The 56625-nt window shown below is 63.6% G+C and carries 51 protein-coding genes, 1 tRNA gene and 2 pseudogenes (1 of these 54 cut by a window edge); 19 read left to right on the top strand and 35 right to left on the bottom strand.

What is annotated here, in order from left to right; all coding sequences use genetic code 11:
- From exaA to B2U07_RS22615, 4 genes are all read left to right on the top strand, one after another.
- Nucleotides 1-1090 carry the 3' portion of a quinoprotein ethanol dehydrogenase gene (gene exaA / locus B2U07_RS22630; RefSeq protein ID WP_419096374.1) on the top strand. The gene continues 773 nt to the left of window position 1, outside the view, so the window shows 1090 of its 1863 coding nt (coding positions 774-1863); its start codon lies off the left edge, out of view; its stop codon occupies nucleotides 1088-1090.
- 102 nt (nucleotides 1091-1192) lie between these two features.
- Entirely contained in the window at nucleotides 1193-1852 is a 660-nt protein-coding gene (locus tag B2U07_RS22625; protein ID WP_275547659.1) for a pentapeptide repeat-containing protein, read from the top strand.
- A 244-nt stretch (nucleotides 1853-2096) separates the two neighbouring features.
- Entirely contained in the window at nucleotides 2097-2525 is a 429-nt protein-coding gene (locus B2U07_RS22620) for a DUF2231 domain-containing protein (RefSeq protein ID WP_275547658.1), read from the top strand.
- A complete protein-coding gene (locus B2U07_RS22615) occupies nucleotides 2522-3823 on the top strand; it encodes a PQQ-dependent sugar dehydrogenase (protein ID WP_275547657.1) in 1302 nt (433 codons plus the stop codon). Before B2U07_RS22620 ends, B2U07_RS22615 begins: the two co-directional genes overlap by 4 nt.
- Nucleotides 3824-3976: 153 nt before the next feature.
- Here the strand turns inward: B2U07_RS22615 and B2U07_RS22610 are convergent, their stop codons facing one another.
- The 3 genes from B2U07_RS22610 to B2U07_RS22600 are packed head-to-tail and all read right to left on the bottom strand — an operon-like array spanning nucleotide 3977 to nucleotide 6340.
- On the bottom strand, nucleotides 3977-4627 hold the full coding sequence (locus B2U07_RS22610) for a response regulator transcription factor (RefSeq protein ID WP_275547656.1): 651 nt from the start codon (nucleotides 4625-4627) through the stop codon (nucleotides 3977-3979).
- Entirely contained in the window at nucleotides 4624-5889 is a 1266-nt protein-coding gene (locus tag B2U07_RS22605) for a HAMP domain-containing sensor histidine kinase (protein WP_275547655.1), read from the bottom strand. Before B2U07_RS22605 ends, B2U07_RS22610 begins: the two co-directional genes overlap by 4 nt.
- A gap of 13 nt (nucleotides 5890-5902) precedes the next feature.
- Entirely contained in the window at nucleotides 5903-6340 is a 438-nt protein-coding gene (locus tag B2U07_RS22600; protein WP_275547654.1) for a copper-binding protein, read from the bottom strand.
- A gap of 225 nt (nucleotides 6341-6565) precedes the next feature.
- On the opposite strand from B2U07_RS22600, the gene B2U07_RS22595 reads away from it, so the two are divergent.
- From B2U07_RS22595 to B2U07_RS22565, 7 genes are all read left to right on the top strand, one after another.
- Entirely contained in the window at nucleotides 6566-7747 is a 1182-nt protein-coding gene (locus B2U07_RS22595) for an ABC transporter substrate-binding protein (protein WP_275547653.1), read from the top strand.
- Between the two features lie 86 nt (nucleotides 7748-7833).
- Complete coding sequence (locus B2U07_RS22590) at nucleotides 7834-8799, top strand: YVTN family beta-propeller repeat protein (protein WP_275547652.1); 966 nt, start codon at nucleotides 7834-7836, stop codon at nucleotides 8797-8799.
- On the top strand, nucleotides 8796-9671 hold the full coding sequence (locus B2U07_RS22585) for an ABC transporter ATP-binding protein (protein ID WP_275547651.1): 876 nt from the start codon (nucleotides 8796-8798) through the stop codon (nucleotides 9669-9671). Before B2U07_RS22590 ends, B2U07_RS22585 begins: the two co-directional genes overlap by 4 nt.
- On the top strand, nucleotides 9668-10459 hold the full coding sequence (locus B2U07_RS22580; RefSeq protein ID WP_275547650.1) for an ABC transporter permease: 792 nt from the start codon (nucleotides 9668-9670) through the stop codon (nucleotides 10457-10459). Before B2U07_RS22585 ends, B2U07_RS22580 begins: the two co-directional genes overlap by 4 nt.
- 267 nt (nucleotides 10460-10726) lie before the next feature.
- Nucleotides 10727-11302 (top strand): PQQ-dependent catabolism-associated CXXCW motif protein, encoded by a 576-nt coding sequence (locus B2U07_RS22575; RefSeq protein ID WP_275547649.1) that lies wholly within the window; start codon nucleotides 10727-10729, stop codon nucleotides 11300-11302.
- A 23-nt stretch (nucleotides 11303-11325) separates the two neighbouring features.
- On the top strand, nucleotides 11326-11991 hold the full coding sequence (locus B2U07_RS22570) for a response regulator transcription factor (RefSeq protein WP_161867778.1): 666 nt from the start codon (nucleotides 11326-11328) through the stop codon (nucleotides 11989-11991).
- Nucleotides 11992-12045: 54 nt separating this feature from the next.
- Nucleotides 12046-12465, top strand: coding sequence for a GNAT family acetyltransferase (locus B2U07_RS22565; protein ID WP_275547648.1), 420 nt, complete (start codon nucleotides 12046-12048; stop codon nucleotides 12463-12465).
- Nucleotides 12466-12671: 206 nt separating this feature from the next.
- Here the strand turns inward: B2U07_RS22565 and nahK are convergent, their stop codons facing one another.
- The 21 genes and pseudogenes from nahK to B2U07_RS22460 all read right to left on the bottom strand — a co-directional run bounded on the left by nahK (nucleotide 12672) and on the right by B2U07_RS22460 (nucleotide 37726).
- Nucleotides 12672-15314 (bottom strand): hybrid sensor histidine kinase/response regulator NahK/ErcS', encoded by a 2643-nt coding sequence (gene nahK, locus B2U07_RS22560; protein WP_275547647.1) that lies wholly within the window; start codon nucleotides 15312-15314, stop codon nucleotides 12672-12674.
- Nucleotides 15244-16407, bottom strand: coding sequence for a nitric oxide-sensing protein NosP (gene nosP / locus B2U07_RS22555; protein WP_275547646.1), 1164 nt, complete (start codon nucleotides 16405-16407; stop codon nucleotides 15244-15246). Before nosP ends, nahK begins: the two co-directional genes overlap by 71 nt.
- A gap of 320 nt (nucleotides 16408-16727) precedes the next feature.
- The gene (locus B2U07_RS22550) at nucleotides 16728-17912 is read right to left on the bottom strand and encodes a porin (RefSeq protein ID WP_275547645.1); all 1185 of its coding nucleotides are present in this window, start codon (nucleotides 17910-17912) and stop codon (nucleotides 16728-16730) included.
- 321 nt (nucleotides 17913-18233) lie between these two features.
- Nucleotides 18234-20621, bottom strand: a complete 2388-nt coding sequence (gene pqqF / locus B2U07_RS22545; RefSeq protein WP_275547644.1) for a pyrroloquinoline quinone biosynthesis protein PqqF — start codon at nucleotides 20619-20621, stop codon at nucleotides 18234-18236.
- A 170-nt stretch (nucleotides 20622-20791) separates the two neighbouring features.
- On the bottom strand, nucleotides 20792-22345 hold the full coding sequence (locus tag B2U07_RS22540) for a BCCT family transporter (protein WP_275547643.1): 1554 nt from the start codon (nucleotides 22343-22345) through the stop codon (nucleotides 20792-20794).
- 304 nt (nucleotides 22346-22649) lie between these two features.
- On the bottom strand, nucleotides 22650-23912 hold the full coding sequence (locus tag B2U07_RS22535; RefSeq protein ID WP_296278059.1) for an MFS transporter: 1263 nt from the start codon (nucleotides 23910-23912) through the stop codon (nucleotides 22650-22652).
- 117 nt (nucleotides 23913-24029) lie between these two features.
- On the bottom strand, nucleotides 24030-24401 hold the full coding sequence (locus B2U07_RS22530) for an ethanolamine utilization protein EutQ (protein WP_275547642.1): 372 nt from the start codon (nucleotides 24399-24401) through the stop codon (nucleotides 24030-24032).
- Complete coding sequence (locus B2U07_RS22525; protein ID WP_275547641.1) at nucleotides 24398-25726, bottom strand: NAD(P)/FAD-dependent oxidoreductase; 1329 nt, start codon at nucleotides 25724-25726, stop codon at nucleotides 24398-24400. Before B2U07_RS22525 ends, B2U07_RS22530 begins: the two co-directional genes overlap by 4 nt.
- 10 nt (nucleotides 25727-25736) lie before the next feature.
- Nucleotides 25737-26990, bottom strand: coding sequence for an FAD-dependent oxidoreductase (locus tag B2U07_RS22520; RefSeq protein WP_296270603.1), 1254 nt, complete (start codon nucleotides 26988-26990; stop codon nucleotides 25737-25739).
- Nucleotides 26979-27143: pseudogene (locus B2U07_RS22515) on the bottom strand (rubredoxin); the annotation flags it as partial. The pseudogene B2U07_RS22515 and the gene B2U07_RS22520, both read right to left, overlap by 12 nt.
- A 5-nt stretch (nucleotides 27144-27148) precedes the next feature.
- The gene (locus B2U07_RS22510; RefSeq protein WP_275547640.1) at nucleotides 27149-28594 is read right to left on the bottom strand and encodes an aldehyde dehydrogenase family protein; all 1446 of its coding nucleotides are present in this window, start codon (nucleotides 28592-28594) and stop codon (nucleotides 27149-27151) included.
- Between the two features lie 10 nt (nucleotides 28595-28604).
- Nucleotides 28605-29795, bottom strand: coding sequence for an aromatic ring-hydroxylating oxygenase subunit alpha (locus tag B2U07_RS22505; RefSeq protein ID WP_275547639.1), 1191 nt, complete (start codon nucleotides 29793-29795; stop codon nucleotides 28605-28607).
- Between the two features lie 419 nt (nucleotides 29796-30214).
- Nucleotides 30215-31141 carry a LysR substrate-binding domain-containing protein gene (locus B2U07_RS22500; protein ID WP_275547638.1) on the bottom strand — a complete coding sequence of 309 codons (927 nt, stop codon included), beginning with the start codon at nucleotides 31139-31141 and terminating at the stop codon, nucleotides 30215-30217.
- Between the two features lie 483 nt (nucleotides 31142-31624).
- Nucleotides 31625-32503 carry a metal ABC transporter solute-binding protein, Zn/Mn family gene (locus B2U07_RS22495; RefSeq protein WP_275547637.1) on the bottom strand — a complete coding sequence of 293 codons (879 nt, stop codon included), beginning with the start codon at nucleotides 32501-32503 and terminating at the stop codon, nucleotides 31625-31627.
- Nucleotides 32500-33405, bottom strand: coding sequence for a metal ABC transporter permease (locus B2U07_RS22490; RefSeq protein ID WP_275547636.1), 906 nt, complete (start codon nucleotides 33403-33405; stop codon nucleotides 32500-32502). Before B2U07_RS22490 ends, B2U07_RS22495 begins: the two co-directional genes overlap by 4 nt.
- Entirely contained in the window at nucleotides 33402-34160 is a 759-nt protein-coding gene (locus tag B2U07_RS22485; protein ID WP_275547635.1) for a metal ABC transporter ATP-binding protein, read from the bottom strand. The genes B2U07_RS22490 and B2U07_RS22485 overlap by 4 nt, the downstream gene beginning before the upstream one ends.
- Nucleotides 34157-35095: a metal ABC transporter substrate-binding protein gene (locus B2U07_RS22480; protein WP_275547634.1), complete on the bottom strand. Its 939-nt coding sequence runs from the start codon at nucleotides 35093-35095 to the stop codon at nucleotides 34157-34159. The genes B2U07_RS22485 and B2U07_RS22480 overlap by 4 nt, the downstream gene beginning before the upstream one ends.
- A 15-nt stretch (nucleotides 35096-35110) precedes the next feature.
- Nucleotides 35111-35677 (bottom strand): DUF6162 family protein, encoded by a 567-nt coding sequence (locus tag B2U07_RS22475; protein WP_275547633.1) that lies wholly within the window; start codon nucleotides 35675-35677, stop codon nucleotides 35111-35113.
- Nucleotides 35674-35994: a hypothetical protein gene (locus B2U07_RS22470; RefSeq protein ID WP_197859345.1), complete on the bottom strand. Its 321-nt coding sequence runs from the start codon at nucleotides 35992-35994 to the stop codon at nucleotides 35674-35676. Before B2U07_RS22470 ends, B2U07_RS22475 begins: the two co-directional genes overlap by 4 nt.
- Nucleotides 35991-36530: a thiamine pyrophosphate-binding protein gene (locus B2U07_RS22465; protein ID WP_296277978.1), complete on the bottom strand. Its 540-nt coding sequence runs from the start codon at nucleotides 36528-36530 to the stop codon at nucleotides 35991-35993. Before B2U07_RS22465 ends, B2U07_RS22470 begins: the two co-directional genes overlap by 4 nt.
- Nucleotides 36527-37726, bottom strand: coding sequence for a PepSY-associated TM helix domain-containing protein (locus B2U07_RS22460; RefSeq protein WP_275547631.1), 1200 nt, complete (start codon nucleotides 37724-37726; stop codon nucleotides 36527-36529). The genes B2U07_RS22465 and B2U07_RS22460 overlap by 4 nt, the downstream gene beginning before the upstream one ends.
- Before the next feature lie 296 nt (nucleotides 37727-38022).
- Here B2U07_RS22460 and dusA point away from each other — a divergent pair.
- Nucleotides 38023-39019 (top strand): annotated as a pseudogene (dusA, locus tag B2U07_RS22455) (tRNA dihydrouridine(20/20a) synthase DusA).
- Here the strand turns inward: dusA and B2U07_RS22450 are convergent.
- On the bottom strand, nucleotides 39016-39315 hold the full coding sequence (locus B2U07_RS22450) for a transcriptional repressor (protein ID WP_275546088.1): 300 nt from the start codon (nucleotides 39313-39315) through the stop codon (nucleotides 39016-39018). The pseudogene dusA and the gene B2U07_RS22450 overlap by 4 nt on opposite strands.
- Before the next feature lie 196 nt (nucleotides 39316-39511).
- Between B2U07_RS22450 and tal the strand changes: the two genes are divergently transcribed.
- A complete protein-coding gene (tal, locus tag B2U07_RS22445) occupies nucleotides 39512-40438 on the top strand; it encodes a transaldolase (protein ID WP_275546089.1) in 927 nt (308 codons plus the stop codon).
- A gap of 62 nt (nucleotides 40439-40500) precedes the next feature.
- On the opposite strand, the gene rssC is transcribed toward tal, so the two are convergent.
- Nucleotides 40501-40983 carry an anti-sigma factor antagonist RssC gene (rssC, locus tag B2U07_RS22440; RefSeq protein WP_024308595.1) on the bottom strand — a complete coding sequence of 161 codons (483 nt, stop codon included), beginning with the start codon at nucleotides 40981-40983 and terminating at the stop codon, nucleotides 40501-40503.
- A gap of 8 nt (nucleotides 40984-40991) precedes the next feature.
- Entirely contained in the window at nucleotides 40992-42176 is a 1185-nt protein-coding gene (rssB, locus tag B2U07_RS22435) for a two-component system response regulator RssB (RefSeq protein WP_275546090.1), read from the bottom strand.
- Between the two features lie 213 nt (nucleotides 42177-42389).
- Here rssB and B2U07_RS22430 point away from each other — a divergent pair, with 213 nt between their 5' ends.
- Nucleotides 42390-42689 carry a PilZ domain-containing protein gene (locus tag B2U07_RS22430; RefSeq protein ID WP_197856555.1) on the top strand — a complete coding sequence of 100 codons (300 nt, stop codon included), beginning with the start codon at nucleotides 42390-42392 and terminating at the stop codon, nucleotides 42687-42689.
- Between the two features lie 89 nt (nucleotides 42690-42778).
- On the opposite strand, the gene B2U07_RS22425 is transcribed toward B2U07_RS22430, so the two are convergent.
- Nucleotides 42779-43483 (bottom strand): MlaA family lipoprotein, encoded by a 705-nt coding sequence (locus tag B2U07_RS22425; RefSeq protein ID WP_275546091.1) that lies wholly within the window; start codon nucleotides 43481-43483, stop codon nucleotides 42779-42781.
- A 104-nt stretch (nucleotides 43484-43587) separates the two neighbouring features.
- Between B2U07_RS22425 and B2U07_RS22420 the strand changes: the two genes are divergently transcribed.
- The 3 genes from B2U07_RS22420 (at nucleotide 43588) to B2U07_RS22410 (ending at nucleotide 45161) form a co-directional block, all read left to right on the top strand.
- Nucleotides 43588-43998, top strand: a complete 411-nt coding sequence (locus B2U07_RS22420) for an acyl-CoA thioesterase (RefSeq protein WP_197856557.1) — start codon at nucleotides 43588-43590, stop codon at nucleotides 43996-43998.
- A 62-nt stretch (nucleotides 43999-44060) separates the two neighbouring features.
- Nucleotides 44061-44777 carry an HAD family phosphatase gene (locus B2U07_RS22415; RefSeq protein WP_296277974.1) on the top strand — a complete coding sequence of 239 codons (717 nt, stop codon included), beginning with the start codon at nucleotides 44061-44063 and terminating at the stop codon, nucleotides 44775-44777.
- A 117-nt stretch (nucleotides 44778-44894) separates the two neighbouring features.
- On the top strand, nucleotides 44895-45161 hold the full coding sequence (locus B2U07_RS22410) for a DUF4404 family protein (RefSeq protein WP_161867802.1): 267 nt from the start codon (nucleotides 44895-44897) through the stop codon (nucleotides 45159-45161).
- A gap of 66 nt (nucleotides 45162-45227) precedes the next feature.
- Here the strand turns inward: B2U07_RS22410 and queF are convergent, their stop codons facing one another.
- From queF to B2U07_RS22380, 6 genes are all read right to left on the bottom strand, one after another.
- On the bottom strand, nucleotides 45228-46058 hold the full coding sequence (queF, locus tag B2U07_RS22405) for an NADPH-dependent 7-cyano-7-deazaguanine reductase QueF (protein ID WP_275546093.1): 831 nt from the start codon (nucleotides 46056-46058) through the stop codon (nucleotides 45228-45230).
- 239 nt (nucleotides 46059-46297) lie between these two features.
- Complete coding sequence (locus B2U07_RS22400; protein WP_275546094.1) at nucleotides 46298-49366, bottom strand: efflux RND transporter permease subunit; 3069 nt, start codon at nucleotides 49364-49366, stop codon at nucleotides 46298-46300.
- Complete coding sequence (locus B2U07_RS22395; protein WP_197856561.1) at nucleotides 49363-50385, bottom strand: efflux RND transporter periplasmic adaptor subunit; 1023 nt, start codon at nucleotides 50383-50385, stop codon at nucleotides 49363-49365. Before B2U07_RS22395 ends, B2U07_RS22400 begins: the two co-directional genes overlap by 4 nt.
- Nucleotides 50386-50686: 301 nt before the next feature.
- Nucleotides 50687-51481 (bottom strand): ABC transporter permease, encoded by a 795-nt coding sequence (locus B2U07_RS22390; protein WP_197856562.1) that lies wholly within the window; start codon nucleotides 51479-51481, stop codon nucleotides 50687-50689.
- Complete coding sequence (locus B2U07_RS22385; protein WP_197856563.1) at nucleotides 51478-52410, bottom strand: ABC transporter ATP-binding protein; 933 nt, start codon at nucleotides 52408-52410, stop codon at nucleotides 51478-51480. Before B2U07_RS22385 ends, B2U07_RS22390 begins: the two co-directional genes overlap by 4 nt.
- 154 nt (nucleotides 52411-52564) lie before the next feature.
- The gene (locus tag B2U07_RS22380; protein ID WP_275546095.1) at nucleotides 52565-53224 is read right to left on the bottom strand and encodes a transglutaminase-like domain-containing protein; all 660 of its coding nucleotides are present in this window, start codon (nucleotides 53222-53224) and stop codon (nucleotides 52565-52567) included.
- 138 nt (nucleotides 53225-53362) lie between these two features.
- Between B2U07_RS22380 and B2U07_RS22375 the strand changes: the two genes are divergently transcribed.
- Nucleotides 53363-55810: an acyl-CoA dehydrogenase gene (locus B2U07_RS22375; RefSeq protein WP_296277970.1), complete on the top strand. Its 2448-nt coding sequence runs from the start codon at nucleotides 53363-53365 to the stop codon at nucleotides 55808-55810.
- Between the two features lie 190 nt (nucleotides 55811-56000).
- Complete coding sequence (locus B2U07_RS22370) at nucleotides 56001-56408, top strand: PA2817 family protein (RefSeq protein WP_275546097.1); 408 nt, start codon at nucleotides 56001-56003, stop codon at nucleotides 56406-56408.
- 108 nt (nucleotides 56409-56516) lie between these two features.
- Here B2U07_RS22370 and B2U07_RS22365 read toward each other — a convergent pair.
- A tRNA-Gly gene (locus tag B2U07_RS22365) sits at nucleotides 56517-56592 on the bottom strand.
- Nucleotides 56593-56625 lie beyond the last annotated feature (33 nt).

The following is a 56625-nucleotide window of genomic DNA, read 5'->3' as shown; positions in this document are numbered from 1 at the left end:
GGACGATCCCAACCACCCGACCGGCAAGAAGGAAGCCTGGAGCCAGGGCGGCGGTGCCCCGTGGCAGAGCGCCAGTTTCGATGCCGAAACCAACACCATCATCATCGGCGCCGGCAACCCGGCCCCATGGAACGGCTGGGCACGCACCGCAGACGGCGGCAATCCCAAGGATTACGACAGCCTGTACACCTCCGGCCAGGTTGGCGTCGACCCGACCACCGGCGAAGTGAAGTGGTTCTACCAGCACACCCCGAACGATGCCTGGGACTTCTCCGGCAACAACGAGCTGGTGCTGTTCGACTACAAGGACAAGGACGGCAAGGTCACCAAGGCCACCGCCCATGCCGACCGCAATGGCTTCTTCTACGTGGTCGACCGCGCCAACGGCAAGCTGAAGAACGCCTTCCCCTTCGTCGACAAGATCACCTGGGCCAGCCACATCGATCTGGAAACCGGTCGCCCGGTCGAGAACGAAGGCCAGCGCCCGCCGAAGCCCAAGGCCGGCGAAACCAAGGGGCAAGTGGTCGAAGTCTCCCCGCCCTTCCTCGGTGGCAAGAACTGGAACCCGATGGCCTACAGTCAGGACACCGGCCTGTTCTACGTACCAGCCAACCACTGGAAGGAGGACTACTGGGCCGAAGAGGCGCACTACAAGAAGGGATCCGCCTACCTGGGCATGGGTTTCCGCATCAAGCGCCTGTTCGACGACCACGTCGGCATCCTGCGCGCCATGAACCCCACCACCGGCAAGGTCGCCTGGGAACACAAGGAGCGTCTGCCGCTATGGGCCGGCGTACTGGCCACCAAGGGCAACCTGGTGTTCACCGGCACCGGCGACGGCTACTTCAAGGCCTTCGACGCCAAGAACGGCAAGGAGCTGTGGAAGTTCCAGGTCGGTACCGGAATCATCTCCCCGCCCATCACCTGGGAACAGGACGGTGAGCAGTACATCGGCGTGACTGCTGGCTACGGCGGCGCCGTACCGCTGTGGGGTGGCGACATGGCCGAGTTGACCAAGCCGGTCGCCCAAGGTGGTTCCTTCTGGGTGTTCAAGCTGCCGAGCTGGGACAAGGCCAGCGCCCAACGCTAAGGGCCCAGCGCATGGCGCACCTAGGGTGCGCCATGCGCCTTTGCCTGTGGGAGGGGCTTTAGCCGCGACTGCCTCACCCATCATCCCATCCGAGGACTCGCCATGAACTACCTGCCCCTGCTTATCCCGGTCCTGCTGCTGGTAATCGGCAGCCACGCCATCGGCGCCGAAACCCAGAACGACGGCGTGCCGCAGATCAACGGCTGCCGCATCGAACCCGACAGCAAATGCCCCAACGCCAACCTGCGTGGCGCTGACCTGCGCAATCTCGACATGCGCCGCATGGACCTGTCCGGTGCCGACCTGTCTGGCGCCGACCTGCGCCACGTCAACCTCGACCTGGCCAACCTGGAGAAAGCCAAGCTGCGCGGCGCCAACCTCACCCGCGCCAGCCTGCAGCAGAGCAACCTGCGCCTGGCTGACCTGTCCGGCGCCAGCCTGGTGGCCATCGGCGGCTGGGCAATGTTCGCCCAGGCTGCACAATTCGAAGGCGCCGACATGCGCGCCGCCAACCTGGAATTCGCCCGCCTCTCTGGCGCCAAGCTGCACAACGTCCAGCTGCAGGCCGCTAACTTGGAAATGACCTGGCTGAGCAAGGCCGACCTCAAGGGTGCACATCTGGAAAATGCCAACCTGCAGGAGGTGAAGCTCGGCGGCTCCAACCTGGAGAATGCCAACCTCACCGGCGCGCGCACCCGCTTCGGCAACTTCCAGGACGCCAACATGCCCGGCTGCGTGCAATGCCCCAAGGGCTGGGACTGAGCTTCACCACCGCAGCAACACCTCGTCTCTGTAGGAGCGGCTTCAGCCGCGATGCTCACTATCGGCTCGCGGATAAATCCGCTCCTATAGATCATCCAGGCGCCGGGCTAGACGCATTACTGTCTGGGCCGCTGTCAAAAACAACTGAACCATGCCGGCACAAGGCAATCCCTTTTTAGGAACAGTCGGATCGAGGCCACTGCGAGTGAGCCGCCATCAGTCATCGACCCAAGAGGGATCTGCCGTGACCACCACCACTGCAACTCCGTACGCTTACGCCAACATTCTCAGCCCCTTACACGCCACCCTGCTGTGCGGCCAGGTGCCGCTTTTTCTCGGCGCCCTGATTGCCGACATCGCCTACTACCGCAGCTATCAGATCCAATGGAGCAATTTCGCCTCCTGGCTGATCGCCGGCGCCCTGGTCTTTACCGGCCTGGCGATGCTGTTCGCCCTGGTCGGGCTGTTCCGCAGGCGTAACCCGCGCCCCCTCACCTACTTCCTGCTGCTACTGGTCACCTGGGTGCTGGGTTTCATCAACGCACTTGAACACGCCAAGGATGCCTGGGCACTCATGCCCCAGGGCCTGGCCCTGTCGGTGATCGTCACCCTGCTGGCCATTGCCGCCACCTGGGTCGGCATGGCCCAGCCACGCACAGGAGATGCCCGATGAAAACTGCCATCGCACTGACTGCCCTGCCCCTCGCCCTACTGCTGGCCGCCTGCGGCGAGGAGCCCGGCAGCAACCAGCAGTTCTACGGCGCCCAGCCGGACCTGCCCGAACCCGAACGCGGCCTCCTGCCGAGCATGACCATCGCCGAGCCGACGCCCTGGGGCGATCAACGACCGACTGTGCCCGAAGGCTACAGCGTCAGCGCCATCGCCACTGACCTGAAGATCCCCCGGCAAACCCTGGTGCTACCCAACGGCGACATCCTCGTTGCCGAAGGCCGTGGCGGCAACGCAGCCAAGCTCAAGCCCAAGGACGTGATCGCCGGCGTGATCAAGGCCCGCGGCAACACCTCAGTGGAAAGCGGCAACCGCCTGACCCTGCTGCGCGACGCCGATGGTGATGGCAGCTACGAGCTGCAGACGGTGTTTGCCGAAGACCTCAACGCGCCCTACGGCCTGGCGCTGCACGAAGGCAACCTGTACGTGGCCAACCAGGACGAGCTGGTGCGCTTCGACTACGAAGAAGGCCAGACCAAGGCCAGCGGCCCGCCGAGCAAGGTCGCCGACCTGCCATCGGAGATCAACCACCACTGGACCAAGGCGCTGACCATCAGTGAGGACGGCCGCTACCTGTACGTAGGCATCGGCTCCAATAGCAACATCACCGAGCGCGGCATGGAGGCCGAAGTTGACCGCGCCCTGGTCTGGCAGGTGGATGCCGAAACCGGCGCCTACAAACCCTACGCCACCGGCCTGCGCAACCCCACCGCGCTGGCCATCCAACCTGGCACCGGCACCTTGTGGGCGGTGGTCAACGAGCGTGACGAACTGGGCGAGGACCTGGTGCCCGACTACCTCACCTCGGTGCAGGAAGGCGGCTTCTACGGCTGGCCCTACAGCTACTTCGGTCAGCACGTCGACCCACGGGTGAAACCACAGGATGAGGACAAGGTCGCCAGCGCCATCGTCCCGGACTACGCCCTCGGCGCCCACGTCGCGGCGTTGGGTCTGGACTTCTCCAGCGAGGTGATGGGCGAGCAGTATGCAGACGGCGTATTCGTCGGCGAGCACGGTAGCTGGAACCGCAAGAACCCGGTGGGCTACAAGGTGATCTTCGTGCCCTTCGAAAACGGCCGCCCTTCAGGCGACCCCATCGACTTCGTCACCGGCTTTCGCACCGAAGACGGCAAGACCCGAGGCCGCCCGGTGGGCGTGACGGTTGATCCGAGCGGCGCACTGATCGTGGCGGATGATCTGGCCAATACGATTTGGCGGGTGGTGCGCGAAGGTAGCGAGTGAGGCTAAGCAAGCGATCGCACCTATCACCTATGGCTCCCACGCTCCGCGTGGGAGCCATAGGCGAATTCAGGTGCGTCCCCGCCAGTGGAGGCGGAGCGTCAAGAGCTGCATACCACGCGATAAAAGCAGCTCAGTGAGCCAACCATTGCGGCCTCAGGCGCTCTCCAAACCCACCCGCACCACCCCACTATCAATCGCCAAATGCACCAACTCCGCCTGCGAGGTGATCTGCAGCTTGTTCTTCACCAGGGTCTGGTAGTTGGACAGGGTCTTGGCGCTGATGCATAGCTTCTCAGCGATTTGCCTCGGTGGCAGGCCGCGGGCGAGCATGACGAAGATTTCGAACTCGCGCTGGGTCAGTTCACGCAAACGCGGGTCGAGGCCATTTGCGCTGGCGGGATTGCAGGCCAGCTGGGTGGCCAGTTGCTGCTCGATATAGGCGTGGCCGGCGGCGGTGCGTTTGACCGCCTCCACCAGCACTTTCGGTGAGGAGTTCTTGGTCAGGTAGCCGATGGCGCCGGCGTCCAGCGCCTGGCGCACCAGAGGCAGTTCGTCGTGCATGCTGAAGAACAGCACGCGCAGTTGTGGCAGGCGCTGGCGCAGGCGGCGGGTGGTTTCCAGGCCGCTGATGCCGGGCAGGCCGATATCCATGATCACCAGGTTGGGAATCTCTTCCTGCACCCGCTGCAACGCTTGCTCACCATCACAGGCCTCGCGCAGTTGCACCTCCGGCAACAGCGCACGCAGCAGGCTCGCGTAGCCCTGGCGCACCACTGCGTGGTCATCTACCAGCAGAATCTTCATGACGTTGCCTCCAGGGGAATGTTCAGGCACAGCGCCCAACCCGCTTGCGGGCGGCTGTGCAGACGCAGTTCGCCGCCCAGGCTGCGGCTGCGTTCGCGCATCGAGCGCAGGCCGATGCCGGGGCGCAGCGGCAGCGCGGTGCCCTGGCCGTTATCGCGTACCAACAAGCGCAGGCCCTGGCCACGGCGTTGCACGCGAATACGTACCTCACTGGCATCGGCATGGCGGGCGACATTGGTCAGCGCCTCCTGCACCAGGCGATAGAGATGGGCCTTGCTCGCCAGCGGCAGGCTTGGCAGTTGTTCGCTCAGTTGCAGGCGGCAGCGTATGCCTTGCGCCTGCTGCCAGTCAGCGGCCAGTTGCTGCAGCGCCGGGCCGAGCTCCAGACGCTCCAGCACCATCGGGTAGAGGTCGCGGATCAGGCTGCGAAAGCCCTGCTGCAGGCGCTCGCAGTTGTCGTCGAGCAGGCGCGCGGTGTCCTGCACCTGCTGCGGGCGATCGGCGATTACCTTGAGCAGGCAGGCCTGGGCGCGAATGCCGCTGAGGTATTGGCCGAGGTCGTCATGCAGGGTCTGACCCAGGCGCGTGCGCTCGCGCTCCTGAAGTTCCAGCAGGGACTGGGTCAGCTCGGCGTTGTCCGCCTGCACCTGTTGCAGGGTGATGGCCATCTCGTTGAAATTCCCAGCCAGGCGCTTGGCCTCGGCCAGACCGTGGTCGCGCAGACGGATATCGAAGTGACCGGCACCGACTTCGCGCAAGCCGGCGAGCAGTTCGTCCAGCACACGTCGAGCCCGGCGCACGGCAAAGTGAATGGCCAGCAGGCTGAGGATCAGGGCAAAGGCGCTGAGCAGCAGCAGTTGCAGCAGCGAGTCCTGGATTTCTTCGATCTCGTCATAGGGATCGAGGGCGATACGCAACTCGCGGCCATCCTCCAGCGGCCAGGCATCGGCCACCAGTGAGGCCGGGCCCAGCAGGCGTTCGGCAATCCAGTGCTCGATGACGTTTTCGGTCTGCTGCTCGGGCTCTTCGCCCGGTCGCAGCCAACTCACGCGGATATGTCGCAGGTTCTCGGTCAGTTCCGGGCGCAGGCTGCCGGGATTGCTGTGCGCCACTTCGCCGAGGTATTCCACCACCGCTTCGGCGGCCTGTAGCTCGCGCTGCACATCGTGGCTGGCCTGGCGCAACAGCAGCGCCAGCCCGGCCAAGGTCACCAGCCCGAACAGCAGGCTGACGCCGAGATTGATACGGCCCAGGGCAGTCATCTACTTGGCCGCGCTACTTGACTACGAAGTACCCGAGCATGCCCTTGCCTTCCAGGCCCTTGGCGTAGAAGCGGTATTTACCCGGTTTGACCGGCAGAAAGAAAATCTCCGCTTCGCCGGCATCTTCGAATTCCAGTTCGGTGAGGGTGACTGCCTTGATCTCCACGCCGCCGGCCTCGACCTTGCGCAAGTAGATGGAAGTGGCGAACTCCGGCGCCTGGAAGGCGTATTCCTTCTGGCCGCTGGCGATGATCTTGAGCTGGTAGGCCTGGCTGGTTTCCAGCTGGTACTCGGTCTGCGACATGAAGTAGTCGCTGTCATCGTTACCCAGCACCAAGTCGGGCAGTGCCACCGGGCGGCGGGTCATATCTCCGGCGGCGTGAAGTTGATCGACGCCGAGCAGGCTGATGATCAGCAGCAAGGGCAGCAGCAGGGCCTTGAGAATACGCATGGCGTTCACCCGTTCTTGTTATTGGACGTTGCCTGCCATGCTAGAAAGTAACGGCCTGCGCCGGGTTACTACCTTCGTACTGACGGGCTGGTACTTTGGGCAGGTTTGTCGCGCCAATTGGCGTGACGGACTACGACCTTCGTACGTGCCCAGCGCTACCTTGGGCATATTTCCCGAGCCGTAAGCGCTTCCTATGCTGGCGACACCCTTTGCAGGAGTCGCCCCATGCACCGGATCAGTTGCCGCCTGTTGTTCTGCCTCGCCGCCGCGTTCGGTGTGGCAGCCGGCGCCAGCGCGAACGAGCTGCAGGTGCGCATCGGCTTCCTGGCGCATCTGCCGCCGCGCGGGCCGCTGCTGTCCAACGTCATTCCCGAGCCGAGCGACGCCGGCCGCCGTGGCGCCGAGCTGGCGATCATCGACAGCAACAGCACCGGGCGCTTCCTCAAGCAGAGATTCGAACTGCAAAGCGCCGAGAGCGAGGATGCAACAGAGCTGCTTGCCGCCGCCGAACAACAGCATCAGGCCGGCATACGCCTGTTCGTGGTCAACGCCCCAGCCGATACCCTGCACCAGCTCAGCGCGCGCCTGCCGGACAGCCTACTGTTCAATGCTGGCAGCGCCGACGACGGCCTACGCCGCGAGCAATGCCTGGGCAACGTGCTGCACACCCTGCCCAGCCGCGCGATGCTGGCCGACGCCCTGGCGCAGTTCCTCGCCGTGCGTAAATGGACGCGCTGGCTGCTGGTGACCGGCAACACCGAAGATGACATCGCCTACGCCGACGCGCTCAAGCGTGCGGCCAAGCGCTTCGGCCACAAGATCGTTGCCGAAAAACCGTGGAGCTTCGACAACGACCAGCGCCGCAGCGCACAGGCGGAGATGCCGCTGTTCACCCAGGCCAGTGAGTATGACGTGGTGCTGGTGGCCGACGAGCGCGGCGACTTCGGCGAGTACCTGCCCTACAACACCTGGCTGCCGCGCCCGGTGGCCGGCACCCAGGGCCTGACCCCTACCGCCTGGCACAAGACGGTGGAAACCTTCGGCGCCGCGCAGTTGCAGAAGCGCTTCGAAGAGCTGGCCGGGCGCTGGATGAACGACCGCGATTTCGCCGCCTGGATGGCGGTGCGCAGCTTGGCCACGGCCATCACCAAGCAGCGCACCGCCGAGCCGCAGGGCATTCGTCACCTGCTGCTGAACGAACAACTGCCGCTGGACGGTTTCAAGGGCCGCAAGCTGAGCTTCCGCCCGTGGAATGGCGAGCTGCGCCAACCGATTCCGCTGGTGCATCCACGCGCCCTGGTCAGCACCTCGCCGCAGGATGGTTTCCTCCACCCCAGCAATGAAATGGACAGCCTCGGCTACGACCGGCCCGAGGTGAGCTGCGATCTGGCGGGTATGCCCCTGTAGGAGGGGCTTTAGCCGCGACAGTCGCCGCTGAAGCGCCTCCCACAAAAGCAACGGCTACCAACAACTACAACAAGAGGATCAACCCCATGCGCCTGACCCGTCTCGCCTGTGCCGTCGCCTTCGGCCTGGCCTGCCACTCGGCCCTGGCCACCACTGCCTACGTGTCCAACGAGAAGGATGACAGCATCAGCGTCATCGACCTCGACAGCCTGGAAGTCACCGCCACTCTCGATGTCGGCATGCGCCCGCGTGGGCTGCTGCTGTCCTCGGACAACAAGCTCTTGTACATCTGCGCCAGCGACTCGGACCGCGTACAGGTGATGGACCTGGCCACGCGCAAGATCATCAAGGAGTTGCCCTCCGGCGCTGACCCCGAGCAATTCGCCCTGCACCCCAACGACCGCTGGCTGTACATATCCAACGAGGACGATGCGCTGGTCACAGTGGTCGACACCCAGAGCGACGAGGTGCTGGCGCAGATCGAAGTGGGCGTGGAGCCCGAAGGCATGGCGGTGAGCCCGGACGGCAAGTGGGCGGTCAACACCAGCGAAACCACCAACATGCTGCACTGGATCGACACCGGCACCCAGCAACTGGTGGACAACACTCTGGTCGACCAGCGCCCGCGTCACGTCGAGTTCGACAAGGACGGCAAGCGCCTGTGGGCCTCGGCCGAGATCGGCGGCACGGTGACGGTGCTGGATGTGGACTCGCGCCAGGTACTCAAGGTGCTCAATTTCGCCATCAAGGGCGTGCACCCGGACAAGGTGCAGCCGGTCGGAGTCAAACTCACCGACGACGGCAAGTACGCCTTCGTCGCCCTCGGTCCGGCCAACCATGTGGCGGTGGTGGATGCCAAGACCTTCGAGATTCTCGACTACCTGCTGGTGGGCCGGCGCGTCTGGCACCTGGCGTTCACCCCGGATCAGAAGCGCCTGCTGACTACCAACGGCGTTAGCGGCGACGTATCGGTGATCGACATCGATTCACTCAAGGTGACCAAGTCGATCAAGGTCGGCCGCTATCCCTGGGGCGTGGTGGTGACGCCATGAACGCCTTGGAGGTGAGCGGCGTCGGTTTCGCCTATGGCGCCCGCCAGGCGCTCAACGACCTGGCCTTCGAGCTGGTGCCGGGGCGCTTCGGTGCCCTGCTCGGCCCCAACGGTGCCGGCAAGTCCACGCTGATCGCCCTGCTCACTCGCCTGTACGACCTGCAGCAGGGCGACATCCGCATCTTCGGCCACAGCCTGCGCGACGAACCGCGCCAGGCGCTGCGCCAGTTGGGTGTGGTGTTCCAGCAGAGCACGCTGGATCTCGACCTATCGGTGCAACAGAACCTCGCCTACCACGCCGCGCTGCACGGCATGCCGCGCCGCGAGGCACAGGCACGCATCAACGAGGAACTGTTGCGCCAGGATCTCGCCGAGCGTCGTCACGACAAGGTGCGCACGCTCAATGGCGGCCATCGTCGCCGTGTGGAGATCGCCCGCGCCCTGCTCCATCAACCGCGTCTACTGTTGCTCGACGAAGCCAGCGCCGGGCTCGACCCGGCCAGCCGCCTGGCGCTGGGCCGACATGTGCGCAACCTGTGCCGCGAGCAGGGCCTGTGCGTGCTGTGGACGACCCACCTGCTGGACGAGATCGAATCCAGCGATGACCTGCTGATCCTCCATCGTGGCGAGCGCGTGGCCTGGGGCAAGTCCAGCCAGTTCGGCGACGACCTGGCCATCAGCTTCGCCCGCCTGACCGGCGACGAGGCGCTGGGCCGCGGCCATGTGCGCGAGGCGCTGCGGCCGAACCTGGATGGCCAGGCCCGTAAGAACGGCTTTAGCCGCGATGTCCACAATATCGAAGAGCTCGCGGCTAAAGCCCCTCCTACTCCGTCCACACTACCCACGGATTCCGCAAAGGAGCCGCAACCATGACCGCCTACTGGGAATGCCTGCGCGGCATCGTCCTGCGCGAATGGCTGCGTTTCGTCCTGCAGCGTTCGCGCTTTCTCAGCGCCCTGGTGCGCCCGCTGCTCTGGCTGCTGGTGTTCGCCGCCGGCTTTCGCGCCGCGCTGGGTATCGCCATCATCGAGCCGTACGACACCTACATCACCTACGACACCTATATCGTGCCGGGCCTGGCCTGCATGATCCTGCTGTTCAACGGCATGCAGGGCTCGCTGTCGATGGTCTACGACCGCGAGATGGGCAGCATGCGCGTACTGCTCACCAGCCCGCTGCCCCGCGCCTTCCTGCTGGTGGCCAAGCTGCTGGCCACGGCGCTGATCTCGCTGCTGCAGGTCTATGCCTTCATCGCCATCGCCTGGGTCTATGGCGTGCAACCTCCGGCATGGGGCGTACTCGCCGCACTGCCGGCGCTGCTGCTGGTGGCGTTGCTGCTCAGCGCCCTGGGCTTGCTGCTGTCCAACGGCATACGGCAGCTGGAGAACTTCGCCGGGGTGATGAATTTCGTCATCTTCCCCATGTTCTTCCTGTCGTCGGCGCTGTACCCGCTGTGGAAGATGCGCGAGTCCAGCGAGTGGCTGTATTGGCTGTGCGCGTTCAACCCCTTTACCCATGCAGTGGAGCTCGTGCGCAACGCCCTTTACCTGTGCCTACATACGGAAGCGCTGCTGATCTGCGCCGGCCTGACGCTGCTGCTCACCATGCTCGCCGTGGCCACCTTCAACCCGCAGCACGCGGCGCTGCGCAAGGTGGGTTAAGCAACGAAACAAATGCAACTAATCGAATCACCATGACTGCAGCACGCTGCCTGACCGGTAGGAGCGGATTTATCCGCGAAAGGGGCCGGCACCCGGCGAGCCAGGATCGCGAATGAATTCGCTCCTACAAAACACCGGTAAGCCCCATGACAGGTTCAGCCCATATCCCTCTACTACTTTGGTACTGGTTTTCCTCTCCAACGTAGAATTCCCAAGCCTGCGACCATGGCCTGTAATACCGCTACAAAAATAAGTAGAGACCTTGCCATGAAGTACCGTCTGCCCGTGCAAGCAGGCCTGATGCTCGCCTCCCTGCTGTTGGTCTGCGTCGTCCGTGCAGAAGAGCTGTTCGATGCCGACGGCTATCGCAGCAGCCAGTACCGCAGCCCCACGCCTTCCAGTCTGGAAGGCGTACAGATCGTCGATACTCCCGCCCTGCAGAAGCTCCTTGCCGAGCGCCCGGACACCCGCCTGATCGACGTCTACCGCCGCCCCTTCGTGCAGGACCGCTTCGTCGAGGACGCACCCCACGCCAATCTGCCCGGCAGTCTGTGGCTGGCCAATGCCGGCGACGGCAACTTGGCCCCCCAATGGCAGCGCTACTTCACCCACTACCTGCACCAGCAGAGCCGTGGCGACGTGCGCCAACCCTTCGTGTTCTACTGCCGCTCCGACTGCTGGCTGAGCTGGAACGCTGCGCGTCGCGCCCATGCCATGGGCTATCGCCAGCTCTACTGGTACCGTGACGGCGTCGATGCCTGGGAACAGGCCGGCCTGCCCCTGGTGCCCGCTCAACCCGCCGAACTGCCTGCTGCTTTCCTCACGCCCACTGCCAACCCATAATCACAACAACGAGGTGCAAGGCCATGTACAAGATTCTGATTGCCGACGACCATCCGCTGTTTCGTGAAGCCATCCATAACGTCATCGCCGACGGGTTCCCCGGCAGCGAGATCATGGAAACCGCCGACCTGGACAGCGCCCTGGAGCTGACCCAGAGCCACGACGATCTGGATCTGATCCTGCTCGATCTGAATATGCCCGGCATGCATGGCCTGGGCGGGCTGATGAACCTGCGCAACGAGGCGCCGACCATCCCGGTGGTGATCGTTTCCGCCGAGCAGGACAAGCAGATCGTGCTGCAAGCCATCACCTATGGCGCGGTGGGCTTCATCACCAAGTCCTCGCCACGCGCGCAGATGACCGACGCCATCGCGCAGATTCTCGACGGCAACGTCTACCTGCCGCCGGACATCATCCGTTCGCAGAAGAGCGGCAGCTCGCGCCAGCACCACGACAACCCCAGCATCGCCCCGGAACTGCTGCAAGCCCTGACGCGCAAGCAACTGCTGGTGCTCGAGCGCATGACCAAGGGCGAGTCGAACAAGCAGATCGCCTATAGCCTGGATATCGCCGAAACCACGGTCAAAGCTCACGTTTCGGCCATCCTGCGCAAGCTGGGCGTGCATAACCGCGTGCAGGCGATCCTCTCGGCCGGCGATATCGACTTCGCCTCCTACCTGCGGCGCTAGCGTCCGGTTCATCGGCCTGTGCTAAAACGGTGGCCTCACCGATTGGAGTCCACCATGTACATCCGCCCCTTCCGGCTCGCTGACGAAGCCGCCGTCGTCGACCTCTGGCAACGCTGCGACCTGACCCGCCCGTGGAACGACCCGCACAAGGACATCCAGCGCAAGCTGACGGTGCAGCCCGAGCTGTTTCTAGTGGGTGAGATCGACGGCAAGCTGGTGGCCTCGGCCATGGCCGGCTACGAGGGGCATCGCGGCTGGGTCAACTACCTGGCGGTGTGCCCGGAGCAACGCCAGCAGGGCCTGGCCCGTCAGCTGATGGCGTATATCGAAGAACAGTTGCTGGCCCTGGGCTGCCCCAAACTCAGCCTGCAGGTGCGCGACACCAACGCGGCGGCGTTGGCCTTCTACGAGCGGCTTGGCTACAAGATCGATGCCTCGGTCAGTCTCGGTAAGCGGCTGATTGCGGATGATTGACCGCACGCCCGATCACGCTCTACCGATCCACCGCTGCGGTGGATGTAAAAAGCGACATCCACTCACCAAAGCGAATCGTAACCCGGATGAAATCCGGGGCAGAACGGCGTGATCCTTCCCGGATTGCATCCGGGCTACGGGATCGTGGCGACCTGAGCGTAGGGCGTCCGTAAGGTGCGCCGTGCGCAACGGGGCCCACGTCAATCTCAAACCCCGGCACCACGCTCCATCAAATGACTCATCGCTGCCTTCAGTTTCATCGGCCGTACCGGTTTGTGCAGCAGGCTGTGGCCGAGCTCGCGCATCTGCTGCTTGAGCTCGTTGCTGTAGTTGGCGGTGATCATCAGCGCCGGTAGCGGCGTACTGCGTCGGGCGTTGATCTGCGCCACCGCGTCGACGCCATTGCGTTCGTCGTCGAGGTGGTAGTCGGCAATCAGCAGATCGGCTTCGGCGTGGTAGTTGTCCACCTGGCGCGCCAGGTCCTCTTCAGACAGCGCGGTGACCACCCGGCAACCCCAGCCTTCGAGCAATGTGCGCATGCCGGCGCAGATCGCCGCGTCGTTATCCAGCACCCACACCCGCGCGCCGCTGAGGCGTTCGAGCAACTGATCCGGGCTGTCCTGCACCGTACGCACGCGCGGCGCGCGGCGGGTCAGCGGCACCTCGACGGCGAACATCGAGCCCCTGCCCTGCTGCGACGCGACGCGAATGCGGTGGCCGAGCATGCGTGCGATCTTCTCGACGATCGCCAGGCCCAGGCCCAGACCACGATCCTGCTTGCGCTGCACGTTATCGCCGCGCTTGAACTCCTGGAATATCTCCACCAGCTTGTCCTGAGCGATGCCGATGCCGGTGTCCCAGACTTCGATGGACAGGCTATTGCCGCGCCGCCGGCAGCCCAGCAGGATGCGCCCGCTGGCGGTGTAGCGAATGGCGTTGCTGAGGAAGTTGCGCAGAATCCGCGCCAGCAATTGCACGTCGCTGCGTACCAGCGCCGAGCTGGGCAGGTAGTCCAGACGCAGTCCCTCGCTGCGGGCGATCTGGTGGTACTCGGCAGCCAGGTTTTCCAGCAGCTCGCTGACGGCGAACGGCGCGATATCCGGCTTGATCACCCCGGCATCGAGCTTGGAAATGTCTACCAGCGTGCCGAGCAGGCTCTCGACGTCTTCCAGCGAGTTGCTGACGTTGCGCACCAGCGGTGCGCAGCCGGACAGGTCCTTCTTCTCCAACAGCGCACTGGTGAACAACCGCGCCGCGTTGAGCGGCTGCAGCAGGTCGTGGCTGACAGCGGCGAGGAACTTGGTCTTGGACAGGTTGGCCTGTTCGGCCTCTCCCTTGGCCTCACGCAGGCGTGCCTCCATCTGCGTGCGCTCGTCGATCTCGCGGCGCAGCTGGTCGTTGACCGTGGTCAGTTCGGCGGTACGCTCGCGCACGCGCTGCTCCAGATGCTGGTAGGCCTGGTGCAGCGCCTCGGCGGTGCGGCGGCGCTCGGTGATATCGCGGATCAGCACGAAGATGCCGACCACCTCGCCGCTGGCCTGACGGTTGGGTACGTAGGAACGCAGCATGTAGCGCTCCTGGCCGTTGTGGTTGGTTTCGGCGAATTCGAAGGTCACGCTCTCGCCGGACAGCGCCAGCTCGACGTAGGGCTCCAGGCGCTGGCAATGCTCCTCGCTGTGCACTTCGCGCAGGCTCTGGCCGAGCATGGCCCCGCGCGGCCAGCAGTACCATTCCTCGTAGACCTTGTTGGTGAATTCGTAGACCAGATCGGCCGACAGATAGGCGATCAGCGCCGGCACGTGGTCGGTGATCAGGCGGATCCAGCGCTCGCTGTCGCTCAGCGCCTGGGCCTGGCGATGACGCTCGGTGATATCGGTGAAGGTATTGACGAAGCCGCCGGTAGGCAGCGGATGGGTGCGCACTTCCAGCATGCGCCCGTCGAACAGGCGCACCTCCACCTGGCGCAGCGGTTTGCCGGTGGCATCGCGGCTGTCCGGGGTCAGCGGCTCAAGTTCGCTTTCCGCCATCACTTCGGCGAACGGCCGATGGGCGTTGATCGGCGCCAGCCCGCACAGTTCGAGGAAACGGTGGTTCCACAACTCCAGCGCACCCTCGGCATTGACCATGGCCATGCCTTGCGACAGGTTGTCGACCGCGCGCTGCAGCAGGCGCGACTTCTGCGCCAGGGCCTGCTCGCGGCGTAGCGCCTCGCTCTGCTTCACTTCGGTGATGTCGGTATAGAGGATCACCAGCCCGCCCTCGCGGGTCGGCCGCTCGCTGACCTGCACCCAGCGCCCGTCCTGCAGGCGGAACAGGCTCGGCTCGCCCTCCTTGCCCAGTTGCGCCTCCACCACCAGGCCGGTGCTGCGGCTCAGACGCTTGATCTCCTCCAGCCGTGTGCCGGTGCCGATGCGCGCCCGGCTGCGCGCCCACAATGCCTTGAAGCGGCTGTTGAACAGGACGATGCGCTGGCGATCGTCGAACAGCACGAAGGCGTCGGAGATGCTCTCGATGGCGTCGATCAGGTGCTGGTGGGCAGTCTCGGCGCGCAACCGCGCGTCGCTGAGCAACTGGTTGCTGGACTTCAGTTCGGCCATCGCCTGGTTCAGCGCGTCGGTGCGCTCGCGCACCTGCTCGGAGAGCACCACCGAATGCTGGAAGGCCGCGTAGGCGTCATCGCCACGGGAATGGATCGACTCGACCCGCTCGATCAGCGCGGCGTTGATGCGCCTGAGCTTGGCGTTCTCCTGCTCCAGCGCCGCACAGCGTGCCTGCAGCTCAGCGCTCGCCGCGCCCAACAGGTCGGCCAATGGCGACACCGGTGAAGGTCTGGTTGATGTGCATGCCATTGAACTGCTCTCCGTAGGTGTTGAAGCCGATCACCCGCTGCTGGCGCAGCAGTGTGGCGACCGACTCGACGCCGCCATCGTTCTCGATCTCCAGGCGACGCAGAAAGCAGTCGCAACCGATGGTCAGCAGCAGCGGACCGAGGCGCTGCTCCAGCCCGGCGAACAGCTGCGCAAGGTTCGGCAGCAAAGGGCCCGGGCGCATGGCGGTGAGGACGATGCCGTTCTCCACCGCGCAGTAGAAGGTCAGGCTGAGGTCGTCGTGCACCTGCTGGATCGAGCGCACGTAGTAGTGATCGCTGATCCGCACTGCCAGCGGATAGGCAGCGAACGCGCGCAGATCCAGCTCCTCGACCGGAACACCGATCAGCTCGGAATATTCCTGCGCGGCCGGTGCAGCATTGAGTTCGTACACCCGGCGCGTGGCGCTGTCGGCACGCGTCACCACCAGCTTTTCCGCGCTGGGCTGGATGTGATGGGTGCTGAAAACCTCGAATTCCAGCCAGGTGTTGAACAGCACCACCACCGCCGCACCGCTGTGGAAACGGCCGCCGTGATAGACGTGGGTGTGAGTCAGGTGGTTGTCGTCACCAGCCGAGCCACCGAAGTGCGGGATGCTGCCCAGCGCCGCACTGAGCGCGCCGAGCACCAATTCCTCGCGGCTGGAAAGGCCATCGAGCAGGGTCAGGGCGAAGCTGTGGCCCTTGATCGAGGCCAGCTCGTTGCTGCGGCAATCCTTGACCAGACCATCGACCAGTTGCTGCGCATCGAGCAGATTGAAGCGCTCCATCTCGTCGATCAGCACGCTGGCGATGGAGAAGCAGCGCAGATCGAAGCCCAGCGCCACCACGCAGCCACGACCGTAGCCCTGCGGGGTAATCTCGCCGGCGCTGGTACAGCCGACCAGGCTGACGCCACCGAAGTGCGCCTCCAGTGCCTGGCCGAGGCCGTCGAGATCGTATTCGGCCGAGCAGAAGAACAGCACGAAACCGAGATAGGGATGGATCAGCTGGCGTGCCAGTTCCTGGGCGGCCAATTCCACATCCTTCGTGCTGGAGACGGCGCTAAGCACGCCCTCCGACTGTTCCAAGGCCATATCACGCCCCAATTCACCTGCTGATCATGGGGAAATTCTACGAAGCCGGTGATGCCCGCCCCATGCTACTTGAGTACTGGGTAGTCGATCCGTAGGGCGTACTCGCGAAGCAGTACGGCGGCGCACACCGCCATCTTGGTCAAGCCGTGCATGGGACAACGGCCGTTATCTCGATAGGTAGCGCGGGTGCAGCCCGCCAACGGCTAAACGGCGGGTTGCACCCGCCCTACAAGCGGCAGGCCTTCCGACAGGTGTCGATCAGCCGCATACGCAAAAGGCCGGGCAGAGGTCGCCCCCTGCCCGGCCCGTTTCAACACCGATTACCAGCTGAGCACGGCACCCACGGCGAAGGTGTCGGTGTCCTCGTTCAGACCGCTGCCGGCGGCGGCGTCGATCTGGTACTGGTTGTACTCGGCGACCAGCTTGAGGTTGTCGTTGATGGTGCGGAAATAGGCGATGCCGCGGGTCTCGTAGTCCGCCGCCACGCCCAGGCCGTTGCCGTCGTCCTCGGTCTTGCCGTAGGACAGCGCCACGCGGTTCTTGCCCCAGGTGTAGGAACCCTGCAGCAGGTAGCCGTCGCTGTCGATATCGCGCAGGGTCGGCTCGCCCAGGTTGTTGGTGAAGAACGGGTTGATGCCCTTGGCCTGGAAACCCGAACCGGTCAGCGACAGGCCGCCGAACTTGGCCTGCACGCCATAGCCGAGGCCCTTGGAGGTGACCTTGTCGACGGTGTCGTCGGTGTTCTCGGAGGTCTGGTAGGCACCGTTGACCCAGGTGTAGATGGTCGAACCGCCCACATCGAACTGGTAGCTGACTTCCGATTCGAAGCGCGGGTTTTCCTGGTAGGCCTTGCCGGTCGGGCTGTCGTCGTTAGTGTCGACCGGGTCCATGATGCCAACCGCAAAGCGCAGGCCTTCGGCCAGGTTGTTGTTACGGTAGGTGATCTGCGAGGTCGGGAACGGATACGGGTAGCCGGTGCCGATATTGCCGAAGGACACGCCGTTGCCGTCCACCAGGCCGAGGGTGTCGGACACGTTGCCGTACCCGGCCAGCAGCTCATCGAGGAAGATGTTGGAGCGCGAGAACAGACCGAAGTCCTTGCCCACCAGCACCTCGCCCCACTCCGGGCTGGAAACGGTGCCGTAGAACTGACGGACGTCGATGGCGGTATCGGTGCCATTGGTTTCGCTGTCATTGATGGTGACCCAGAAGGACGAGCGACCGGTCAGTTTCAGATCATCGATCTGCTTGCCGAAGTTGAAGCCGATCCAGTTGGGCAGAAAGCCCATCTTCACCCGCGACTGACGGCGGTCGAACTGCTCGCCGTCACGGTCCACGTCGCTGTTGACGTAGAAGGCGTTGATGTAGCCGTCGGTAGAGAAAGTGGTGTCGTCCTTGTCGTACAGGACGATCTCGGCGGCGGCCTGCTGCGCAGTCGCCAGGGCGACGGCGGTGGCCAGGGTCAGGGGCAGAAATCGAGTGATGGCGATCTTGTTGTTGTGCATAACGCTCTCCGCTTGAGTGGCGACCGCCAGGGCAGTCGTGTCGGAGGCGATTATCGAAAGCGAGCCAGGCAGGCCATACGCTGCCTTGGCAGCGATTCGCTGCTGCTTTGGCCGGGCGCTACCGGCCCGCTCCCGCCGGCTCGCGACCGACCTGCTACCGGTAGCGGGAGAAAGGTCGTAGTACCTGGCCAGTCCTAGGGTGTAGATGCGCCATTACGCGTCGCGCAGAAGTTGGGAAGGAGGAATGCAGGAAGACGCCATGGCGGAACGCCAGGCTGTTCCGGGCAGGATTCATGGTGATGCGTGGGAGGCAGCGCTTGCCTAGACGGGCGCCGGAGCTCCGCTGGCCAATACTCGCCAGTCGCGGGCGAGCAGCAACTGCTTATACGCGCGCAGCAGATCGCTCGCGGACAGCACCGTCAGCGCCTGCGAAACCTGCTGCGGATGCGCCTCGGGCAAGCCCGCGAGATACAGCTGCCACAGCTGCTCGGCGCGAGCCAGGTTAGACTTGGCCGGACTCAATGTCGCTTGCAACGCATCAAGGGCGCCCGACAGCGTCGCGTCATCCAGCCCTTCGAGCACCGCGCGCGGCTCATCGAGAAAGGCGTGGATATGAGCGAAGATACCGGCCGCATCGCAGACCGGCGACTGCAAGGCGAACAGCAGACCTCTGCTGCCCTGCACCTGGCGAAAACCGGCGAACAACGCATAACCCAGTTGCAGCTCACCCCGCAGCCGCTGGTAGAAGCGCCCCTGCAGCAACTGCCCGAGCAGGCGCCAGGCCGCCTCGGTAGGAGCTGCGGTGTCAGGCAGCGGGCAGAACAGCAGCAGTGCCGAATCCGCGTCGGGCTGCGGGACCTCGTGCCAGTCAATTCCTCTCCAGGCACCTGATGCTGGGGGCAAATCCGTCAGGGGGGCGACCGCCGTGCACAACTCGGCGAGGTGTGCCTGCTCTCGCTCGTCCAGGCCGACGCTCAGCCCTTGCAGCGTCGATGCTGCGGGCAGCTCGCACAGCTGAGGCAAACGCTGCAGCAGCATCCGCAATAGCATGCCCTGCGATAAGGGCTCGGCTGGCTCGCTTACCGGCGCCAACAACAACGGCAGCAGTTGCGCGCTGAAAGTCGGCAGCAGCGCCGCAGGCCCCTGCAAGGCCAGGGTCCAGCCTGAGGCATTCACGCTGAGCTGGCTGGTAATGCCAAGCCGCTCTCCACGCCAGCGCAGATCAGCGCTACGCGCCAACAGGGCGGCTTCGCTGACCGCTGCATCGAAGCTGCTGGCACAGGCGCCGCGCCAGTAAAGCGCGGCCGGACCGCCTTCGGGCTGCCCTGAGTAATGCCTCAATCCTGCCAACGGCAGAACGGCCGACGCAGAGGTGTGCTTGTCCAGCAGCGGCTCATCGCTGCACAGCTGCCATTCGCGCTCAAACAGTAGCGGCGCCTCGGCCGGCAAGGCCTGTAGTGGTAGCGCCAATCCAGTCGCGGGCCACTCTGATTGCGCACGCTGGCTGCATTGCAGCTCTATCAAACCGTCGCCTTGCGCCAACTGCCCGAGCAGCGCGGCCAGGGAGCGCAAGGTGGTGTCGTTTTCCTGCTCGGGGGCCTGCAGGTGCTGAGCCAGTGCCAGTGAGCTAAGCCCTAACAACCTCAGTGCGACCGCCTGCTGATGACCCTGCAGCCGCTGCGGCCAATGTTCATGGCCCTGCAGCTGCGCCGCCCAACTCTGCACCGCTGCACGCAAGGCCGGACCCTGCTCCGTCGTGGCGCCGGGAAAATCGAAGCGCAGCAGACACTGGCCCTGATGCCGATACAACTCCCGCACCTGCAATTGCCGACACAGCTGCCGCTCACGCAAGCCAGCCAGCAGGCCGCCAGATGCGGGGTCATGCAGGGTGTCCAACAATAACTCCAGTGGTGCCTGCAACTGGCACGCATCGATCTGAGCGGCAAAGCCCAAATGCACGGCGGGCCGATCGTGCTGCAGACTCAGGCGTGAGGCGCGCAACGGCAGCAAGTCGACCACCGCTGTGCAATCGGCCTCGATCACTGCACTCGGCCATGGCCCAAGCAGCGCCTCGGCGATATCCAGCAACTGCTCTGGCACTTGCGGCCCCACCAGGGTCAGGCACATATATCTGGCCTGGTAGTGGCGCTGGTGATACGCACGCAGCGCCTGCTGAAACCCCTCGGACTCGACAAGCAGCGTGCTGCGATCCCCCGCCAGAAAGTCACTGCAGCGATGCCCGACGGCCAGCGCCTGGCCCAGTGCGTGATTAACGAGGCTATCGGCATCCTGGCTACGCGCCAGGTATTCGGCGTGCAGCACTTCGCGCTCGCGCAACTGCGCGTCGATATCCAGCAGCGGCTGGCAGAGCATATCCAGCAGACGCGTCAGCGCCGGCTGGAGAAGCTCGGCCGGCAGTTCACAGACGAAATCGGTGTGCCGCGCCTGGGTCGAGGCATTGACCAGGCCGCCGTGGCACTGAACGAACGCCATCAGCCCCTGATCAGGCGCGTAATTGCGGCTACCGAGAAACAGCAGGTGTTCGAGAAAGTGCGCCAGGCCGGGATAGTCCGGCGGCTCGTCATGACTGCCCGCCGCCACCCGCAGGCACACCCCTACCCGCTGCGCCCAGGGCTGTTGCTGCGCGCGCAGCAGTGCGCCATTGGCCAGGCGCCGAACAGAGGCAGGAGGTGGAACGTACAAGGTCATCAAGGGTTCTCTAGGCAGCTTAGCGTCCAGCTTCGACAACGCACCTGCCTCTGACAATGCTGCTTTTGGCCGGCTAAAGCACGCCTTTGGTCGTAAAAACCGCGCATGCAGGGACACAAACGCCCCGACATCAGCCTTGCGGCCGGTGTCGGGGCGTCGCTTGGCCGAGGTCAGCTACGGCAATCCGCGATCAGCCCCTTGATCAGGCCGATCATCAGCAACAGCATCAGCGCCATGAACGGCAGGCCCATGGCCACGGCGCCGGCCTGAATGCCCTTGAGCGCAGTGTCACCGCCAATCACGAACAGTGTCACGGTCACCAGCGCGATCATCACCAGCCACAGCACGCGCTGCCCCGGCTGGGTATCGGGATCGCCACCGGCGGCGAGGTTATCGACAACCAGCGCGCCGGAGTCCACCGAGGTGACCATGAAGAACACCAGCAGAGCGACGACCAGCAGCGAGCCGATGCCGGCCAGCGGCAGCATTTCCAGGAACTGGAAGATGGCCATGTTGACATCGCTCAGGCCAGCCGCCAGAGCACCGCTGCCATCGATCACCTGGGCGATGGCGCCGCCACCGAATGCCGAGAACCACAGCAGCGTCACCACGGTCGGTACCAGCATCACCATACCGACCATCTGGCGCAAGGTGCGGCCCTTGGAAACGCGGGCGACAAAGATCCCCACCAGCGGCCCCCAGGTGCACCACCAGGCCCAGTAGAACACCGTCCAACCCTGAAACCAGTCCTGGTCAACACGATCGATCCAGTTGCTCAGCGGCAGGAACATCTGGCCGTAGTCGACCACCGTGCTCAAGGCGTTGGAGAAGAACGCCGTTGCGCCGATGCCGACCGCGACCAGCAAAAACAGCATCAGCGCCAGCAACATGTTGATGTTGCTCAGGACCTTGACCCCGGCATCCAGCCCACGCCACAACGAGAATGCAGCCAGCCCCGTGACCGCGACGATGAACATCAGCTGAAAGGCGAAGGTATTGGGCGTGCCCAGCACGTAGGCGATACCGGCCGTGGCCTGCATTGCTCCCAGGCCGAGGGAGGTGGCCAGGCCAAAGATGCTAAGCACCACGGTGAACACGTCGACCACCTGCCCCGGCAGGCCACGGTGCCCGCGCCCCAGCAGCGGCTGCAGACCGGAGCTGAGCGACAGCGGCAGCCCCTTGTTGTAGGAGAAGTATCCCACCACCAGCGCAGTGGTCAGGTAGATCGCCCAGGGGTGAAAGCCCCAGTGATACAGGGTCGCACCCATGGCCGCGTGTGCGGCCTCCGGGGTGTTGGCGGCGACATTCAGCGGTGTTTTCCACCAGGCGGTGTATTGCGCAACCGGCTCGGCCACGCCCCAGTACAGCAGGCCGACGCCCATGCCGGCAGCGAACATCATGGAGAACCACGACAGGGTGCTGAACTCGGGCTTGGCCTCACGACCACCGAGGCGCACCTTGCCCAGCGGCGAAAACGCCAGCCCGGCGCAGAACAGCACCGACAAGTTGCCCATGATGATGATGAACCAGTCGAAATTCTGCAGGATCCAGCCCTTGATGCCTTCGAGTGTCTCGCCGAAGACCGCCGGATTGCTCAACGCCAGGAGAACCAGCAGCAGGATGATGGAGAAGGAAGCGGGGAATATGACGCGATGAAAATTCAACCCGAGCACTCGGATATTGAACTCTCGACCGACTATGTCTTGCGCAACCATAGGCTTCATGCACGCACCTCGATTTTGTTCTTGTAATGGTTTCTCCGCATGCGCACCAAATCTTGCAGATGCAAATAACAGCTCGGTAGACACCGCGGGTGATTAATAGTCGATCAGGCCAGAATTCACCGACAAACCATTTAATCTGCGCGACTTATGACTTTTAATCATCAATTCAGGCAGCCCTTTCCCGCACTTCATAAAGCGCTGAAGGCCCTGTCTCACGGGCGCTGACGAGCCGCCGGCAGGCTCCTGCCGACTCGTTTCACCGACTGGGATTGGGGGGATCCGTGCGCTTATCAGCACATGCCTGTCAAAGCCTCTGCCCAGGTACCTGCTCGGCGCTGTCCTCGATGCTGACCGCCGGCTCGATGACCGCAGCCAGGGTCGTGCAGGCCAGACCGTTGGGTGTGGCCTGGTGTTGTAGTGGTGCATCGTCCTGCAGGTGTTCGCCGGTCACGCGGCCCTGGCCCACGGCGACTGCCAGTACAGCGGCACTGACGGCGAAAAACACATACAGACTGGAGGCGCCGAAATGCCCCATCAGCGCACCGGCCAGCAACGGGCCGATACAGGCGCCCACACCGAAGGTGGCGAGCAATAGCCCGGCCAGTGAAACCCGCAGTCGCGGCTCCATGTTGTCGTTGGCCAGTGCCACGCCCAACGGGTACAGGCAGAACTGCAGGAAACCGATGCAGGCGCTGAACACCAGCAGCACGCCGAACGACAGCTCCTCATAGAACGCCAGCGGTAGACAGGTCAGGATCAGCAACGCCGCAACGCCGCGAATCAGGCTGGCGCGTGGCAGGCGGTCCGACAGCCAGCCGAGTGGCAGTTGGGCGAGCAGCCCGGCAGCGATCGCCAGGGCCATGAACTGACCCACCTCGGCCGTGCCCAGGCCCTGCCGGCTGGCATAGATCGATGACAGCCCATAGAAGCCGCCATTGATCATCCCCGATATGAGCACGGTCATCAGCGATTGCGGCACGCGCTGCAGGAACAGGCGTAAGTCCACCGGTTCCGAACTCGGTATGCTGGGATGGCTACTGCGGGTCAGCGCCACCGGCACCTGGCTCAGCGCGAAGGCGATAGCCACGCCGAGCAGCGCATGCAGGCCGAGGTCGCCATCGATGCTCAGCGCCAGTTGGCCAAGCATCATGCCGACATAGGCCGCGACCATGTAAATGCCCAGCACCTTGCCGCGCTGGTCGCTCTGCGCGCAGTCGTTGAGCCAGCTCTCCACCACCATCAGCTGACACATCATGGCCATCCCGACCAGCAGGCGCAGCAACAGCCAGAGCGGCAGTGCCTCGCTGAAGGCATGGGTCAGCACCGCCGCGCAGATGATCCCGGAGCAGGCCACATAGGTGCGGATATGACCGACACGGCCGATCAGCACCTGGCCAACCTTGCCGCCGAACACCATACCCAGGGCATTGGCCGCCATCAGCGCACCGCCCCAGAACTCGGCGGCGCCGCCAGCAGTAAGGCGCAGTGCCAGGTAGGTCATCAGCAGGGTCGAGCCGAGCTGCATCAGCAGGCTGGCCAGATAGAGTGCAGCGAACGCCTGGGTCAGTCCGAGCAATTGCTCACCCCTTTTCTAGTGACAACCACCACGCCTGAGCCGGGCGCACAGCAAAGCGGGACCATCGACAACGCTCCCCTGACCAGCAGGCGGGTAAGAAACTACCTGCTAGGCCAGACCGTGCCGTTGTTTCCAGTCACCCGGATGGACCACGTAACCGAATAGCGCATGGCCGCCGTAGACCAGCTCGGTGCCCTCGGGAATCCACAGCAGCTGACCCGGCTGAACGCGATAAAGCTCGCCATTGGCCTGCAGCTCGAAGCAGCCCTCGATGACGAAAATCACCTCATCGTAGAGCAGGGTCCAGGCTACCTCGGCGCCTTCCCAGCGGGCGAAACCGATGCCGATGTTCGGCGAGATCTCGTTGCTGATCGCCCGCGCCACGAAGGCGGCGCCGGGCGGCCCGCCACGCGGGACGAACTCCAGATCATGGTGGTCGACCAGAAGCACCGGGCCTTTGCCGGAAACGACCTGGCTCATAGCTCGCTCCGACTGTTCCAGGCCGCCAGGCGAATGCGCGAGCGCACGCCCAGGCCGAGGAAAGGCTCGGGCGGGTTGAGCGACGGCATGCCGGTGACTGCGCGGATATCGCGCAACTGCGCCGAATCGCTGCCGACCGCCAGATCCGCCAGCAGCGTGCCGGAAATGGTGCCCCATGCCGCGCCGACGCCGTTGTCGCAGGCCGAGGCGAACACCCCTGGCTCAAGTTCACCGAAGAAGTTGGTGAAGTTGCGCGAGATCGCATAAACCCCACCCCAGGAGTGGCTGAACGGCACATCGGCCAACTGCGGAAAGCGCGCCAGGAAGGCCTTGCGATGGTCGGCACGTACCGATTCGCGCATCGCGGCGCTGGTGCTCTTGCCGTACCTGGGCACGTGCTTGTAGGTGTTGCGGATGATCAGGCGGCGATCCTGAGTCATGCGTACCGTGGTGCCAGCATGATCGGCCGGGGTCAGCCCCCAGTCGAGCTGACCGCCATAGGCCGCCAGCTCGCCATCGTTCAGCGGACGCGTCCAGCTGGCGAAGGTCATCACTGGCAGCAGGCGGTTACGCAGGTAACCGAACTCCTGGGTGAAAATACTGGTGCCGAGCAGCAACTTCTCGGTGCGAATCGAACCTTGGCTGGCCTGCAGCAACCAGCCGCCCCGCCCGTCACGCTGCAGGCGGGTAATAGGCGACTCTTCCAACAGCTCGACGTTGTTCGGCAGTGAGCGCGCCAGACCGGCGACCAACGCCGCCGGCTGCATCAGGTAACAACCCGGGGTGAAAATCGCGCGGCTGTAATAGGCATTGCCCAGCACCTGGGCCAGCTCATCACGTTCGACCAGGCGGAAGGGCTCGCCAAGGTGCTTCAGCAGTTGCTCGAAGTGCTGCAGATACGCAAGGCCACGCGGGCCCACAGCGCCCTGATACTTGCCGGCATGGGACCACTGGCAGTCGATCCCGTGACGCTCGATCAGCCCCTGCAACTGCGTGATAGCAGTGCGGTTGAGCGACAGCAGACGCTGCTTGTGGGCCGGATCGGGATGTTCCAGGGCGAACTTGTGCGGCAGGTCGATGACGAAGCCGGAGTTGCGCCCGGAAGCGCCCTGGCCGACACGCTGGGCGTCGACCAGGATGATGCGTTTGTCCGGCAGCAGCTCGCCGAGACGTCGTGCAGCAGCCAGGCCGGCGAAACCGGCGCCGATCACTGTGTAGTCGGCATGTTGCTCGCCTTGCAGGCGCTTGCACGCGGGTTGTTGCGGCAGCGCGGCGTACCAGCCGCAGCTGCTGTCATCATGGGGCAGATTGATTTGCTTGCTCATGCGCGTGCCCTCAGGCCACTGATCGTCGTGCGTTCTGGCAGCTTTGCAGCCAGCTGTTGCGCTGGGTCTGCGCCTGTCGTCCGAGCAGGACGAAGCCGCACGCCAGCCCCTGGGCATCGTAGAACCCCGCGCTAAGGCCATCAGCGCTCGCTGTGCAGCGCCACTCTCCGGCGGTGCCAGGTGCCGGCGCCAGCAGGCACAGCGGCGCGGCTGGGGTTTTCACCGTCACCGGCATCAGCGGATAGCTAACCGCCGTCGGCTGGCCGAGCAGGGTCTTGCTCAGCGCGGCGATGCCCTGGTTGATCGGCGCCAGATAAGGCAGCAGTTGTCCCTCGACTTCGATGCAGTCACCCAAGGCATAAATGCCCGGTTGCGAACTCTGCAGTTGAGCATCGACCTGAATCCCGCGTCCCACGGCCAGCCCGGCACCTTTGGCCAGGCCCAGATTGGGTTGCAGGCCAACGGCCGAGAGCAGCAGATCGGCCTCCAGGCTATCGCCATTGGCCAGCGTCAGGCGATAGCCCTGCTCCAGCGCGTCGACACGGCGCACGGTGTTCTGCAGGTGCCAGCTGACGCCCAACTCGGCCAGTGCGTTCTGCAGGTGTTGCCCGGCCTCGGCCGGCAGCAGGCGCTCCATCGGCCACTTACCGAGGCCGATGACGCTGACCTGAAAACCATTGGCCGCCAGGTCGTTGGCGAACTCGCAACCGATCAGGCCATCGCCGAGAATCGCCACACGCCGCACGCCGATCAGGCGCTCGCGGAAGCTGCGGTAGTCATGCAGGTTGTTGACACTGATCAGCGCGTCGCCGGGCCCTTCGATGGGCAGGCGGATCGGCGCAGCGCCGCTGGCCAACACCAGTTGGCCGTACTCCATCTCACCGATATTGGTGTGCAGGCGCCGCGCCGTGGTATCGATGTGCTCGACCGTGCAGTGCGGGTAGACGCGAATCTTCAGGCGCTTCTCGATGGCCAGCGCCGACTCACTGGCCAACGCGTCGGCGCTCTTGCCCTGAGCCAGGCCGATGGACAGCGCCGGCTTGGAGTAGAGGTGGCCGGAGTCCTGCGTCAGCACACGGATTTCCACCTCGGCATCAGCGCGGCGCAGGGCCTGGGCTAGGCCATAACCGGCATAGCCGCTGCCGATGATGACGATTGGCTGACGCACCTCGGCCGCCACGGCCTGCAATGGTTGCGGCGGTACCGGCAGCGGCGTGCTGAGCGGCGCCGCCGCGCCGGCGACTACCGGACTGATGTCGAGCATCTCGAAATCGTCCTTGCCGACTTTGCACTCCGGGCACTTCCAGTCCGCCGGCACGTCTTCCCAACGGGTGCCGGCGACGATACCGTCGTCCGGCCAGCCCAGGGCCTCGTCATAGATGAGGCCGCAGACCACACACAACCAGGTCTTGAACATGTCGCTCACTCCCCCGCCACGCGAATGGCTACGTTCTTGGTGCGCACGTAGCTGTACAGGGCTTCCTGGCCCTTCTCACGACCGAAGCCAGACAGGCCAACACCGCCGAACGGCGTTTCGATGCCACCGGCATACCATTCGTTGACGAATACCTGGCCAGCGCGCAGGCGCCGCACGCAGCGCATGGCGCGGCTGATGTCCTGGGTGAAGACGCCGGCGACCAGGCCGAAATCGGTGCCATTGGCGATCTCGATGGCCTGCTCTTCGCTGTCGAAGGGGATGATCGCCAGCACTGGGCCGAACACCTCTTCCTGGGCGATGCACATGTCCGCGCGCACATCGCGGAACACCGTCGGACGCATGAAGTGCCCGGCCAGCTCGCTGTGAGCCTCGCCACCGGTGGCCACTACCGCGCCCTCATCGACTGCGCGCCGACACAGGGTTTCGATGCTGGCCAGTTGTCCTGCGCTGACCACCGGGGTGAGGTCCGGGTTGTCCTGGCCGAGACCGACGCTGAGCCCTTCGGCCAGCTCGACCACCGCATGGACGATGTCCTCGTAGATCTCGCGCTGCACCAGCAGACGCGACATGGCCGAGCAGACCTGCCCGGCATTGAAGAAGATGCCGCTCTTGACGCTCGCCAGAAGCTGCTTACGGTCAACGTCGGCGAAGGCGATGGCGGCCGACTTGCCGCCCAACTCCATGACGCTGGGAATGGCGTTGGCCGCGGCATCTCGGAGAATCGATTGGCCGGTCGGCACCGAGCCGGTGAAGACGATCTGGTCGACCTTGGCGCTGTTCACCAGATGCGCCCCGACCTCGCGACCGCGGCCACAGATCAGGTTGATCGCGCCTTGCGGCAATCCGGCCTTGACGATGGCGCGCACCAGCACGCACATGCCCAGCGGCGACAGCTCCGGCGACTTGATCACCACCGCGTTACCGGCCGCCAGCGCCGGCGCCAGGGAGCGGGCGCAGATGGACACCGGGAAATTCCACGGCACGATCTGCGCCGACACGCCCATGGGGTCGTAGACGGTGAAGTCCATGTAGCCGTCGCCCAGCGGAATCGAGGTGCCCTCGATCTTGTCCGCCATGCCGGCGTAGTACTCGAAGTAGCGCGCGGCCTCGATGAATTCGTCGCGGGCATCGTTGATGCTCTTGCCATTCTCCTGGCACAGCACCCAGGCGCCCTCGTCTGCCACCGCGCGGATTTCCTCGGCGATACGTAGCAACCAGCCGACCCGTTGCGCCGGACGGGCACGGGTCAGTTCACCGCTGTCGGCGCAGCGACGCGCCGCCTGCAGCGCGCGCTCGGCATCCTCGACGGTGGCCTGGGCGATGGTCGCCAGCGGCTCGGCGGTACCGGGGTTGTTCACGCTCAGGCGCTGGACGCTGTCGACCCAGGCACCGTCGATGTAGTTGAGCCAGTGAGAAGCAATCGGATACATGACGACCTCCTCAGGCGTTCTGCGCGATGGCCAGCAACTTACGCGCGGCCCACTGGTGGAAGTAGTGTGTCGGGACATCCATCTCCGGGGAGAACGCGCCGCCGCCGTAGCCCGGCGAATGACGGCCCTTCTGCATGCCTTCGACCGAGGCGATGTCTTCGGCGAACACCACCTTCCATGACTCCAGAATGGCGTTGCGGCAGGCGGCGTACTCGTCGCCCAGCGCCTCGTCGCCGACATAGAACAGGCGCAGGTGCTCCAGGGTGCGCCCCGGCGCGACCGGCTCCAGCTGCATGGCGAAGGCGTGGTCGGCCTGGATGCCCAGCAGCACGTTGGGGAAGAAGGCCACGTATTCGGCGTTGCGCAGACGATCCTGCGGCCAGCTGGGGAACTGCGGCATGTGCGTGCCGGCAACATCGGAGAGGTTGTAGGCGTAGCTGCCCTGGCCGGCGAACTGACCGTCGAAGAGGATGTTGTAGTGATCTTCGAGGCGCGAGTAGGTGTTCAGGCTCGGGTGCACCCACGGCAGGTGGTACGCCTCGCAGTAGTTCTCCACGGCCAGCTTCCAGTTGCAGGCGATGTCCAGAGTGGTGGAATCCATGTTGGCGCGGCGGCGCAACAACCCCATGCCATCCTCACCAAGGAACTGGCTCCAACGCGCGGTCAGCGGCGCCAGCATTTCTTCCAGTGGCTGCGCGTCGCCGGACAGATTGATGAACACCATGTCCATCCAGATTGCGCTACGGATGGCCTTGAGGCCGTGTTTCTCGCAGGCGAAACGCTCGTCCTTGTGCTTGTCGATGCCGCCGACGTGCGGCGTGCCCTTGAGGCCGCCGTTGAGGTCGTAGGTCCAGGAGTGGTAGGGGCAGCGAATCACACCCTGCACGGTGCCGGCCTCGTCCACCAACTTCATGCCACGGTGGCTGCAGACGTTGTGGAAGACCTGCACCAGGCCTTCACGGTTGCGCATCAGCAGCAGCGGCAGGCCCATGAAGTCGACCGGCTTGACCGAGCCATTCTGGGTCAGGTCGCTGGCGAAACCGACACAGGCCCAGGTCTTGCCCATGATCTGATCGCGCTCGAGCTCGAACAACTTCTGATCGGTATAGAACTCGTTGGACAGGCCAGTGGCTTGGTGGATCGGAGCGAGTACGGTTTCCAGCTGGTGCACTGGGATTTGCTGAGTAGTGGATTGAGTCATTGTTGTTATCCCCTGCAAGGCACGGTGGTGGTGATCTCGGCAAGCGTTTGAACGCTGCTCGTTGGTCACCAGTGTCGAAAAGCAGGGGATTATTCGACAAACGATTTTTTGCACTGATATTTATGATAAAAAATCATAAATATAGGAAAGGTTGAGTTGAATAAACCCAGTAAATCCAAGGGGCTGATGTATGTCGTTAACTCATCGGCTCATGACGAGAAATGGTTTGTCCGGCGTGCCGCCGGTGCCATCTTGCCGCCACTGCGCAACGTTCTGCAGGCACTTGCCAACCCGGCAAGAGCTGCCTGCTGCGCAGCGGTTCTACGCCAACAGCCACGAAACCGCCCTTCTCACTGATCGCCCACGCTGCGGGCAACGTAACGAGCTGCCTCAGGCCAAAAATCTGCGGCAGCCTCGTTTCAACTCGCCTGAACCTCATCACTGGGCGCGTTGGCAACCTGCTCCATCAACCAGCTGCGAAAGCGTTGCACGCTCTGCCGACTGCTGCGGCCCAATGGTTCGAGCAGGCAGAACTGCGCATCGGTGTGCAGCGTGACATCGATGGGCCTCACCAGTGCACCGGTCTGCAGATGGTTGTCCACCAGGTTCGACCATGCCAGCGCGATGCCCTGCCCGCTTAGCGCCGACTGGATGAGCATCGAATAGCTGTTTATGTTGATCCGGTGCCGTGGCTCGCACGCCTTGTAGCCCAGACGCTGGAACCATTCCGGCCAGCTGATCCAGTCGCGCTGCGGGTCTTCCAGCCACAGCCAGGTGCCGGTAGCCAACTGCCTCGGCTCGCAGAAATCCGGGTGTTTGGCCAGATATCCCGGGCTGCATACGGGGAAAACCTCTTCGGCGAACAGCGGCGTCGCCTGCATGTTCTTCGGTGACGTGCGGCAGTAGTACAACGCCAGATCGCAATCCAGGCGGGAGAAATCCTTGACGTGGTCGTAGGCGATGATGCGCAGGTCCACTTCTTCGTTGTCACGCTGAAACTCGGCGACCCGCGGCAGCAACCAGAGCGATGCCATGGCAGTGCTGGTCACCACCGTGACCTGCTGCGCACCGCGCCAGTGGCGGATCTCACCGGTGGCATGGGCCAGCTGCAGCAAGGCTTCACGCACCGTGTCGTAGTAGTGGCTGCCGGTGGGGCTGAGGTTGATCTCGCGGGTGGTGCGTTCGAACAGGGTTTTGCCGAGATAGTCCTCGAGCAGGCGCACCTGTCGGCTGATCGCACCCTGGGTGACGTTCAATTCCTTGGCCGCGAGAGTGAAACTCAGGTTTCGTGCGGCCGACTCGAACGCCACCAGGCTGTTGAGCGGAGGCAGAGGTTGAATCTTCATGCAGGCAATTCACGCAGGTGTTGTTGTTATTTGACCGCTGTCTGGAGCGCGGCTCGTCCTACAGCATGCAGCTTGTAGCCTCAAATCGATACGCCTCGCAGGTGAAAAGTCACAACTGCCTAAGATCGGCAGGGGTCTGCGAGTGATTCTAGTAGAACGACGTCAGCTCAGACTCTCTTGCCCGCGCGCCCGCGAAAACAGATCGCAACGCGCCATCCCTAGGCCGACGAAGCCGAACCGTTCGGGGTCGCTGCGGCGCCTCGGCTATCGGAACGGGTGGAAAACAAGGAAACGGAGGTGAGCCAGAAGCCCTCTGCCTGGACTTCGGTGCTTGCATCCAAGCGACAAGCGGCCCTTCACAGACGCCTGCTGCGTAGGTGCAGCAAATGCTGCATCGCGGCGCCACGCGAGACAGCCAGGCAACCTTCGGGCTGGGAGCTGAAAATCGCCTGCTCAGGTTACCCGCGCCGGGTGCTGCCAGGGCTAGTCAGTGTCCTGGGCTGCGGAAAGGCCATCGATGACTTGCTCGGTCAGAGCGACGAGACCGTTCACCGGGTCGCCAGCCGAATCTTCGAGCACCAGCAGCCTCGCGCCGGCGTCCTTTACCGCTGCAGTCACAGTCTCGTCGACAGCCCGCTCACTCAACACCAGGCGCACGTCATTGTCCTCGATCACCGACTTGAATGCCTCGACCGCAGGGTCGGTCGACAACTCGATCACGTCGAGGTTGAGGCTGCTCGTCAGATAGTCGAAGCCCGGCGACAGGCTGGCCACGCTGAGGTTATCCAGCTCGGCCAGACGGCTTTCACTGGTAGCGCTCAGCGTCAGCAGACGCTGCTTGATATCCGCCAGGTTGCTCGCTATCTGCGCCGCATCGTCGGGGCTCAGGCGCGCCAGGTCCGCGGCCATCACGTCGGCCATGCGGCCGAGGTTGTTGATGCTCAGCCAGGGCTGCTGTGCCAGCACATCACCACCCTCCGAGCGCAGTGCGATGCCGGGTAAGGCGCCGTCCACGGGACGCGCGGCATCCACTTCGACGATGCGGATGTTGCTGCGCCGCGCCATGGGATACAGCGGATCGTCCGGCCACAGCGAACGCAGTGCGATCACCGCATCGGCTGAGCTCGCCGCCTTTTCCAGCGCGCCGGCGCCGCGCCCGCTGAAATAGGAGATCTGGCGGCTGGCCGGCAAGTTGGCTGGGGTGGCGCGGACGACCTGAACCTCGGTGCCCTGTAGCAGCGCCGAGCCGAGGCCATGGGTCACCGGCAGGCTGGTCAGCACGCGCATCGCGTCGGCGAGCGCCAGTGGGGCAAGGAGCATGCTGCCGACAACAACAGCGAGGTTGAGCAGTTTCTTGTTCATCCGAGGTTCCCTTTGAGGCCGGGCAGCAGGCCACGGGCAATGGCGGCGCCAGCGAAGACGATGCCGGCCATGATGATGATGGAGGCACCGGACGGCACCGGCAGCTCCAGGGCGATGGGCAGGAAGATACCGACCAGCGTACAGAAGGTGGCGATTACCACCGACAGCCAGAAGAAGCCCTTCAGCGACTGGCTGAGCAGGCGCGCGGCGGCGGCCGGGATGACCAGCAACGCGCCGACCAGGATGGCGCCGATGACCTTGACCGCCGCCACGGTGACCAGCGCCACCAGCATGACGAACAGGTAATCCAAAGGCTTCACCGCCACCCCGCGTACAGCGGCCAACTGCGGGTTGAAGCTGGTCAGCATGAGGCGGTTGTACAGCGGCACGGTCAGGGCCATGACCAGCAGCGAGACCATCGACAGCACGCCAAGGTCCTGAGCGTTGACCGTGAGCACCGAGCCGAACAGCACGTTCTCCAGAATATGGATATTGATGCGCCCTGCTAGCAACAGCAGCAGGCTGGCGCCAATCGCCAACGATACCGAGAGGAACACGCCGATCAGCGTATCCGGCGACAGACCGGTGCGATTGCGCAGGTAGTTGAGTAGCAGGCCGAACAACAGGCAGTAGCCGAACAGGCTGCCGTAGGGGCCGGTGTAGGGCTCACCGAGCAGAATGCCGATGGCGACGCCTGTCAGCGCCGCGTGGCCAACGGCCTCGGAGAAGAAGGCAAAACGCTTGACCACCACCAGCGTGCCCAGGCCACCGAGCACCGGGCCGATCAGCAGCCCGGCGAACAGCGCATTGATGACGAAACCATAGGCCAGTGCCTCCGGCAGATAGCCGGCGCCGGCCCATCCCTGGATCAGCAAGCGCAGCTGTTCGAAGAAGGCGCTCATGCCACACCCTCCCCGCCAGCCTGGGGATGGCTGGAGAACAACTGCAGCAGGCGCTCCGGGTTCAGCGCACGTTGCGGCACGTCATCGAACAGCACGCGGCGGTTCAGGCCCGTGACGCGATCGGCCAGGCGCCCGACCGCACCCAGATCATGCTCGACCCAAAGCACGGTCACGCCAGCCTGGCGCCAGTCCTTCAACAATGTCTCGAACACCCGCATGCCCGGCTCGTCCAGAGCAGCCATGGGCTCGTCGAGGATCAACAACTGTGCAGCCGGCACCAACCCCTGAGCCAGAAGAACGCGTTGGCGCTCCCCTCCGGACAGCGCACCCATGCGCCGCTTGCGCTTGTCGAGCATGCCGACACGCGCCAGGGCGTCGTCGATAGCCGGGGCATGACGCCTCGACAGGCCGAGAAAAGCCGGGCGAACCTGGCACATGGCGGCCATGAAATCGTCCACCGTCATCGGCAGGCCGCGGTCGAACTCCAGCGCCTGCGGTACATAACCGATGACACCGGGCGCATCCGGCCAGCTCAGGCTCAGCTCGCCACGGTGCGGCATTTGCCCGAGCAGGGTCTTGATCAGCGAACTCTTACCACCACCGTTGGGGCCGACCAGGGCATGCACACTGCCGGCTTTCACCTGAAACGATATCCGCTCGAGGATGGGGGTACGACCAAGCTCGAGGCTGACTTCGGCAAAATCGATCGAGGGCCCGGTAATCGTCGCAGTCGGCAAGGTTTCGACCGCCGTCATGCGCCGTTCTCCTGAATCGCACGTACCACGGTATCGAGGTTGCGGGTCATCTCCTCTTCGTATTTGCCCGCGCTGTATTCGCCGTAGGAGATGTGCGTGAGCGGATACAGATGCACGCCGGATTCACGCTGAATGGTCTCGACGTAAGTGGAGGGGAAGTCCATCTCCGAGAAGATCACCTGCACGTCCAGATCCCGCAGCTGGTCGATGGTCTTCTTCAACTGGCTGGGGCTGGGTTCGATGCCATGCGCCGGCTCGACCACGGCGGTCACCTCCAGACCGAACTCACGCAGCAGATAGTCGTAGGCGCCATGAATGGTCGCCACACGCAACTCGGCACCGTGCTCCTGGCTCAGGCGTCCGAGCGCCTCGGCACGCAGCGCGCGCAGGCGCTTGCCATAGGCGCGGGCATTCTGGCGGTAAGCCTTGGCGTTATCCGGGTCGAGCTTGCCCAGCTCCCTGGCGATGGTGTTGATCTGGGCGATCGACGCACTGATCGAGAGGAAGGTGTGCGGGTTGACCACCTTGCCCGCGCCGCGTGCAGCCTGGCCGGTCGCTGCCAGCAGAGGCACGCCGGCATTGGCCTCGATCAACGGCAGCTGCGGCTTCTCGCTGGCCTCGATCATGCGCTCGGCGAAGTCGTCGTGGCCTACGCCGTTGAGCACGACCACATCCAGGTTGCCGATGCGCTTGATATCTTCGGCACGCGGTTCATAGGCATGTGGATTGAAGCCGGCGGGAATCATCGGCACCACCTCGGCCTTGTCGCCGACGATGTTGCTGACGTAGCTGTAGTAAGGGTGCAGGGTAATGCCGATGCGTAAACGCTGGCCATCGGCGGCGCTGGCCAGTGCCGGCAACAGTGCGGCACTGAGACAAACGAGGAAAGCCGTCAGCATTCGGCGGTGCAGGGTGAAACGAGCGTGAGTCGACATGGGTAAATCCGGAAATCAGTGGCGGTGTTGGCGGGTAACGCCGGCGTCGAATTCGCTGAACACCTGGCGCCAGCCAGCAGCGCTCAGCGCCTGTTCATGCAGATCATGCGGGGCGTCGTCCAGAGGCGAGCGATTGAGCCAGACGCTGGCATCCTCGCCATCGAGGCGCAGCAGGAACGAACCCGCCGTGTCCTCGGCGTTGCTGCGACCGAAATAGGCAGCGTGGGTATCGCCATGCAGCAGTTGCCAGGCGTGGGCGCCGCGGTTGACGGCGCTGGCATCGCTGATGAACGGAGGGAATCCCTCCTCGGCCAGTTGCTCTGGCGTGGGCAGGTGCTGCTCATCCTCCTGATACAGGCGAATTTCGTCGAGGGCGACCAGCAGGTCGGTGTGAATCCCCTGCTCGGCGGCGCGCAGGTCACGCCGCGCATCGAACTGGTCGGAGGTCACGGCGACGCTTTGCTGCGGCTGCGCCCGCGACATGACAATTAACCCGGCCAACAGCACGATGGCCAGCGCCAGTAGGCACACATGCAGCGTTTCATGCCCTGCGCCGGCGGGGCGTATCACCTGGACACTCATGGCGCCTCGATGTCCATATGGTCGATCTCCACGACATGGCCGGGACCGGCGTCGAACAGGACATAGAATTCACCCTCGGGGCGCTTGAAGCTCAGGCTGGAGTCGCCGTCGAGCTTGCCGGCAACGAGAATTTCCTCGTCGTAGCTGATCACGTCCAGCGTCACGCCTGGGGCACCACTGCCGTCGGAGAAACCGCCAACGCAGACGATCTCCTCATCACCCTGCGGTTCGCACTGGCAGACCGGGTTGTGCGCCAGAGCCAACGAGCAGAACACGCTGGTCGTTGCCAGCAGCAGCGAACGGTAGAGATTTTTCATGGTTTGCCTCCTCGTTGATTCAGCCAGGCCTGAGTGGCAGGCGATGCCTGCGCCAGCGGTATGGATGCCTGATGCAGGGAACCGTCCCAACCTTCCATAGTGATCCACAGTTCGGCACCGGCCCTGGTCCGCGGCGGGATGGGTAGGCTGGCGCCCATACGATACGGGCTGCCGAAGAAGATCGCGCCGGCTGCACGCAGGCTGCGGGGCTTGCCGATACGCAGGTAGGTGGCCTTGACCTGATCGATGCACGTCGCGCACAACGCGGCATTGAAACTCTTCATGTAACCAGCCGGCCCTTCGAGCCTCGGACCTTCTTCGCGCAGTTCGGCCAGGCGCAGGCTCCACGGGCCGACCTGCACCTCGCCGATCTCACGCTCGCCCAGGCCACTCTCGCCTCGGAACAGGGAAACGTCTTTGAAATACTTGGGCATGAACGCCAGCGGGATGATCACCAGCAGGATATTCACGTGGAAACGCCACTTGTGCCACAGGCGTCCCAGGGGGGTGGATGGCATTGCTACAGCCTTGCTCATGACTGGCCCTCCGAGGCTTCGCCGATAACAATGGGCGCCGTGCGCTGACGTTCGGCGCGCGGTTTGCGCTTGGCCAGCGCGGCGGTAGCCTGGACGGTACGCTTGCTCCAGATCAACAGGCCGCTGAGCACCATCATGCTCAGCAACAGCCCGAACAAGAACCACACCAACTTGAGCCAGAGGCCGCCGAAATCACCGGTGTGCAAAGGACGCATCGACTCGGTGACGAACTCCAGGGCTGAACGGTCCGACAGCAGGCGGGTCTGGTCGACGTTGCCGGTATAGGGATTGACCGCAGCCGACTGGAACATCAATGGATACCAGCCACGGCCACCGACGAAAATATGGCTGTAGGCATTGCCCGGCAGGCTGACGAAACTCGCCTCCAGGCCGGGAATGCGCTGTGCAGCAGTATCGACGGCACGATCGATATCGATGCGCGACACGCTGCCGCCAGGCTCGACCACTGGCACTTCCTCACGCGCCACCACCGGCGGTATGCCTTCGGTGGAAATGGAAATGTGGTTATCGAACAGCAGCGCCTGGATCAGAAACCACACGCCGGTGATGGAGATGACGGCGATGAACCAGATCGACCAGATGCCGGACAGGCGATGAAAATCCCCCCAGAAGATGCGTGCGCCCTGGTTGAAACGCAGCGTTGGCTTGAAGAAACCCTTCCAGAATTTCTTGTAGACCACCAGCCCGGTCACCAGGGACGCCAGCATCGGCAGGCCCATCAGCGACACCAGATACCAGCCCCAACTAAAACCATTGGTAAAGGGCACCAGCCACCAGCCATGCAGGGCACGGGTGAACTGGCGGAAGTCGAACTGCGGGCTGATGCCCTGGATAGCTCCCGTATAGGGATTGACGTAGAGCGTGGGTGACGTGCCATCCGGATAGCTGACCCGCGCAGTGAGGGCAAAGTGATCCTCCTGCGGGCGACTGATCGACTGCACGAAAAGTTGCGGTTCGGCACGGCTGATGGCCTGCAGCACCTGGCCGTAGCTCAGACGCTCGGCATCATCCGCCGGCTTACTGGCGCGTACATCCGGGTTTGCCAGCCAGACGATCTCCTGACTGACCGTGGCCAGGGTGCCAGTGACGCAAATGATCAGCAGGAAAAACCAGACCGGCAGCGCCAGCCAGCTATGGACAAGAAACCAGATTCTGGAACGGGACTTCTTTGACATCGGTAAACCAAGAGTGAAGCCATGCTGTTGATGGCAGGTTTCATGAAGGGAAACGCGTATTTATAACTGTATGACGAATGAGATGGGAAAAACCTGCAGGTGCAGATGAAAAAAATTTCTATTCCTATCTTACCCATGTCGATTGGTAGCTCCTTCGCCACAATGAACGGCACGAGATCTTTCTTGATAGAATTATTGCCCATTCGCTCACTCGTACAGCCCACCCGCCTCGTCGCACAAGGCGCACGCGCGCGAATTCCAGCTTTCAACAGCACTTGATCGAAGATGCCTCAAGAATCGAACCTGAACCCCGTCACGCGTCCCGCACTGTCCCGCCGCTTCTCCGTGGCGCCAATGATGGACTGGACTGACCGTCACTGCCGGTACTTTCTCCGTCAGCTGTCGCGCCACGCCCTGCTCTACACCGAGATGGTCACCACCGGTGCGCTGATCCACGGTGATCGCGAGCGCTTCCTGCGCTACAGCGAATGCGAGCATCCCATCGCGTTGCAACTGGGCGGCAGCAACCCGCAGGATCTGGCCACCTGCGCGAAGATGGCCGAAGCACACGGCTATGACGAGGTGAACCTGAACGTCGGCTGCCCCAGCGACCGCGTGCAGAACAACATGATCGGCGCCTGCCTGATGGGTCACCCGGCGCTGGTGGCTGACTGCGTGAAGGCCATGCAGGACGCCGTAAGCATCCCGGTGACGGTCAAGCACCGCATCGGCATCAACGGCCGTGACAGCTATGCCGAGCTGTGCGACTTCGTCGGTCAGGTGCGCGAGGCCGGCTGCCGCAGCTTCACCGTGCATGCTCGCATCGCCATTCTCGAAGGCCTGTCGCCGAAGGAAAACCGCGAGATCCCGCCGCTACGCTACGACGTGGCCGCGCAGCTCAAGCAGGATTTCCCGGATCTGGAGATCATTCTCAACGGCGGCATCAAGACTCTGGAGGAATGCGAGCAACACCTGCAGACCTTCGATGGCGTGATGCTCGGCCGCGAGGCCTATCACAACCCCTATCTGCTGGCGCAGGTGGACAGCCGCCTGTTCGGCAGCGCGGACGCCGGCATCACCCGCATGGACGCCCTGCTCGCGCTGAAACCCTACGTCGAGCAGCACCTGCGCGAAGGCGGCACGCTGCATCATGTCAGCCGTCATGTGCTGGGGCTGGCTCAGGGTTTCCCAGGTGCGCGGCGCTTCCGTCAGTTGCTGTCGGTAGACATTCACAAGGTGCAGGATCCGCTGGGTCTACTCGACCAGGCAGCCGATCTGCTACGCGGGCATTAAGCCCGAGCGCTCAGGCGATAGCGACTGCGCCCGGTGGTCTGCACCAGGCCGTTTTCTTCCATGCGGCGCAGCACCTGGCGCACGCTGACCAGCGACAGCGGCTCGCCAGCCTCGCTCAGTTGTCGGTGCAACTCGCGCGCCGATACGCCCTGCTCGTCGTTGGCGCTGCACAGCGCCTCCACTACCTTGAGGCGCGGCATGCTGAAACGCAGCCCGACGGCCTGCAACCACTCACGGCACTGGCGTGCATCCGGCCCTGCAGAAACTGAACGAGAAGGCAGGCTTTGGGTCGACATATTCGGGCTCCTTGGCGGCTCGTCTAAAGTCGGACTCCACCGACTCCGGCGCATTTCGATGCGCCGTCATAGATAAAGACGAACGAGCCGACAAAAACCTCAGCTCTGAAAAGGTAAATTTTGTCAGTGACCCGACCGTTGAGCGCCTTCGGCACCTCGGGTAAGGTCATGCCACCTGCAACGACAAGGCCTCGTCATGACCTCCAAGCTGGAACAACTCAAGCAGTTCACCACCGTGGTTGCCGACACCGGCGACCTAGACGCCATCGCCCGCCTGCAACCGGTGGATGCCACTACCAACCCCTCGCTGCTGCTCAAGGCCGCCGCCCTGCCCCGCTACGCCGACCTGCTGCGCCAGGCGATCGATGCTGGCAAGGGAGATCAGGGCCTGGCCTGCGATCATTTCGGGGTAGCCGTCGGCCAGGAGATTCTCAAGGTCATTCCCGGGCGCATCTCCACCGAAGTCGATGCACGCCTTTCGTTCGACACCGATGCCACCTTGCTCCGTGCCGAACGCCTGATCGGCCTTTATGAGCGAGCCGGCATCGGCCGCGACCGCGTACTGATCAAGATCGCCGCTACCTGGGAAGGCATCCGCGCCGCCGAGCAACTGGAAAAAGCCGGCGTACAGACCAACCTAACCCTGCTGTTCGCTTTCGCCCAGGCGCAGGCCTGCGCCGATGCCGGCGTGTTCCTCATCTCGCCTTTCGTTGGCCGCATCTACGACTGGTACAAGAAGGCCGAGGGCCGTGACTTCGCGGGCAGCGAAGATCCGGGCGTGCAGTCGGTCTCGCGCATCTATGACTATTACAAGGCCAACGGCTACGACACCGTGGTGATGGGGGCGAGCTTCCGTAACCTCGGCCAGATCGAGGCACTGGCCGGCTGCGACCGCCTGACCATCAGCCCCGAACTGCTGCAGAAACTAGCCGAGGACGATGGCCAGCTGAATCGGCAGTTGCGGCCCGGCGCCGCCGGTGAGCCTCGCCAGAGCCTCAACGAAGGCACCTTCCGCTGGGCCTTGAACGAAGACGCCATGGCCACCGAGAAACTGGCCGAGGGCATCCGCCTGTTCGCCCGCGATCAGGAAAAGCTCGAAGCACTGCTGGCCGCCAAGGCCTGAACGAAAAGGGGCGCCAGCCAAGCTGACGCCCCCTTTCAATTCTACAAAGCCTGATCGAGAACTCAGTGCCGTTCGAGCGCACTGACCAGGTCGTGAAACGCCTCACGGTTGGAGTCGTTGAGCCCCATCAGAATGCGGTGCGCTTCCAGCACCTTGGCCTTGACCACTTCTTCGGACTGATCCTGCGACGGCAGGTCGTCCAGGCATTCCGGGCATGGAATCGGCCGATCGACGATATTGAACACCTGATCGAAGCCCATGGACTCCAGCAGGCGGGTAATGTCGTCGTGAGTGGTGACAACGGTCGGCAACAGGCCAACCTTCTGCCGCGACAAAATGGACAATTTCGCCAGCAAACCAAGCGTAGTACTGTCGATACTGCGCGTTTCGGTCAGGTCGATGACGATGGCCGAAAAATTCAACGCGGTAAAAATCTTTTCAATCGTGGCATCCAGTGCTGAACACAGGGTCAGACGGACTTCACCGACGAACTTCAGGACGAATGTTCCATCCTGCTCGGCAAATTGGATGCGACCGGGGCTTATCCCAGGGTTCATGCAAGGTTCCTGCTCAACACCAGCAAGGCGATATCATCCGGCATCTCGCCCAGATTGGCCAGACCGAGAACTTGACGCAAACCGCTCAGCGTACCGCCAGCCTGGCTAACCAGTTGTGGCAACGCCAATTCCTTCTCTTTCAAGGTATCACCCGGTAACAGATCGAGAATGCCGTCCGAAAGCAGAGTCAGGCTGAACGACTCAGGCAGCTCCATCACCAGATCGCCGTATTCGGCTTCGGCGAACAGGCCGACCGGCAGGCCGCGGCCCTCCAGGTAACGCGCCTGGCCATTCTCGAACAGCACCGGTAGCGGTAGGTGTCCGCCGATACTGTAGGTGAGCATGCCGCTCTGATCGTCGATCACCCCGCCGAGCATGGTCACATGCTTGCCCAGCTTGCAGTTGATCAGGCCGCGGTTGATGTGACCGAGAACATCGGAAGGCTTGAATTCAGGCAACGTGCCGTTGCGCCGCCACTCGTAGAGCAGCCGGGTGGTCATGAACTTGAGCAGCACGGTGACGAATGCCGAGGAGGCGCCGTGACCGGAAACATCGGCCAGGTAGAAGGCGATGCGCCGCTCATCGATACGGAAGTAATCGACGAAGTCGCCGGACAGGTACAGCGACGGAATGATCTGGTGCGCGAAATTCAAGCCTTCAGCCTGCCAGGGCGTCACCGGCAGCATGTTCATCTGCACCTGGCGGCCAGCGTTCTGGTCTTCCTGCAGCAGATGCAGGCTGGCCTGAAGCTCACGATTGGCCGCCTCGAGCTTTTCGCGGTAACGCTGGTTCTCGACGCGCAGCCGTGCGCGATCCAGCGCGCGGCGCACCGAATGCTCCAGCACGGCGAGATCTTCAAGGGGTTTGATCAGGTAGTCGGCAGCACCGAGACGCAAGGCTTCGACGGCGTCGTTCATCACGCCGGCGCCGGAAACCACGATCACCGGGACTTCAACGCCGAGCGCATTGATACGCCGGATCAGTTCAAGACCGTCGACCTGCGGCATGCGCAGGTCGCAGATCATCAGGTCGGGGCCTTCCTGCTGGAACATCTCCAGCCCCTGCAAACCGTTGTTGGCCTGCAGCACCTTGAAGCCGCTGTCCTCGAGGTAGGCCGCGAGGCTTGCACGCACGACATCGTCGTCGTCGATGATCAGCAAAGTGGCACTGGTTTTGTGCATGGGGTATCCAGGCAAACTGCGCCAGGGCAATTTTGGTCACTGCCCGTGGCGCGGCGCCGCATCAATGGCGTCAGGGGCGATTTCAAGGGGCAGACGGTACTCCCATCTGCCGGCCGATTCAAGCCGGGACCGGTCGTCGTTCGGCGGCTTTACAGGTCAAATCGACGAGAGTTATAAGGGCCGCGGGAGAGTTCATAAGAAGAGGCAGGATCCATGAGTCAGAATGATCGAGCGTACAGCGAGAAGCGCGACTACATCCGCATGCGACTGGAAGCAGCAGTCGTCCTCCATCACGCTGGCCGGGAATTTCCTGCACTGTGCCTGGATCTCTCCAGTACCGGTATGCAAATCGAGGCCGAAGTGGCCTTGAGCATGGGTGACAAGGTCAAGGTTCACATTCCCTCCGAGCACAGCGAGCTGGCCGGTCTCGATGCCCAGGCCGAGGTGGTCCGGGTAAGCGATTTGGGCGACGGTCGGCAGGCGCTGGGCCTGGCGATCATCTCCATGAGCTGAAATCTGCATTTACGAAAAAGGCGGCCTCGAGGGCCGCCTTTTTCGTATCTACGGGGTGCTGCTTACGCAGCGATGAGCTCATCAGATGCTTAGAAATCGTCTTCGACCTGCCCATCCTTGATCTTGTACTCGCGGCTCTGCAGGTAGGCGTTGCGGATGAAGATGTACTTGTCGCCGCTGATCAGGCGCTCGGCCTGCAGCAAATTGGCCCGGGTGTCGATGACCTGGACGCCACGGGTGACGTTACGGGTCGGCACGTGATCCATGTACGGATACGGGGTCAGCAAGCTGTCCGGTACTCGCCCGGCAGCATCGCGCACAGTGCTCGGGCCGAGGAACGGGATCACCAGGTACGGGCCGCTATCCAGGCCCCAGACGCCGAGGGTCTGACCGAAATCTTCGTTGTTCTTCTGCAGCCCCATGTGCTTGGCCACATCGAAGAAGCCCAGCAGGCCGAAGGTGGTGTTGAAGATCAGGCGACCGGTATCGACACCGGCGTTATGCAGCTTGCCTTGCAGCAGGTTGTTGGCCAGGTTGCCGACGTCGCCGATATTGCCGAAGACGTTGTGCACGCCGTCCTCGAGAAACTGCGGCGTAACCGCACGGTAACCCTGCGCCACAGGCTTAAGCGCATAGGTATCGAGGGTATCGTTGAAACGAAAGATTGGGCGATTGAAGCCCTCCCAAGGATCGTCCTCCGAAGCGGCCTGGCCCATCGCAGGCAGCAGGCTCAGGCCAACCAGGGCCATCAGGCCACCCAGGCGCGCGATCCAGCGAGCACCGATCACATGCATTGAAGTCTCTCCTTGAGGGAAATAAGGTGGCCACCGCCAGCGGCCCGAAGGCCGCGTAGTATAAAGCCTGAAGCCTGTATTGGGCAGCATAGCGAAGAAAAGCGATGACCGATGAAACCTTGCTGCACACCGCACACATCCCCGTACGCTGGGGCGACATGGACAGCTATGGGCACGTCAACAACATCATCTACATGCAGTATCTGGAAGAGGCCCGCGTCGCCTGGTTCGAGCTGGCCGGCGTGGCGATGAGCAATGTGCCATTCGGTCCGGTGGTGCTGCAGACCCAGCACACCTACCTCAAACCCGTGGTGTACCCCGCCACCGTGGTGGTGCAATTGAGAGCTGGCGCAGTAGGACGCAGCAGTGTCGTGATCGAGCATCGCCTGAGTACGGTCGAGGATCCGCTGACGAGCTACGGCGAGGGTTACTGCAAGCTGGTATGGGTCGATCACGGCAGCGGCAAGTCGGTGGCGCTGCCCGAGCATGTGCGCGCCCTGTTCGGCGTCATCTGACAGTCATCTTTCGGTCATCCGCAGGCGCTAGATTGGCCTAGGCCATTGCCACGGATGATCCCATGCCCTTCTCCTGCACTGCCCTGATCTTTCAACTGTCCGGCTGCCTGGTCGACTTCGGTGCCCGCACGCTGCCTGTCGCACTGCAGCGGCTGCACCCCGAACACGCCGGCAAGCCCGTCTCGGGCACCCCTCAACAGGCGCTGGAAGCCTGCCTGGGCAAACCAGCAACTGCCGGGCAACTGCAGGCGCTGGAGCAGATCCTTGGCGAAGTCGCAGGCGCGCATACCGAACTGACCCCAGGCGCCGCACAGTTGCTGCAAATCCTGCATGGCTACGGCACCCCGTGCGCCTGGCTCGACGACCTACCAGCCGATGCCAGCCTGAGCCTGGCCCAGGCACTGCCGGCGCCCATTGAGGCGGTGATCAGCCACCAGGCCAGGCCCTGGCCAGCGCCAGATAGCTGCTGGCAGGCGCTGAGCCAATTGGGCGTCGAGCGCCTGGATGGCAGCATCGTCGTCAGCGGCAATCCTCTGCTGCTGCAGGCAGGCCTAAATGCCGGTTGCTGGACCATCGGCTTGGCCGCCTGCGGGCCACTGTGCGGCTACGCCCCGGCTGACTGGCAAGCGCTCGGTGCAAACGAGCAGGAACGCCTGCGCGCCGAGGCCACGCTGCAACTCTATCGTCTGGGTGTGCACTCGGTGGTCGATCACCTGGGCGAAATCCAGGCCAGCCTCGACGACATCGGCATACGCCGCAGCAAGGGCGAAAAGCCCTGAGCGCTTGACCGGGATCAGGCAAAGCCGGCGGGCTTGGATTAACCTTCAGATACGGCTGAAAACTTCCAGCGACACTGGGAGTCAATGTCTATGCCGATTCGACAAGGAGAGAACTCTATGCCAGCAAACGACCTGCAGCAGCAATTGGAAGCCCTCCAGCAGCACCTGGCCCAGGACACGCCGCTCAGCGAGGAAGAACGAGCATCGCTTTACCTGCTGACGCAAGAAATCGAAGTACAGCTGGCGCGCGAAGCCGCGGCGGCGCCCGACGCCACGCTGGTCGATGGCGTCAATCTGGCTGTGGAACGTTTCGAAGCCAGTCATCCCACCCTCGCCGGCACCCTGCGCAACATCATGCAGAGCCTGGCCAATATGGGTATCTGATGCTCTATCGCGGATAGAGCCCAAGCACTCAAGCAAATGCCGCCAAATGGCGGCATTTTTCTTGGATCACTGCCGCGCCAGGCGAGCATTGTCCGGGGTGATCGCCTCGGTGCTGCGGTAGGGGTTGATATCCAACCCGCCGCGGCGCACATAGCGCGCATAGACGGTGAGTGTCTGCGGCTGCAGCAGTCGCTGCAGATCAAGGAAGATGCGCTCGACGCACTGCTCATGGAAGTCCGCGTGCTGGCGGAAGCTCACCAGATAGGCCAGCAGGCTGGCGTGGTCCAGCGCGGCGCCATGATACTCGACCACCAGGCTGCCCCAGTCCGGCTGGCCGGTGACCGGGCAGTTGGACTTGAGCAGGTGGCTGTGCAGGCTCTCTTCCACCAGCCGACCAGCATCGCAGCGCAGCAGTTCGGGTTGCGGGTGATCGTACTGGCTGACGCTGACTTCCAGCTCATCGATGCACTGCCCCGGCAGCGTCGCCACGCCCTCTGCGGACACCTCACTCAGCGAACGCAGACGCACCGCCACCGGCTTGCCGGCTACAGCGGACAGATCTCGAACCAAGGTGGCCTGCAACTCGTCCCAACTGGCGAAAGCCGACTGGTTCAGCGAGTTGAGGTAAAGCTTGAAGGACTTCGATTCGATGATGTTCGGCGAGTCGGCAGGAATGGCGAACTCACCGATGGCCACAACCGGCTTGCCGGACGGCAGCAGCCAGGACAGCTCGTAGCAGTTCCAGTAGTCCACGCCCTGATACGGCAGGTTGGCGCCATCCAGGCCCAGCTCCGCCCATTTGGTGGTACGCGAGATGGGGAACAACAGCTCGGGACTGTACTCGGCGATGTACTGGCTGGACTTGCCCAGCGGGGAATGTTCGGCGGGGTGCTGCATGGCGCGCAATCCAGTGTGGCGAAAAACCGCGCGAGTTTAGCGGGTTGACCGCCGCGCCGCACGCGTGAAGCACTACGCCGGCCACCTGTAGGAGGGAGCTCTGCTCGCGAAACGTCTTACAGCCAGAAGCTTCGCGAGTAGAGCTCACTCCTACCACAGTAATCAGTCGCTAAGCGCCGTGGAAGGGCTCTACCCGCGACAGCATCAAAAGCTCGCCGCTAAAGCGCCTCCTACAGGACTCAGACAGCCACCTGCTCGTCCTCGATCTTGCGCAGCGGCGCCCAGCGTCGCAGCAGCAGATATAGCGTCGGGATCACATAAAGCGTGAAGAAGGTGCCGACCAGCAGCCCGCCGACGATCACCAGGCCGATCTGCTGGCGGCTTTCGGCACCGGCGCCGGTGGCAATGGCCAAGGGCAACGAACCCAGGACCATCGCGCCGGTGGTCATCAGGATCGGCCGCAGACGCTGCACCGAGGCCTCAATCACCGACTCACGCAGTGCCCTGCCCTCACGCAGCAGATGATTGGCGAACTCGACGATCAGGATGCCGTGCTTGGTGATCAGGCCGATCAGGGTCACCAGGCCGATCTGCGAATAGATGTTCCAGGTGCCGCCGAACAGCTTCAGCGCCAGCAAGGCGCCTGCCATCGATAGGGGCACGCTGAAGAGGATGATCAGCGGATCGCTGAAACTCTCGAACTGCGCCGCCAGCACCAGGAAGATGAAAGCCAGCGCCAGGGCGAAGATCAGCAGGATGCCCGAGCTGGACTCCTTGAAATCCCGCGAGGTGCCGGTGTAGTCGTACTGCGTCTCCGGCGGAAACACCTCACGTGCAGCCACCTCCAGATGATTCAGGGCCTCGCCCAGGGTGTAGCCGGTGCCGACGTTGGCGCTGATGGTCACCGCGCGCAACTGGTTGAAGTGGTTGAGCTCGCGCGGCGCAACCGTCTCGCGCAATTCGATCAGGTTCGACAATTGCACCATGCCGCCGTCGCGGTCACGCACGTAGACGCGATTCAGATCCTGCGGGTTGCTGCGGTCGATATCCTCCAGTTGCACCAACACGTCGTACTGCTCGCCGTTCTGCTTGAAACGGGTCACTTGGCGGCTGCCGAACAGGCTTTCCAGGCTGCGCCCGATCACCGATACATCGGTGCCAACGGCGGCGGCCTGCTCGCGATTGACGGTGATCTTGAGCTGCGGTGAGTTGAGCTTGAGGTCGCTGTCCAGCCCTTCCAGCTCCGGATAGTCGCGCATGCGCTCCATCAACTGCTCGACATAGCCCTGCAGCTCGGCATATTCCATGGACGAACGGATGACGAAATTGATCGGCTGGTTGCGCGCGCTTTGCCCCAGCGGCGGGCGGTTGACCGGGGTGACGCGCATGCCGGCGATATCCTGCAGTTTCGGCAGCAATTCATTGCGGATCTCGAACTGGGTGCGCGTGCGATCGGCCCAATCTTCCAGCTTCATGAAGGAAATGCCCTGGGCCACGGTGGGGAAGCCAGCCACCACCAGATAGCGATTGGTCTCGGGGATGCTGGCATAAGCAGCCTCCACCTCGCGGGCATAGCGTGCGGTGTAGTCAATGGTGGCGCCATCGGGGCCATTGAACACGCCGACGATGGTGCCGGTGTCCTCGGTGGGCGCCAGCTCCGAACGCAAGCCGCCGAACAGCCAGGCGCAGAGCACGAAGGCGGCCAGCAGCACGCCCAACACCAGCGGCCAGGCGCGCAGGGCGCGGTCCAAGCTGTGCTTGTAGCTGTAGGTAAGACCGTTGAGGAAGCCCTCGATCAGGTTGTACACGCGACCGTGACGCTGCTCGTGCTCATGCGCTTTGAGCATGACTGCACACATCATCGGCGTCAGGGTTAGGGCCACGAAACCGGATACCAGCACCGAGCCGGCCAGGGTCCAGGCGAACTCGGTGAACAACTTGCCGGTGGTGCCCTGCATGAAGCCGATCGGGGCGAACACCGCAGCCAGGGTCAGAGTCATGGCGATCACCGCAAAGGCGATCTCGCGACTGCCTTTGAAAGCGGCCTGCACCGGCTTCATCCCCGCCTCGATATGGCGGTGGATGTTCTCCAGCATGACGATGGCGTCGTCCACCACCAGGCCGATGGCCAGGACCATGGCCAGCAACGTCAGGGTGTTGATAGTGAAGCCCATCAGCGACATCAGGGCGAAGGCGCCGATCAGCGACACCGGAATGGTCACCAGCGGGATCAGCGTGGCGCGCAGCGAGCGCAGGAAGATGAAGATGATCAGGATGACCAGCGCCACGGCTTCCCAGATGGTGGTGAAGACGTTATCGATGGACTCGCGGATGAACTGCGAGTTGTCGTTGGCCACGGTCATCTTCATGCCGTCGGGCAGCAGCGCCTTGACCTCGTCCCAGGCCGCCGCGAGGCCGTCGGAGATATCCAGCGGGTTGGCCGTCGCCTGCTTGACCAGGCCGAGGGTCACCGCCGGTAAACCGTTGAAGCGCACCACCGACCGCTCGTCGCGCGGCCCCACTTCGGCACGGCCGACGTCGGACAGACGCAGCAGATAACCTTGCGAGTCATCAAGGATCAATTCGTTGAACTGCTCCGGCGTGCGCAGATCGGTTTCCGACAACACACTGAATTCGCGCTCGCGCGACTCGATGCGACCTGCTGGAATTTCCACGTTCTGTCGGCGCAGGGCGTCTTCGACGTCCTGCACGGTGAGGTTGTGCGCGGCGAGCTTCTCCGGGTCGAGCCAGATGCGCATAGAGAAGGTACGTGCACCGCGCACCTGCACTTCCGATACGCCAGGAATGGTCTGCAGGCGATCCTTGATCACCCGCTCCAGCAGGTCGGTGATCTCCATCGCACTGTGCTGCTGGCTGTGAAAAGCGATCCACACCACCGGCTGGGCGTCGGCCTCGACCTTCTGCACGATGGGCTCGTCCACTTCATCCGGCAACAGGTTACGCACGCGACCCAGGCGATCACGTACGTCGTTGGCCGCCTCGTCGGCGCTGCGGCCGAGACGGAACTGCGCAGTGATCTGGGTGTTTTCCGCACGGCTGATGGAGGTGACGAAGTCCAGCCCCTCGATGCCGGACAGTACGTCCTCCACCGGTTGCGCCACCTGCGACTCCATGATTTCCGGGCTGGCACCGGGATAGGTGACCTGCACCGTGACGATGGGCACGTCGATATTGGGATATTCGCGCACGTTGAGGCGGTCATAGGCCATCAGGCCCAGCAGCACCACGATCAGCGACAGGACGGTGGCGAAGACCGGCCTGCGGATGCAGACGTCGGAGAGCGTCACGGCTGACGCTCCCCGCTCTTGCTGCGCACGGCAAGCCCCTCGCGCACACGCTGCCAGCCGGCGCTGATCACCGTCTCGTCACCCTGCAGACCTTCGCGCACCTCGACCAGGCCATCGAAACGCTTGCCCAACGTGATCTCGCGGCGCTCAACCTTGCCATCGACCAGCAGATTGACCAGCAGCTTGTCACCCTGCGGCATCACCGCCTCCTCAGGGATCACCAGCGCATCGGGACGCTCCTCGAGAATCACCGAAACGCGGACGAACTGGCCCGGGCGCAGACGGCGATCATCGTTGCCGATGTGTGCGCGGATCGCCTGGCTGCGCCCGGCTTCGTCCAGGCGCGGGTTGATGGCGAAGATTTCGCCGCGAAAGCGTTCGCCAGGAAAGGTGTCGAGTGTGATCTCCACGGTCTGGCCCAAGCGCACCTGGGCCACGGCCTTCTGCGGAATGCGGAAGTCGACCTTGAGCGGGTCGAGCACCTCCAGGTTGACGATGTTCTGTCCGGCGCTGAGGTAGTCGCCGACACTAGCCTGGCGCAGGCCGAGCGTGCCGTCGTAGGGCGCCTTGATCTGGGTCTTGTCGAGCCGCGCCTGAGCCAGGGCCTGGCTGGCCCGCGCAGCCTGCAACTGGCTTTGCGCCTCGTCCAGCGCCTGCGCATTGCTGGCGCCACGCTGGAACAGCATCTGCGCGCGCTGGTGATTCTTCTCGGCCAGATCGAGATTGGCTCGGGCCTGGGCGAATTCGGCGCGGGCGATGGCGTCGTCGAGACTGATCAGCAGGTCGCCAGCGGTCACCGCCTGCCCTTCACGAAAATGCAGGGAGGCCAGGCGCCCTTCCACTTCAGGACGAATCATCACCGACTCGTCGGAACGCAGCGAACCGAAGGTGATCAGCTCGTCGCGCACCTCCATCTGCCGCACCGGCACGACCTCGACCATCGGCCCCTCGGCCGCCCCTGCAGGCAACGCGCAAAAGCCCAGCAACAGCCACGGAAGCGCACGCAACAGCACGGTCATGATCAGCCCCTTCTTCTTGGTAGAGGCGGAGTCTAACCGGCTGCTGCGTCGGCGCCAGCCTTACAAGTTATTTCGCTATGTGTTGGCGTGGGCAGGCACAGGATGGGGTAGTTGCGAAGAGGGTTTATCGGTGTTCAGCGATGTAGACAGTGCCCGGCAGAATCGCGGCTGAAGCCGCTCCCACGGAATCGTGAAACCTGTAGGAGCGGCTTCAGCCGCGATGCTTTCGAAGCGCCCGGATTGCGCCCCGGATTGCGTCCGGGCTACGCGATCAGGCGAAGAAATCCCTCATCGCGGCACGTCACTGGCGCATGCCGCGACCGCTGACCAGCAGGCGAATGCACAGGGTATAGAGCGCGGCGGTCGCCAGCAGCATGAAGCCGATGGCCACGCCGATGCGGATGTCGGACACCCCGAGAATGCCGTAGCGGAAGGCGTTGACCATATGCAGGATGGGGTTGCCCATCGACACCGTCTGCCAGAACGGCGGCAGCAGGGTAATGGAGTAGAACACTCCGCCCAGGTAGGTCAGCGGCGTCAGCACGAAGGTAGGGACGATCGAAATGTCGTCGAAGTTGCGCGCATAGACCGCGTTGACGAAGCCGCCGAGGGAGAAGATGGTCGCCGTCAGCAACACCACCAGTACGGTCACGCCTAGGTGATGCACCTGCAGATGGGTGAAGAACAGCGACAGGATGGTGACGATCACACCCACCGCCAGGCCGCGCAGCACGCCGCCGACGACGAAGCCGATGAGGATGGTGTGCGGCGACACCGGCGAAACCAGCAACTCCTCGACGTTGCGCTGGAACTTGCTGCCGAAGAAGCTCGACACCACGTTGCCGTAGCTGTTGGTGATCACCGACATCATGATCAGCCCCGGCACGATGTACTCCATGTAGGTGAAGCCGCCCATGTCGCCGATCTGCCGGCCGATCAGGTTACCGAAGATGACGAAGTACAGGACCATGGTGATCGCCGGCGGCAGCAGGGTCTGCGGCCAGATACGCACGAAACGGCGCACCTCGCGATGGACGATGGTACGCAGGGCGACCAGGTTGGCAGCGAACTCGCTGTTGAGGTACTGGGTATTCATTGCGCCACCTTGGCCAGGTTCTTTTCCACCAGGGAGACGAACAGCTCCTCCAGGCGATTGGTCTTGTTACGCAGGCTCAGCACCTGCACCTGCTGCTGCGCCAGTTGCTGGAACAGCGCATTGAGGCCCTGGCTCTTCTCCACCTGCACTTCCAGGGTGTGGTGATCGAGCAGGCGCGCCGGATAGCCGATCAGGTTCGGCGCCTCGCTGTAGGAGTCCTTCAGATCGAGCAGGAAGGTCTCGACATGCAGTTTTTTAAGCAGGTCCTTCATGCTGCTCAGCTCGACGATGCGGCCGTGGTCGATGATGCCGATGTTGCGGCACAGCTGCTCGGCCTCCTCCAGGTAGTGGGTGGTGAGGATGATGGTGATGCCCTGCCTGTTCAGGTCGGTGAGGAAGCTCCACATCGACCGGCGCAGCTCGATATCCACCCCGGCGGTGGGCTCGTCGAGAATCAGCAGGCGCGGCTGATGCACCAGGGCGCGGGCGATCATCAGGCGGCGCTTCATGCCGCCGGACAGCTCGCGCGAAGCGACGTCGCGCTTTTCCCACAGGCCGAGCTGGGTCAGGTACTGCTCGGCGCGCTCCTTGGCGATCGAACGCGGAATGCCGTAGTAGCCAGCCTGGGTGACGACGATATCGAACACCTTCTCGAACTGGTTGAAGTTGAATTCCTGCGGCACCACACCCAGGCAGCGCTTGAGCGCATAAGGCTCGCGGTCGAGGTCATGGCCGAACACGCTGACCGTGCCGCTGCTCTTGTTCACCAGGGTGGAGAGGATGCCGATTGTGGTGGATTTGCCGGCGCCGTTGGGGCCGAGCAAAGCGAAGAAATCACCTTCGGCGACGTCCAGATCGATGCCGTGCAGGGCCTGGAAGCCGTTTCCGTAGGTCTTGGTCAACTGGCGAATGGTCAGGGCGGAGCTCATGAAGATGGGATTTCCCGCGCGAGAGTGAAGTCTTTATAGATGTGGGCGAAGACGCTCGATTGCAACCGCGTGTTTCGCCCACTCTGTGCTGGCATGCACCCTACCGACCCTGACGCGCAGAAAAAAGACCATCCTGGCGATGTTGATTATCGACTTAGTCGATAACGGCCTCACGCTGCATATCGCCACTGAGCTGCAGGGCGCCTGCCTCGAACAGATGCGGATAGCAGCCCCGCAGATGCGCGAAGAACAGCTGCTCCGGCAGATCCTCGAACTGGCCGTGATCCTGCAGGTACTCCATATAGCGCTCGCCCCGCTCGTTGTAGGGATGAAAGACGCTGTCATGCACGCCATCGAATTCCAACGGCGCCACCTTGAATACGCGGCACAGCGCCTCGTTGAACGCAGGCGTGGCCTTGACCCAGCGCCCGTCCAGGTAAAGCTCGGTGTAGCCGTGCATGGCGAACACCTCACTGCGCAGCAACTCCAGCAGGCGCGGCGTCGACAGGTGATTGCGCACATCGGCCAGGCCGATACGCGCGGGAATGCCGCAATACCTTGCGCATGCCGCGAGCAGATTGGCTTTGGGCACGCAGTAAGACTCCCCGGCCGTCAGCGCGTGGCTGGCCTTCAGCGTCTGCGCATCGAGGCTGAAGGCATAGGGGTTGTAACGAATCTCGTCACGCACCGCCAGATACAGGGCCACGGCCTGACTGATTGGTTCTCGTGAGGCGCCACGCCAACGTTCGGCGAACTCGACTACCAATGGATGGTCACTGTCAATGAAGCGGCCGGGGCGAAGATAGATCTGCATGACGGGGCTCCTGAAGTTCGCTTCAGTCTAATCCGCCGATTGCGCGATGCTCACGACGATCCGGCCAAGCTCACCGCCCCTCTCGCCATTTATGGCTATGCTCGGGGCGTCGCCCGCTCGAATCATGGAGGAATGCACATGCTCGTCATCTGGTTGCTGGTGCTGCTGTTCGGGGTCATCTACCTGGCCCATAGTCGTACCGCCGCCCGCCCCGCCCTCGGCATCACCGCGGCCTACCTGGTGGCCATGGCCCTGTTCAGCCCAGTACCTGGCTGGCTGCAACTGCTGCTATGGATCATCACAGGCGCAGTCGCTGCCTTCATCCTGCTTGGTGATCTGCGCCGGCAGTTGTTCACCGGCCCGATGTTCGCCTGGTTCCAGCGCGTGTTACCGCCGATGTCGGCCACCGAACGCGACGCCATCGAAGCCGGCACCGTGTGGTGGGATGGTGAGCTGTTCAGTGGCAAACCGGATTGGGACAAGCTGCTGGCCTACCCCAAGGCCAGGCTGACCGAAGAGGAACAGGCCTTCATCGACGGCCCCACCGAAGAACTCTGCGCGATGATCAGCGACTGGCAGGTCGGCCAGGAGATGGACCTGCCGGAGAAAGCCTGGGAGCACATCAAGCAACACGGCTTCTTCGCCCTGATCATTCCCAAGGAGTATGGCGGCAAGGGCTTCTCTGCCTACGCCCACTCGCAGGTGGCGATGAAGCTGGCCACACGCAGCGGCGACCTGGCCTCCACCGTGATGGTGCCCAACTCTCTCGGCCCGGCCGAGCTGCTGCTGCACTACGGCACCGAAGAGCAGCGCAATCATTACCTGCCACGCCTGGCACGCGGCGAGGACATCCCCTGCTTCGCCCTCACCGGCCCGCTGGCCGGCTCCGACGCAGGCGCCATGCCGGACACCGGCGTCATCTGCAAGGGCCAGCACAACGGCGAGGAAGTGATCGGCCTGCGCCTGAACTGGGAGAAGCGCTACATCACCCTCGGCCCGGTGGCCACCCTGCTCGGCGTGGCCTTCAAGGCCTACGACCCGGATCACCTGCTGGGCGACAAGGAAGACCTGGGCATCAGCCTGGCGCTGATCCCTACCGACACACCCGGCGTGGAGATTGGTCGTCGCCACCTGCCACTGGGCGCTGCCTTCATGAACGGGCCGAACTCGGGCAAGGACGTGTTCATTCCCCTCGACTACCTGATCGGCGGGCCGGATTACCTCGGCAAGGGCTGGATGATGTTGATGAACTGCCTGTCGGTCGGTCGCTCCATCTCACTGCCCGCCGTCGGCACCGGCGCGGCCAAGTTCACCAGCCTCGCCACCGGCCAGTACGCCCAGCTGCGTGAGCAGTTCAACGTGCCGCTGGCCGCATTCGAAGGCATCCAGGAAGCACTGGCACGCATCGGCGGCAACGCCTGGCTGATGGACAGCGCGCGCATCCTCACCGCCAATGCCGTCGACCTGGGCGAGAAGCCCTCGGTGCTGTCGGCGGTGCTCAAGTACCACCTGACCGAACGCGGTCGCGAGTGCATCACCCACGCCATGGACGTGCACGGCGGCAAGGGCATCATCATGGGCCCGAACAACTACCTGGCCCGTTCCTGGCAGGGCGCGCCGATCTTCATCACCGTCGAGGGCGCCAACATCCTCTCGCGCAACCTCATGATCTTCGGCCAGGGCGCCATCCGCTGCCATCCGTACGTGCTCAGGGAAATGGCCCTGGCCGACCGCGAGGACAAGGACCAAGCGCAGGTCGAGTTCGACTCGCTGCTGATGAGCCATATCGGTTTTGCCGTCAGCAATGCGGCCAGCAGCTTCCTTCTCGGCCTGACCCTGAACCGCCTGGGCACCGTGCCGGGTGACGACCTCAGCCAGCCCTACTACCGCGCCCTCAACCGCCTGGCCGCGGCCTTCGCCCTGTGCGCCGACAGCAGCATGATGCTGCTCGGCGGTGACCTGAAGCGTCGCGAGCGCCTGTCTGCGCGCCTGGGTGACGTGCTCAGCCACCTTTACCTGGGCTCGGCGGCGCTCAAGCGCTACCACGACCTGGACTACCAGGAATCCGTCAGGCCGATGCTGTGCTGGGCCATGGAGGAAAACCTCTATCATGCCGAGCAGGCACTCGATGACCTGCTAAGCAACTTCCCCAACCGCCTGTTCGGTTGCCTGCTCAAGGTGCTGGTGTTCCCGCTGGGCCGTCGTCACCAGGGGCCGAGCGATGAGCTGGACGCCGAAGTGGCCGCGATCATCGGCCGCCAGGCTGGCGACCCGGCACTGGAATCGGTGCTCGAAGGCTGCTACCGCCCACAAGCCGATCAGGATTCGGTCGGCGCCCTCCAGCATGCGCTGAACCTGGTACAGGCCAGCCACGATGCACGCAAGCGCCTGCACCAGGCGCTCAAGGACGGCAGCCTGCAACCGGCGCCGGGCCAGGACGCCATCGCAGCAGCGATCGCTGCCGGCATTCTCGATGGCGAGCAGGGGCAAAGCCTGCAAGCAGCCGAAGCGGCGCGCCGCCGGGTGATCGATGTCGATGACTTCGCCAAGGAAGAGCTCACGCTGGCGAGTGGCAAGGTGCGCTGACGCAAACGGCTAGCGGGAGGGGCTTTACCGCGACTCAAGAAGCTCGCGGCTACGACTGCAGGGATGCAGGAGGTAGAGCGAAGCAGGATGCCCGAGCCGAAAGCCCCTCCCACGAAGGCCAGCTATGCAGGACAGCGGGCGCCAGGAACTCTATACTCCTGCGCCCGTTTTGCCTTCAGGACACTGCACCATGGCCAGCCATCTGGAACACCACCTCGCCCTGCTCAGCCACCTGCGCGGCATTCTCGTCGCCCTGGGCGAAGCCGAACAGGTGCTCGACGACAGCCATGCCCTGTTCCTCGAGCGCTACGACGAGCTGCTCGCAGAACTGCCGCGTGATCCGGTATCCAGCCAGTATCTGGGCCAGGACCTGATCAGCCAGGTATTCCATCGCTACCCGCAGATCGCCCATCTGGTACCGCGCGACCTGCTGTGGTTCTTCGGCGGCGATTGCCTGCACTTCATGCCGGACGAGGAAATCGCCCTGTACCAGACCCTCGATGAACGTCGCTTCGAAGCCGAAGAGAACGACGAGCCGTTCGACTGGAACCAGGAAAAACAGTTGCTGGCCCTACCCACCGACGGCGCCAAGCACTGATCGGCCAATAGACGAAGGCCCGCACGGTAAACCGGCGGGCCTTTAGATTTGCCTTTGCAAACGACAGAAACGAAAACGCCGCTCAGATGAGCGGCGTTTTCGTTTATTTGGAGCGGGAAACGAGACTCGAACTCGCGACCCCGACCTTGGCAAGGTCGTGCTCTACCAACTGAGCTATTCCCGCAGTACAACTTGAAGTGGCGTCCCCTAGGGGACT

Source organism: Pseudomonas sp. UBA7530 (genome assembly GCF_002479365.1).
Classification (GTDB): Bacteria; Pseudomonadota; Gammaproteobacteria; order Pseudomonadales; family Pseudomonadaceae; genus Aquipseudomonas.
This window is presented reverse-complemented; position numbering and strand designations above follow the sequence as displayed.

Coding starts and splice junctions, on each gene's coding strand:
- B2U07_RS22625 (WP_275547659.1), top strand. CDS start 1,193: ATGAACTACCTGCCCCTGCTTATCCCGGTCCTGCTGCTGGTAATCGGC.
- B2U07_RS22615 (WP_275547657.1), top strand. CDS start 2,522: ATGAAAACTGCCATCGCACTGACTGCCCTGCCCCTCGCCCTACTGCTG.
- B2U07_RS22610 (WP_275547656.1), bottom strand. CDS start 4,627: ATGAAGATTCTGCTGGTAGATGACCACGCAGTGGTGCGCCAGGGCTAC.
- B2U07_RS22605 (WP_275547655.1), bottom strand. CDS start 5,889: ATGACTGCCCTGGGCCGTATCAATCTCGGCGTCAGCCTGCTGTTCGGG.
- B2U07_RS22600 (WP_275547654.1), bottom strand. CDS start 6,340: ATGCGTATTCTCAAGGCCCTGCTGCTGCCCTTGCTGCTGATCATCAGC.
- B2U07_RS22595 (WP_275547653.1), top strand. CDS start 6,566: ATGCACCGGATCAGTTGCCGCCTGTTGTTCTGCCTCGCCGCCGCGTTC.
- B2U07_RS22590 (WP_275547652.1), top strand. CDS start 7,834: ATGCGCCTGACCCGTCTCGCCTGTGCCGTCGCCTTCGGCCTGGCCTGC.
- B2U07_RS22585 (WP_275547651.1), top strand. CDS start 8,796: ATGAACGCCTTGGAGGTGAGCGGCGTCGGTTTCGCCTATGGCGCCCGC.
- B2U07_RS22580 (WP_275547650.1), top strand. CDS start 9,668: ATGACCGCCTACTGGGAATGCCTGCGCGGCATCGTCCTGCGCGAATGG.
- B2U07_RS22575 (WP_275547649.1), top strand. CDS start 10,727: ATGAAGTACCGTCTGCCCGTGCAAGCAGGCCTGATGCTCGCCTCCCTG.
- B2U07_RS22570 (WP_161867778.1), top strand. CDS start 11,326: ATGTACAAGATTCTGATTGCCGACGACCATCCGCTGTTTCGTGAAGCC.
- B2U07_RS22565 (WP_275547648.1), top strand. CDS start 12,046: ATGTACATCCGCCCCTTCCGGCTCGCTGACGAAGCCGCCGTCGTCGAC.
- nahK (WP_275547647.1), bottom strand. CDS start 15,314: ATGGCATGCACATCAACCAGACCTTCACCGGTGTCGCCATTGGCCGAC.
- nosP (WP_275547646.1), bottom strand. CDS start 16,407: ATGGCCTTGGAACAGTCGGAGGGCGTGCTTAGCGCCGTCTCCAGCACG.
- B2U07_RS22550 (WP_275547645.1), bottom strand. CDS start 17,912: ATGCACAACAACAAGATCGCCATCACTCGATTTCTGCCCCTGACCCTG.
- pqqF (WP_275547644.1), bottom strand. CDS start 20,621: ATGACCTTGTACGTTCCACCTCCTGCCTCTGTTCGGCGCCTGGCCAAT.
- B2U07_RS22540 (WP_275547643.1), bottom strand. CDS start 22,345: ATGAAGCCTATGGTTGCGCAAGACATAGTCGGTCGAGAGTTCAATATC.
- B2U07_RS22530 (WP_275547642.1), bottom strand. CDS start 24,401: ATGAGCCAGGTCGTTTCCGGCAAAGGCCCGGTGCTTCTGGTCGACCAC.
- B2U07_RS22525 (WP_275547641.1), bottom strand. CDS start 25,726: ATGAGCAAGCAAATCAATCTGCCCCATGATGACAGCAGCTGCGGCTGG.
- B2U07_RS22520 (WP_296270603.1), bottom strand. CDS start 26,990: ATGCTCGACATCAGTCCGGTAGTCGCCGGCGCGGCGGCGCCGCTCAGC.
- B2U07_RS22510 (WP_275547640.1), bottom strand. CDS start 28,594: ATGTATCCGATTGCTTCTCACTGGCTCAACTACATCGACGGTGCCTGG.
- B2U07_RS22505 (WP_275547639.1), bottom strand. CDS start 29,795: ATGACTCAATCCACTACTCAGCAAATCCCAGTGCACCAGCTGGAAACC.
- B2U07_RS22500 (WP_275547638.1), bottom strand. CDS start 31,141: ATGAAGATTCAACCTCTGCCTCCGCTCAACAGCCTGGTGGCGTTCGAG.
- B2U07_RS22495 (WP_275547637.1), bottom strand. CDS start 32,503: ATGAACAAGAAACTGCTCAACCTCGCTGTTGTTGTCGGCAGCATGCTC.
- B2U07_RS22490 (WP_275547636.1), bottom strand. CDS start 33,405: ATGAGCGCCTTCTTCGAACAGCTGCGCTTGCTGATCCAGGGATGGGCC.
- B2U07_RS22485 (WP_275547635.1), bottom strand. CDS start 34,160: ATGACGGCGGTCGAAACCTTGCCGACTGCGACGATTACCGGGCCCTCG.
- B2U07_RS22480 (WP_275547634.1), bottom strand. CDS start 35,095: ATGTCGACTCACGCTCGTTTCACCCTGCACCGCCGAATGCTGACGGCT.
- B2U07_RS22475 (WP_275547633.1), bottom strand. CDS start 35,677: ATGAGTGTCCAGGTGATACGCCCCGCCGGCGCAGGGCATGAAACGCTG.
- B2U07_RS22470 (WP_197859345.1), bottom strand. CDS start 35,994: ATGAAAAATCTCTACCGTTCGCTGCTGCTGGCAACGACCAGCGTGTTC.
- B2U07_RS22465 (WP_296277978.1), bottom strand. CDS start 36,530: ATGAGCAAGGCTGTAGCAATGCCATCCACCCCCCTGGGACGCCTGTGG.
- B2U07_RS22460 (WP_275547631.1), bottom strand. CDS start 37,726: ATGTCAAAGAAGTCCCGTTCCAGAATCTGGTTTCTTGTCCATAGCTGG.
- B2U07_RS22450 (WP_275546088.1), bottom strand. CDS start 39,315: ATGTCGACCCAAAGCCTGCCTTCTCGTTCAGTTTCTGCAGGGCCGGAT.
- tal (WP_275546089.1), top strand. CDS start 39,512: ATGACCTCCAAGCTGGAACAACTCAAGCAGTTCACCACCGTGGTTGCC.
- rssB (WP_275546090.1), bottom strand. CDS start 42,176: ATGCACAAAACCAGTGCCACTTTGCTGATCATCGACGACGACGATGTC.
- B2U07_RS22430 (WP_197856555.1), top strand. CDS start 42,390: ATGAGTCAGAATGATCGAGCGTACAGCGAGAAGCGCGACTACATCCGC.
- B2U07_RS22425 (WP_275546091.1), bottom strand. CDS start 43,483: ATGCATGTGATCGGTGCTCGCTGGATCGCGCGCCTGGGTGGCCTGATG.
- B2U07_RS22420 (WP_197856557.1), top strand. CDS start 43,588: ATGACCGATGAAACCTTGCTGCACACCGCACACATCCCCGTACGCTGG.
- B2U07_RS22415 (WP_296277974.1), top strand. CDS start 44,061: ATGCCCTTCTCCTGCACTGCCCTGATCTTTCAACTGTCCGGCTGCCTG.
- B2U07_RS22410 (WP_161867802.1), top strand. CDS start 44,895: ATGCCAGCAAACGACCTGCAGCAGCAATTGGAAGCCCTCCAGCAGCAC.
- queF (WP_275546093.1), bottom strand. CDS start 46,058: ATGCAGCACCCCGCCGAACATTCCCCGCTGGGCAAGTCCAGCCAGTAC.
- B2U07_RS22395 (WP_197856561.1), bottom strand. CDS start 50,385: ATGACCGTGCTGTTGCGTGCGCTTCCGTGGCTGTTGCTGGGCTTTTGC.
- B2U07_RS22390 (WP_197856562.1), bottom strand. CDS start 51,481: ATGAATACCCAGTACCTCAACAGCGAGTTCGCTGCCAACCTGGTCGCC.
- B2U07_RS22385 (WP_197856563.1), bottom strand. CDS start 52,410: ATGAGCTCCGCCCTGACCATTCGCCAGTTGACCAAGACCTACGGAAAC.
- B2U07_RS22380 (WP_275546095.1), bottom strand. CDS start 53,224: ATGCAGATCTATCTTCGCCCCGGCCGCTTCATTGACAGTGACCATCCA.
- B2U07_RS22375 (WP_296277970.1), top strand. CDS start 53,363: ATGCTCGTCATCTGGTTGCTGGTGCTGCTGTTCGGGGTCATCTACCTG.
- B2U07_RS22370 (WP_275546097.1), top strand. CDS start 56,001: ATGGCCAGCCATCTGGAACACCACCTCGCCCTGCTCAGCCACCTGCGC.